The organism is Limimaricola litoreus (assembly GCF_024159025.1).
GTDB classification, from domain to species: domain Bacteria; phylum Pseudomonadota; class Alphaproteobacteria; order Rhodobacterales; family Rhodobacteraceae; genus Limimaricola; species Limimaricola litoreus.
The window spans coordinates 1-44912 of the sequence record NZ_JAMYXC010000301.1 but is presented as its reverse complement, the minus strand read 5'-3'; the positions used below and the strand labels follow the sequence as shown (position 1 = coordinate 44912).

The 44912-nt window shown below is 69.2% G+C and carries 38 protein-coding genes; 19 read left to right on the top strand and 19 right to left on the bottom strand.

Annotation, left to right across the window (positions count from 1 at the left end):
- Positions 1-1933, bottom strand: a 1933-nt coding sequence (locus NHG85_RS18465) for a primosomal protein N' (protein ID WP_253335178.1), incomplete at its 3' end; no start/stop codon positions are given.
- Between the two features lie 212 nt (positions 1934-2145).
- Here NHG85_RS18465 and fsa point away from each other — a divergent pair.
- From fsa to NHG85_RS18445, 4 genes are all read left to right on the top strand, one after another.
- A complete protein-coding gene (gene fsa, locus NHG85_RS18460) occupies positions 2146-2799 on the top strand; it encodes a fructose-6-phosphate aldolase (protein WP_253335177.1) in 654 nt (217 codons plus the stop codon).
- Positions 2800-2920: 121 nt separating this feature from the next.
- Positions 2921-3628: a DUF484 family protein gene (locus tag NHG85_RS18455; RefSeq protein WP_253335176.1), complete on the top strand. Its 708-nt coding sequence runs from the start codon at positions 2921-2923 to the stop codon at positions 3626-3628.
- A complete protein-coding gene (locus NHG85_RS18450; protein ID WP_253335179.1) occupies positions 3625-4539 on the top strand; it encodes a tyrosine recombinase XerC in 915 nt (304 codons plus the stop codon). Before NHG85_RS18455 ends, NHG85_RS18450 begins: the two co-directional genes overlap by 4 nt.
- A 45-nt stretch (positions 4540-4584) precedes the next feature.
- Positions 4585-5280 carry a CDP-alcohol phosphatidyltransferase family protein gene (locus NHG85_RS18445; protein WP_253335175.1) on the top strand — a complete coding sequence of 232 codons (696 nt, stop codon included), beginning with the start codon at positions 4585-4587 and terminating at the stop codon, positions 5278-5280.
- Here the strand turns inward: NHG85_RS18445 and NHG85_RS18440 are convergent.
- Together NHG85_RS18440 and ileS are read right to left on the bottom strand one after the other, a co-directional pair.
- A complete protein-coding gene (locus NHG85_RS18440) occupies positions 5277-6113 on the bottom strand; it encodes an EamA family transporter (protein WP_253335174.1) in 837 nt (278 codons plus the stop codon). The genes NHG85_RS18445 and NHG85_RS18440 overlap by 4 nt on opposite strands.
- A gap of 121 nt (positions 6114-6234) precedes the next feature.
- Complete coding sequence (gene ileS / locus NHG85_RS18435) at positions 6235-9156, bottom strand: isoleucine--tRNA ligase (RefSeq protein ID WP_253335173.1); 2922 nt, start codon at positions 9154-9156, stop codon at positions 6235-6237.
- A gap of 243 nt (positions 9157-9399) precedes the next feature.
- On the opposite strand from ileS, the gene NHG85_RS18430 reads away from it, so the two are divergent.
- The gene (locus NHG85_RS18430; RefSeq protein WP_253335172.1) at positions 9400-9801 is read left to right on the top strand and encodes a group III truncated hemoglobin; all 402 of its coding nucleotides are present in this window, start codon (positions 9400-9402) and stop codon (positions 9799-9801) included.
- A gap of 98 nt (positions 9802-9899) precedes the next feature.
- On the top strand, positions 9900-11045 hold the full coding sequence (locus tag NHG85_RS18425; protein WP_253335171.1) for an alpha/beta hydrolase: 1146 nt from the start codon (positions 9900-9902) through the stop codon (positions 11043-11045).
- A gap of 60 nt (positions 11046-11105) precedes the next feature.
- Here NHG85_RS18425 and NHG85_RS18420 read toward each other — a convergent pair whose 3' ends face one another.
- Entirely contained in the window at positions 11106-12113 is a 1008-nt protein-coding gene (locus tag NHG85_RS18420; RefSeq protein WP_253335169.1) for a YcjF family protein, read from the bottom strand.
- 10 nt (positions 12114-12123) lie between these two features.
- Entirely contained in the window at positions 12124-13542 is a 1419-nt protein-coding gene (locus tag NHG85_RS18415; RefSeq protein ID WP_253335168.1) for a YcjX family GTP-binding protein, read from the bottom strand.
- A gap of 158 nt (positions 13543-13700) precedes the next feature.
- On the opposite strand from NHG85_RS18415, the gene truA reads away from it, so the two are divergent.
- The 5 genes from truA to NHG85_RS18390 all read left to right on the top strand — a co-directional run bounded on the left by truA (position 13701) and on the right by NHG85_RS18390 (position 24667).
- On the top strand, positions 13701-14474 hold the full coding sequence (gene truA, locus NHG85_RS18410; RefSeq protein WP_253335166.1) for a tRNA pseudouridine(38-40) synthase TruA: 774 nt from the start codon (positions 13701-13703) through the stop codon (positions 14472-14474).
- Between the two features lie 114 nt (positions 14475-14588).
- Positions 14589-16418 carry an autotransporter assembly complex protein TamA gene (locus tag NHG85_RS18405; protein WP_253335164.1) on the top strand — a complete coding sequence of 610 codons (1830 nt, stop codon included), beginning with the start codon at positions 14589-14591 and terminating at the stop codon, positions 16416-16418.
- Positions 16415-21985 (top strand): translocation/assembly module TamB domain-containing protein, encoded by a 5571-nt coding sequence (locus NHG85_RS18400; RefSeq protein WP_253335162.1) that lies wholly within the window; start codon positions 16415-16417, stop codon positions 21983-21985. The genes NHG85_RS18405 and NHG85_RS18400 overlap by 4 nt, the downstream gene beginning before the upstream one ends.
- A gap of 86 nt (positions 21986-22071) precedes the next feature.
- Positions 22072-23448: a DUF1800 domain-containing protein gene (locus tag NHG85_RS18395; protein WP_253335160.1), complete on the top strand. Its 1377-nt coding sequence runs from the start codon at positions 22072-22074 to the stop codon at positions 23446-23448.
- Positions 23449-23452: 4 nt separating this feature from the next.
- Positions 23453-24667: a DUF1501 domain-containing protein gene (locus tag NHG85_RS18390; RefSeq protein ID WP_253335158.1), complete on the top strand. Its 1215-nt coding sequence runs from the start codon at positions 23453-23455 to the stop codon at positions 24665-24667.
- Here NHG85_RS18390 and NHG85_RS18385 read toward each other — a convergent pair.
- Positions 24664-25380, bottom strand: a complete 717-nt coding sequence (locus NHG85_RS18385; RefSeq protein ID WP_253335156.1) for a response regulator — start codon at positions 25378-25380, stop codon at positions 24664-24666. The genes NHG85_RS18390 and NHG85_RS18385 overlap by 4 nt on opposite strands.
- A 152-nt stretch (positions 25381-25532) precedes the next feature.
- Between NHG85_RS18385 and mce the strand changes: the two genes are divergently transcribed.
- Both mce and NHG85_RS18375 read left to right on the top strand, forming a co-directional pair.
- Positions 25533-25937, top strand: coding sequence for a methylmalonyl-CoA epimerase (mce, locus tag NHG85_RS18380; RefSeq protein WP_253335154.1), 405 nt, complete (start codon positions 25533-25535; stop codon positions 25935-25937).
- An 11-nt stretch (positions 25938-25948) separates the two neighbouring features.
- Positions 25949-26242, top strand: a complete 294-nt coding sequence (locus NHG85_RS18375) for a DUF1467 family protein (protein ID WP_253335152.1) — start codon at positions 25949-25951, stop codon at positions 26240-26242.
- Here the strand turns inward: NHG85_RS18375 and NHG85_RS18370 are convergent.
- From NHG85_RS18370 to NHG85_RS18350, 5 genes are all read right to left on the bottom strand, one after another.
- The gene (locus NHG85_RS18370; protein WP_253335150.1) at positions 26232-26936 is read right to left on the bottom strand and encodes an EI24 domain-containing protein; all 705 of its coding nucleotides are present in this window, start codon (positions 26934-26936) and stop codon (positions 26232-26234) included. The genes NHG85_RS18375 and NHG85_RS18370 overlap by 11 nt on opposite strands.
- Positions 26933-27511 carry a nitroreductase family protein gene (locus tag NHG85_RS18365; protein WP_253335148.1) on the bottom strand — a complete coding sequence of 193 codons (579 nt, stop codon included), beginning with the start codon at positions 27509-27511 and terminating at the stop codon, positions 26933-26935. The genes NHG85_RS18370 and NHG85_RS18365 overlap by 4 nt, the downstream gene beginning before the upstream one ends.
- A 94-nt stretch (positions 27512-27605) precedes the next feature.
- Entirely contained in the window at positions 27606-28061 is a 456-nt protein-coding gene (locus NHG85_RS18360) for an A24 family peptidase (protein WP_253335146.1), read from the bottom strand.
- Positions 28062-28169: 108 nt separating this feature from the next.
- Positions 28170-29204: an L-glyceraldehyde 3-phosphate reductase gene (mgrA, locus tag NHG85_RS18355; RefSeq protein WP_253335145.1), complete on the bottom strand. Its 1035-nt coding sequence runs from the start codon at positions 29202-29204 to the stop codon at positions 28170-28172.
- 89 nt (positions 29205-29293) lie between these two features.
- Positions 29294-30502 carry an AI-2E family transporter gene (locus NHG85_RS18350; protein ID WP_253335144.1) on the bottom strand — a complete coding sequence of 403 codons (1209 nt, stop codon included), beginning with the start codon at positions 30500-30502 and terminating at the stop codon, positions 29294-29296.
- Positions 30503-30629: 127 nt separating this feature from the next.
- On the opposite strand from NHG85_RS18350, the gene ettA reads away from it, so the two are divergent.
- The 3 genes from ettA (at position 30630) to NHG85_RS18335 (ending at position 33171) form a co-directional block, all read left to right on the top strand.
- Positions 30630-32285: an energy-dependent translational throttle protein EttA gene (gene ettA, locus NHG85_RS18345; protein WP_253335143.1), complete on the top strand. Its 1656-nt coding sequence runs from the start codon at positions 30630-30632 to the stop codon at positions 32283-32285.
- Between the two features lie 270 nt (positions 32286-32555).
- The gene (locus tag NHG85_RS18340; protein ID WP_253335142.1) at positions 32556-32762 is read left to right on the top strand and encodes a cold-shock protein; all 207 of its coding nucleotides are present in this window, start codon (positions 32556-32558) and stop codon (positions 32760-32762) included.
- A 208-nt stretch (positions 32763-32970) separates the two neighbouring features.
- The gene (locus tag NHG85_RS18335) at positions 32971-33171 is read left to right on the top strand and encodes a hypothetical protein (RefSeq protein ID WP_253335141.1); all 201 of its coding nucleotides are present in this window, start codon (positions 32971-32973) and stop codon (positions 33169-33171) included.
- Between the two features lie 66 nt (positions 33172-33237).
- On the opposite strand, the gene NHG85_RS18330 is transcribed toward NHG85_RS18335, so the two are convergent.
- The 7 genes from NHG85_RS18330 to NHG85_RS18300 all read right to left on the bottom strand — a co-directional run bounded on the left by NHG85_RS18330 (position 33238) and on the right by NHG85_RS18300 (position 39584).
- On the bottom strand, positions 33238-33588 hold the full coding sequence (locus NHG85_RS18330; RefSeq protein WP_253335139.1) for an H-type lectin domain-containing protein: 351 nt from the start codon (positions 33586-33588) through the stop codon (positions 33238-33240).
- Positions 33589-33660: 72 nt separating this feature from the next.
- The gene (locus NHG85_RS18325) at positions 33661-34098 is read right to left on the bottom strand and encodes a F0F1 ATP synthase subunit epsilon (RefSeq protein WP_253335137.1); all 438 of its coding nucleotides are present in this window, start codon (positions 34096-34098) and stop codon (positions 33661-33663) included.
- Between the two features lie 12 nt (positions 34099-34110).
- Positions 34111-35535, bottom strand: coding sequence for a F0F1 ATP synthase subunit beta (gene atpD / locus NHG85_RS18320; protein ID WP_253335135.1), 1425 nt, complete (start codon positions 35533-35535; stop codon positions 34111-34113).
- Positions 35536-35557: 22 nt separating this feature from the next.
- The gene (locus tag NHG85_RS18315) at positions 35558-36430 is read right to left on the bottom strand and encodes a F0F1 ATP synthase subunit gamma (protein WP_253335133.1); all 873 of its coding nucleotides are present in this window, start codon (positions 36428-36430) and stop codon (positions 35558-35560) included.
- A 30-nt stretch (positions 36431-36460) separates the two neighbouring features.
- Complete coding sequence (atpA, locus tag NHG85_RS18310; protein ID WP_253335131.1) at positions 36461-37999, bottom strand: F0F1 ATP synthase subunit alpha; 1539 nt, start codon at positions 37997-37999, stop codon at positions 36461-36463.
- Positions 37999-38565 carry a F0F1 ATP synthase subunit delta gene (locus NHG85_RS18305; protein ID WP_253335129.1) on the bottom strand — a complete coding sequence of 189 codons (567 nt, stop codon included), beginning with the start codon at positions 38563-38565 and terminating at the stop codon, positions 37999-38001. Before NHG85_RS18305 ends, atpA begins: the two co-directional genes overlap by 1 nt.
- Before the next feature lie 257 nt (positions 38566-38822).
- Positions 38823-39584, bottom strand: coding sequence for a hypothetical protein (locus NHG85_RS18300; protein WP_253335127.1), 762 nt, complete (start codon positions 39582-39584; stop codon positions 38823-38825).
- Positions 39585-39679: 95 nt separating this feature from the next.
- Between NHG85_RS18300 and gloB the strand changes: the two genes are divergently transcribed.
- From gloB to NHG85_RS18285, 3 genes are all read left to right on the top strand, one after another.
- Entirely contained in the window at positions 39680-40441 is a 762-nt protein-coding gene (gene gloB / locus NHG85_RS18295; RefSeq protein ID WP_253335125.1) for a hydroxyacylglutathione hydrolase, read from the top strand.
- Positions 40442-40643: 202 nt separating this feature from the next.
- Entirely contained in the window at positions 40644-42977 is a 2334-nt protein-coding gene (gene clpA, locus NHG85_RS18290) for an ATP-dependent Clp protease ATP-binding subunit ClpA (RefSeq protein WP_253335123.1), read from the top strand.
- A 172-nt stretch (positions 42978-43149) separates the two neighbouring features.
- Complete coding sequence (locus NHG85_RS18285) at positions 43150-44130, top strand: M23 family metallopeptidase (protein ID WP_253335121.1); 981 nt, start codon at positions 43150-43152, stop codon at positions 44128-44130.
- A 3-nt stretch (positions 44131-44133) separates the two neighbouring features.
- Here NHG85_RS18285 and NHG85_RS18280 read toward each other — a convergent pair.
- The coding region (locus NHG85_RS18280; protein WP_253335119.1) for a peptidoglycan -binding protein at positions 44134-44912 on the bottom strand (779 nt) is incomplete at its 5' end.

Below are 44912 nucleotides of genomic sequence, written 5' to 3'. Positions count from 1 at the left end.
AGGAGATCACGATCCCCGCCATGCGCCCGTAGGGCGGCACCCCGGCGGCGCGGCGCGCCGCGGCCGCGGCGGCCCAGAACCCCTCCTCGTCGCCCGACAGGATCGCGCGGATCACCGGATGCTCGGGCTGAAAGCTCTGCAGAAGCGCCGTGCCGCGCGCCTCGGCCCGGCCCGCGCGCCCCGCCACCTGCCGCATCAGCTGGAACGTGCGCTCGGCGGCGCGCAGGTCCGAACCCTGAAGCCCCAGATCGCTGTCGATCACCCCCACCAGCGTCAGCTTAGGAAAATTGTGCCCCTTGGCGACGAGCTGCGTGCCCACCACGATGTCGGCCGCCCCTTCGGCGATCTCCAAGATCCGCGCCTTGAGCGCGCGGGCCGAGCCGAAGAGATCCGAGGAGAGCACCGTCACGCGGGCCTCGGGAAACAGCGCCTGCGCCTCTTCGGTGATCCGCTCCACCCCCGGCCCCACGGCGGCGAGCTTGCCCGCCACTTCGCAGTTCGGACAGGTCTCGGGCATGGGCGCGGTCTCGCCGCATTGGTGGCACATCAGCCGCTTGAGAAAGCGGTGTTCGACCATTCGCGCGTCGCATTGCTTGCAGCCGATCTGGTGGCCGCAGGCGCGGCACAGCGTCAGCGGCGCATAGCCGCGCCGGTTGAGAAACAAGAGCGACTGCTCGCCACGCTCCAGCCGCTGCATCACCGCGCCCTTCAGGGCGGGCGAGATCCACGAGCCCGAGGGCACATCCTCGGTCCGCATGTCGATGGCGCGCATCTCGGGCATCACGGCGGGGCCATAGCGGCTTTCGAGATCGAGCCGGGCGTATTTGCCCGACTGTACATTGACCCAGCTTTCCAAGGAGGGCGTGGCCGAGGCCAGCACCACCTGAGCCTTTTCCAGCGAGGCGCGCAGCACCGACATGTCGCGCGCGTTGTAAAGCACACCGTCCTCCTGCTTGTAGGAGGTGTCGTGCTCCTCGTCGACGACGATGAGGCCAAGATGCGTGAAGGGCAGAAACAGCGCCGAGCGCGCGCCCACCACCAGCTGCGCGCCGTTTTCGGCCACCATCTTCCAGCAGCGCCGCCGCTCGGTCGTGGTCACGCCCGAATGCCATTCGGCGGGTTTGGCGCCGAAGCGCGCCTCGACGCGGGTCAGGAACTCTGCCGTCAGCGCGATCTCGGGCAGGAGCACCAGCGCCTGCCGCCCGCGGGCGAGACAGGCCGCGACGGCCTCCAGGTAGACCTCGGTCTTGCCCGAGCCGGTGACGCCCTTCAGCAGCGTCGTGCCGTAGCGCCCCGCTTCGATCCCCTCGCGCAGCCGGGCCGCCGCCTCGGCCTGATCGCCGGCGAGCGTCTTGCCCGGCATATGCGGATCGAGGACGGGATACGGCACATCGCGCGGCGCCTCCTCCTCGGCCACGGCGCCCGAGGCCACCAGCCCCTTGACCACCGAGGAGCCGACGCCCGCGAGATCGGCGAGCTCGCCCAGCATGAAGCCCATGCCGTCATGCTCTTCCAGCAGGTCGAGCACCCGGGCGCGGGCCGGCGTCATCCGCCCCGGCTGGCCATGGCCGCGGCGAAAGATCTTGCGCATCCCCGGCGGGTCGGTCAGCCCCGGCGCGCGGGTGGCGAGCCGCAGCATCGCGGGCATCGGCGTCAGCGTGTAATCCGCGACGCGGCCCAGGAATTCACGCATGGCCGGGCGCATCGCGGGGATGTCGAGCACGCGGATCGCGGATTTCACCTTGGCGGGATCGTAATCTCCCGCGCCCGCCCCCCAGACCACGCCGGTGACCTTTCGGGGGCCGAACGGCACCTCCACATGGTCGCCCGCGGCACAGCCGCCCGGCGGCGCGCGGTAATCGAGCACCCGGTCGAGCGGCTGGGTCGTCAGCACGCCGATCAGCGCGCCTTCCGGAAAGCGGGGCGATGTCATGGGCGGGCGGCAATCCTCTGGCGCGGCGGAGAGGCCAACATGCGCCGCGCGCTCGCCCGCTTCAAGAGAGCGGGGCGCCTGATCCTTCACGCGGGGGCCCCGGCACCCCATCTGAGGGAAAGACGCTGTTCCGCCGCCTCGGCTCTTGCTAGACCGGGCGCGACGCCGCGCGCCCCGCGCCGGGACGCGCCCCACCTGACAGGGAGAGACCCATGAAATTCTTCGTCGACACCGCCGAAATCGACCAGATCCGCGAACTGCACGACCTGGGCATGGTCGATGGCGTGACCACCAACCCGTCGCTGATCATGAAATCGGGCCGCGACATCAAGGAAGTGACCAAGGAGATCTGCTCCATCGTCGAGGGTCCCGTCTCGGCCGAGACCGTGGCGCTCGATTCCGAGGGCATGATCGCCGAAGGGCGCGAGCTCGCCAAGATCGCCGATAATATCGCGATCAAGGTGCCGCTGACCTGGGACGGCCTCAAGGCCTGCAAGGTGCTCTCGGACGAGGGCCGCATGGTCAACGTCACGCTGTGCTTCTCGGCCAACCAGGCGCTGCTTGCCGCCAAGGCCGGCGCGACCTTCATCTCGCCCTTCATCGGTCGTCTCGACGACCTGAACCTCGACGGGATGGAGCTGATCGCCGACATCCGCGAGATCTACGACAACTACGGCTTCGAGACGCAGATCCTCGCCGCCTCGATCCGCAGCGCCAACCACATGTCCGAGGCCGCCAAGATCGGCGCCGACGTCGCCACCGCCCCCGCGGCGGTGATCAAGGCGATGGCCAACCACGTGCTGACCGACAAGGGCCTCGACGCCTTCATGAAGGACTGGGCCTCGACCGGTCAGAAGATCGTCTGAGCCCCTCGGCGGGGCGCTGTGCCTTCCGGGCCGCGCCCCGCCGCATTCTTGCCACACCGGGGCGCATCGCGGCGGCACGGCTGCTAACATCCCCGGGAGACGACAGCCCGGATGCGCCCAGATGACAGACGACCCCAAGACCGATGACGGGCTGCGCGACCGCATCCTCGCGGACCCCGCCCGCCTGCTCGACGACCCCGAGATCATGCGCGCCCTCGTCGCCGCCGATACCGAGGCCAAGGGGGCGAACATCGTCGATCTGCGCGGCCTCGCCATGGAGCGGCTGCAGGGCCGGCTCGACCGGCTCGAGGACACGCATCGCTCGGTGATCGCCGCCGCCTACGAGAACCTCGCCGGGACCAACCAGATCCACCGCGCCGTGCTGCGGATGATGGATGCGACCCGCTTCGAGACCTTCCTGCAGGACCTTTCGGGCGAGGTGGCCGACATGCTGCGCGTCGACGTGGTGCGCCTCGTGCTGGAAACCGCCAGCCCCGAGGACGACCCGGCCATCGCCCGGCTGTCGGACGTGCTGTCGGTGGCCGAGCCCGGCTTCGTCGCCGATTACGTGACTCAGGGGCGCAACGTGCCGCTCAGGCAGGTCTCGTTGCGCGCGGTGGAGCCGCAGGAGGCCGGGCCCTACGGCGCGCGCGCGCCCGACATCCTGTCGGAGGCCTGCCTGAAGCTCGACTTCGGCCCGGGCCGCCTGCCCGGGATGCTGCTTCTTGGGGCTTCGGACGAAAACCGCTTCGCACCGGCGCAGGCGACCGATCTCATGGGGTTCTTCGCCGGGGTGTTCGAGCGGCAGATGCGGCGTTGGCTGTCATGATCTCGCCCGCGCTCACCGATGCGATGGGCCGCTGGCTCGACCATGAGCGGGCGCTGAACGCCGCCGCGCAGAACACGCTGACCGCCTATCAGGGCGACGTGCTGGGCTTTCTGGCCTTCATGCAGAATCACCACGCTGAGGCGCAGGGGCTGGGTGCCATCGCCCGGGTCACAGTGTCGGACATGCGCGCCTGGATGGCGCATGAGCGCGGCCGCGGCTTGTCGGCGCGCAGCCTCGCCCGGGCGCTTTCGGCGGTGAAGAGCTTCTATCGCTGGCTCTCGGTGCGCGAGGGGTTCGAGCCCACCGCCGTGCTCTCGACCCGCGCGCCGCGCATGAAGGCGCGGCTGCCGCGCCCGCTCGACGAGGAGGCGGCCAGCCGGATGCTGGAGACGGTGGAGCTGCAATCGCGCGAGCCTTGGGTGGCGGCGCGCGACGTGGCGGTGGTGACGCTGCTGTGGGGCTGCGGGCTGCGCATATCCGAGGCGCTGTCGCTCACCGGGGCGCAGCTCCCCCTGCCCGAGACGCTGCGCATCACCGGCAAGGGCGGCAAGGAGCGGCTGGTGCCGGTGCTGCCCGCCGCCCGCAAGGCGGTTTCGGACTATGTGAAGCTCTGCCCGCATCCGATGGATGCCGCCCTACCGCTGTTTCGCGGCGTGCGCGGCGGGGCGCTGAGCCCACGGCCGATCCAGAAGGCGATGGAGATGGCGCGGATGCAGCTCGGCCTGCCCGCCACCGCGACGCCGCATGCGCTGCGTCACAGCTTTGCCACGCATCTGCTGAGCGCGGGCGGCGACCTGCGGGCGATTCAGGAACTTCTCGGCCATGCGTCGCTTTCGACCACACAGACCTATACCGCGGTCGATGCAGCGCGGTTGATGGAAATCTACGACCGCGCCCACCCCCGCGCCTGACGCCCACGCGTTGCACATGGTGCCGGGATCGGCCAAGAGGGACGCATGACGGACGAACGCAAGGCCCTTGGGGTCCATCTCTTCACCGCCACCGGTGCGGTCTTTGCCATGCTCGCCATGCTGGAGGCGGCGCAGGACGACTGGAGCATGATGTTCCTGTGGCTCGTCGTGGCCTTTGCGGTCGACGGCGTCGACGGGCCCCTGGCGCGCAAATACGATGTGAAGCGCAACGCGCCGATCTTCGACGGCGTGCTCTTGGACCTGATCATCGACTATCTGACCTATGTCTTCGTCCCGGCCTATGCGCTGTTCGAATCGGGGCTGCTGCCCGGCTGGACCGGCTGGCTGGCGATCATCGTCATCACCTTCGCATCGGCGCTCTACTTTGCCGACAGCCGGATGAAGACCAAGGACAACAGTTTTCAGGGCTTTCCGGGCTGCTGGAACATGCTGGTGCTGGTGCTCTTCGCGCTTTCGCCCAATTTCTGGATCATCCTCGCGCTGGTGGTGGTGCTGGCGGTGACGATGTTCCTGCCGGTGAAGTTCATCCACCCGGTGCGCACGAAGCGTTGGCGCGCGGTGTCGCTGCCGATGGCGCTGGCCTGGACCTTCTTCGCGGGCTGGGCAGCCTGGGTCGATTTCGATCCGGCGAGTTGGGCGCATTGGGGGCTCGTCATCACCTCGGCCTATCTGCTCTGCGCGGGTGCGGCGCAGCAGCTCGTTCACGGCAGGGACGGCTAGAGCCGCGTCAGCGCCACGCCCGAGACGATAAGCAGGGCCGAGACTGCCTTGATGCGGTCCATCCGGTCGCCGAAGGCGGCCCAGCCGATCAGCACGGCAAAGAGGATCGAGGTTTCGCGCAGCGCGCTCACCAGCGCGATCGGCGCCAGCGTCATCGCCCAGACGGCGATGGCATAGGCGCCGTAGGAGGCCACCGCCGCCAACGCCCCCTGCCCCCAGACGCGCGGCGAGACGCGCAGAAGCCCGCGCCCGCGCATGGCGAAGGCGACGGGGGGAAACAGCAGCGCCTGCGCCACGAAGAGCCAGCCCACATAGGCCACCGGATCGCCCGAGACCCGCGCGCCCAGACCGTCGACCAGCGTGTAACCGGCCGTGCCCGCCGCAGCGCCCAACGCATAGGGGATGAGCCGGCGGCTTTCGCCCGAGCCCAGCGCGCCGCGCGCCATGCCCAGAATGCCCAAGCCCAGCACCAGCACGCCCGCCACCGCCATCGGCGCGATCGCGTCCGACAAAAACAGCGCGCTGGCCAGCAGCACCGCCATCGGCGCGGCGCCCCGCGCGATCGGGTAGACCCGGCTCAGATCGCCATGCTCGTAAGCGATGGCGAGAAAGGTGTTGTAGGTCGCGTGGCAGATGGCCGAGCCCGCGACCCAGGGCCAGACCTCCATCGCAGGGAACGGCCGCGTCAGCGCCACCGCCAGCCCCATGACGCCCTGCACCAGCGCCAGGATCACCATGCCCGCCACCTTGGAGGCGCCGAGCTTGATCATGGCGTTCCAGCTGGCGTGCAGGAGCGCCGCCAACATCACCGCGAGAAAGACGGGCAGCGTCATCGCGGGACGCGGCCGGGCTTGCGTATTTTCGGAAAGATGAACCAAGAGGCGCGCGCCCCCCGTTCATCTTTCTCCAAATACGCACATCCGCCGCCGCAGCCCGCGCGGCGGCGGATCATGCTCACGCCAGCGCCGCGTCGCAGCGGCCGCAGACGCCCGGATGCGCATGGGTGCCGACGTCGGGCAGGATCTTCCAGCAGCGCTGGCACTTCTCGCCCTCGGCCCGCTCGAACACCACGCCGACGCCGTCCACCTCCGGCAGGCGGAACGCCTCGGCCGGGGAGGGATCATTGGTCAGGTAGATCGCCGAGGTGATGCACAGATCCTCGAAGCTGACGCTCTTGAGCGCCCTGAGGGCCTCAACGTCGCGCACATGCACCACTGGCGCCGCCTCGAGCGAGGCGCCGATCACCTTGTCGCGCCGCGCCACTTCGAGCGCCGCCGTCACCACGCGCCGCACCCGGCGGATCGCGGTCCACTTGGCAGCCAGCTCCTCGTTGCGCCAGCCCTGAGGCGTTTCGGGGATGTCGGTCAGGTGCACCGAAGCGTCGTCGCCCGGGTTCCGCTCCAGCCAGACCTCCTCCATCGTGAAGACGAGGATCGGCGCGAGCCAGGTCGTCAGCCGGTGATAGAGCAGATCGAGCACGGTGCGCGCGGCGCGGCGGCGCGCCGTGTCGCCGTCGCAGTAGAGCGCGTCCTTGCGGATGTCGAAGTAGAAGGCCGACAGCTCCACGGTGGCGAAATCGAACACCGCGCGGAACACGCCCTGGAAATCGTAGGCGTCGTAGCCTTGGCGCACGGTCTCGTCGAGCTCGGCCAACCGGTGCAGCACCCAGCGCTCCAGCTCGGGCATCTCCGAGGGGTCCACCCGGTCGCTTTCCGAGAAATCGGCCAGCGAGCCCAGCATAAAGCGCATGGTGTTGCGCAGGCGGCGGTAGCCGTCGGCCACGCCCTTGAGGATCTCCGGCCCGATGCGCAGGTCGCCGGTGTAGTCCGACTGCGCCACCCAGAGCCGCAGGATGTCGGCGCCGTATTGCTTGGTGACATCCGCCGGGCTGACGGTGTTGCCCAAGCTTTTGGACATCTTCATGCCCTTCTCGTCGAGCGTGAAGCCATGCGTCAGCACGCCCCGGTACGGCGCGCGCCCCTTGGTGCCGCAAGATTGCAGCATCGAGGAATGAAACCAGCCGCGATGCTGGTCGGTGCCTTCGAGGTAGAGGTCGGCCAGACCGTCGTCCGAGCCGTCCTCACGGTCGCGCAGCACGAAGGCATGGGTGGAGCCGGAATCGAACCACACGTCGAGGATGTCGAAGACCTGGACGTAATCCTCAGGGTTCACCGCATCGCCGAGGAAGCGTTCCTTGGCGCCCTCCTTGTACCACGCATCCGCCCCTTCGGCCTCGAAGGCCTCCAAGATGCGGGCGTTGACAGCCTCGTCGCGGAGCAGGAAGTCGGGATCGGTGGGCTTGGCCCCCTTCTTGACGAAGCAGGTCAGCGGCACGCCCCAGGCGCGCTGGCGCGACAGCACCCAGTCGGGGCGGCTTTCGATCATCGAATGCAGCCGGTTGCGCGCGGCCTTCGGCGTCCAAGTCACCAGCTCGTCGATCGAGGTCAGCGCCCGCTCGCGGATGGTCTTGCCATAGTCGTCCTGCCCGTCGCCCACCGCGCGGTCGATCGCGGCGAACCATTGCGGCGTGTTGCGGAAGATCAGCGGCGCCTTGGAGCGCCAGCTGTGCGGGTAGGAGTGCTTGATCTTGCCGCGGGCAAAGAGCTTGCCGCTCTCGGCCAGCTTCTCGATGACAGCCGCGTTGGCATCGCCCTCCTTGCCGTTGGGCTTGAGGATGCGCTTGCCGCCGAAAAGCGGCAGGTCGGCGCGGAAGGAGCCGTCCTCCTCGACGTTGTAGGTGATGACCTCCGCCAGCATGCCTGCGTCGCGGTAAAGCTCGAACTCGTCCATGCCGTGGCTCGGCGCGCAATGCACGAAGCCGGTGCCGTCCTCATCGGTGACGAAGGGCGCGGGGCGGAAATCGCGCGGCTGGTCCCACTCGCCCTCGCCGCCTTCGATCCCCGCGAAGGGATGGGCGAGCGAGAGGCCTTCCAGCGACGGCGCGTCGCCGATCCGCTCCCAGCCGTCGACGCGGGCCTTGCCAAGGCAGCCCTCGGCCAGCTTGTCGGCCAAGAGCAGCTTGTCGCCCGTCCTGACCCAGTTGTCCTCGGGCGAGGCCGTGATCTGGTAGACGCCGTAGGAGATGTCGGGGTGGTAGACCACGCCCTTGTTCGAGGGGATGGTCCATGGCGTCGTGGTCCAGATCACGACGTCCGTGCCATCGAGCAGCGGGTCATCCGAGCCCTGCACCGGGAAGCGCACCCAGATGGTGAAGCTTTCCTTGTCGTGATACTCGACCTCGGCCTCGGCCAGCGCGGTTTTCTCGACGGGCGACCACATCACGGGCTTGGAGCCCTGATAGAGCACGCCGTTCATCAGGAATTTCTGGAATTCCTCGGCGATCACCCGCTCGGCATGGAAGTCCATCGTCAGATAGGGCTTTTCCCACTTGCCGGTGACGCCGAGTCGCTTGAACTCGTCGCGCTGCACGCCGACCCAGCCATCGGCGAACTTGCGGCATTCCTGCCGGAAGTCGATCACCGGGACCTCGTCCTTGTCGCGGCCCTTCTTGCGGTACTGCTCCTCGATCTTCCACTCGATCGGCAGGCCGTGGCAGTCCCAGCCGGGGATGTAGCGCGCGTCGCGGCCCATCATCTGCTGGGAGCGGACCACCATGTCCTTGAGGATCTTGTTGAGCGCGTGGCCGATGTGCAGGTTGCCGTTGGCGTAGGGAGGGCCGTCATGCAGCGTGAAGGGCTTACGCCCCTTGGCGCGCTCGCGCAGCCGGTCATAGACCCCGATCTCCTCCCAGCGCGAAAGCCAGCCCGGCTCGCGCTTGGGCAGGCCCGCGCGCATCGGAAACTCCGTGCGCGGCAGGTTCAGGGTGTCCTTGTAGTCGGGGGCTTGGGTCGGGGTGTCGGGCGTATCGGCGCACATCGCTGTTCGGTCCTGTCGAAGTCCGGTCGTGTCGGAATGTCAAATGAGGGGCGGCGCGGCCTTGGCTCATGCGCCTTGTCCCGGCGGCCCTGATCCTCAGAGCGCCGGGCCGGTAATTCGCGTGATATGGGCGCGAAGGGCCTGCATGGCGCCGCTTATAGGCGCAGGCCGGAGGCGGGTAAAGCGCGCCCGTTTCCAGCGCCGCGGATCGGCGCTATGACCTTCCCTGAGAAGGAGCCCGCCATGCCAGAGCCGCGCATCGAGGTCAGCCCGGAGGACATCGCCCGCGTCGTCGCGCGGTTCTACGAGCGCGTGCGCGCCCATCCCGGCCTCGGCCCGGTCTTCGGGCGCCACGTCACCGACTGGCCCACGCACGAGGCGCGGATCGTGGCCTTTTGGGAAAGCGCGATCCTCGGGCTGCCGGGCTATCGCGGCAGCCCGGTGGCGGTGCACCGCGACGCGCGCGACGTGCGACCGGGCATGTTCGCGCCGTGGCTGGCACTCTTCGACATGACCCTGCGCGAGGAACTGCCACCCGAAACCGCCCAGGCCTGGTCGGCGCTGGCGCACCGCATCGGCCGCACGCTGCGCGCGGGCGTGACCGAGCGTGAAACGCTGCCCGGCGGCATCCCCAAGCTGATTTAGGTTCCATGAGAACAATGTGACGGGCGCGATCCTTCTTCGCGCTCAGCGCCGGTCTATCTCCCGCCTTAACAAAGAATTACGGCAATGGGAGACACCTGATGATCAACCAGACGAGTATTCGCGGCCTCGCCTTCGGCATGGCCGGTGCCATCGCCCTGACCGGTGCCGCACAGGTCGCGCAGGCCGAAAGCCATTCCGAAAGCGCGATGGCGCAAGAGCCCGTCGTGCTCGTGCCGCCGGTGCGCGGCTTCATCGACAGCCTCGCAGGCTCGGAGCCGATCAACGAAAAGACCCCCGAAAACGCGCGCCAGACGCTGATCGACGCGCAGACCGGTGCGGATGTCGAGATGCCCGCCGCCGATGTCGATGAGGTCACTCTTTCGGTCGGCCCGACGGGCGAGGTCAACGTGGTGCTGGTGCGTCCCGAAGGCTCGCAGGGCCAAACCCTGCCCGGCGTGGTCTATTTCCACGGTGGCGGCTGGGTCTTGGGCAACTACACCACCCACGAGCGGCTGATGCGCGACATGGCCAACCAGACCGGCGCCGCCTTCGTCTTCGTGGAATACACCCCCGCCCCCGAGGCCAAGCACCCGGTCCAGATCGAGCAGGACTATGCCGTTCTGCAATACGTCTCGGAGAACGCGGAGGATTTCGGCATTGACCCCGAGCGCCTCGCCACGGCGGGCGACAGCGTCGGCGGTCAGATGGTCTCTTCCGTGGCGATGATGGCCGAGGCGCAGGGCGGACCCGAGATCGACGCGCAGGTGATGTTTTACCCCGTCACCACCGCCGAGCTCGACAGCGAAAGCTACGAGCTCTTCGCCGATGGCCCGTGGCTCACCAAGCCTGCGATGGAGTGGTTCTGGGAAAACTACCTGCCCGAGGGCGCCGACATTTCCGATCCGATGATCTCGCCGCTGATGGCGAGCGAGGAGCAGCTTGCCAATTTCGCGCCGACGCTGGTGATCACCGACGAGAACGACGTGCTGCGTGACGAGGGCGAGGCCTTTGCGACCAAGCTGGTCGAGGCAGGGGTCGAGACCGAGACCACCCGTTATCTGCACACGATCCACGACTTCGCGATGCTCAACGCCATCGCCGATACGGCGCCCACCCGCGCCGCGATCGAGCAGGCGGCGGGTTTCCTGCGCGAGCACCTCGATATCGAGACCGCCATGACGCAGGCCGGGGCGATGGACGACATGTCTGAAGTTGAAGCCGAAGCGGAGCAGTCCGCGAACTGATCCTGCCTGTCTTGAACGACCAAACGCCCCGCCCTTTCCGGTGGGGCGTTTGCGTCTCGATCAGCCGCGCGCGCCGAAAAGCCCGGTCAGCGCCCGGCCCACCAGCCCCGAGACCGATGGCCGCTCCACCGCGCGGAACGGCAGCGGGCGGCAGACCTCGATCGCCGCGACGCCGACCCGCGCGGTCAACGCGCCGTTGACCACGCCCTCGCCAAAGCGGCGCGAGACGCGGGACAGCACGCCGCCCCCCGCGACCGAACCGATGAGATCGTCGCCCACCGCCACCGCGCCCGTCGCCACAAGATGGACAAAGACCGAGCGCGTCAGCCGCCATGCGCCCAGCGTGCCCGACCGGCCGCCATAGATCTCGGCCACGCGGCGGATCATCCGCAGGTTCGAGGTCAGCGCCGCCGTCACATCGGCCAGCGCCAGCGGCACCACCGCCGTCACCGTCGCCACCTGTCGCGCCGCGCCTTCGACCTCGCGCAGCGCCAGCCGGTCCAGCGGCGCGAGCAATTCGCGCTCCGACAGCGCCAGCAGGCCGTCGGCGTCGAAGACCTCGCCCTCGCGCGCCTTCACCCGCGCCACGCCCGGGGCCAGCTCGTCGCGCCTGGCATAAAGCGCCAGCATCTGCGCCGAGACCGATTGCGCGAGCTTCAGATCCTGCGCGCCCAGCGCAGCGCCTGCGTCCCTCTGGATATGATCGAGCCGCGCCAGCCGCCGGAAGGCCCAGGCCTCCTTGACCGCGATCGCCAGCAGGAGGGCCAGCACCAGCGCCAGCAGCACGCCCGCGATCATCCCCAGCACCGGGTTCGCCGCCAGCAGCCCCGCGACCCAGCTCCACGCCGCGACCGAGAGCATGAAGGTCACCAGCGTGGCCAATGCGGCGAAGAACCAGCGCGCCAGCTTCGAGCGCGGCCGCGTGGCCATCGCCGCGACGCTGTGCATCGCGGCCCCCTGCGGCAGGCCCGGCTCGGGCACCGGCGGCGCGGTGGCGGGGGTGACCTCGGGCGCGATCTCTTCTTCGAGGTCGATCATCACCGGGCCGCGTCGTTTCTCGTCGCTCATGACCTCTCCCTCACAGCCGGTCGCCCAGAAGGAACTCCGCCGCCCGGTCGAGCCGGATATGCGGCGGCCCCTCGCCGGGCTTCAGGCTCAGCCGCGCGGGCGCGAAATTCATCACCGCATAATCCCCGTCGAGCCATGTCTCCGCGCCAGCCCGCGCAGGTGCCAAGAGCTGCGAGGGGTCCTCGGGCAACGCGCCCGCATTGAGCGCCGCCTGCCGCCCCGTATCGAGCAGCTTGCCGCGCACCACGTCGATCTCCTCGCCGCCATGGGCGATCCGGTCCTCGACCGTCGTGCGCAGCGCCGCGATCGACATGGCCTGCGTCCTGGCCCCGGCGAAATCGGCCCGATCGCGCGCGTCGCGCAACAGCGCCTCGGTGATCGCGGCGAGCTTGGCATGCTCGCTGTGGTGCAGATGGTCGGCCTTGGTCGCGGCAAAGAGGATGCGGTCGATGCGGCGGCCCTGGAAGATGCGGCTGAGAAAGGCGTTCCGACCGGGGCGGAAAGCGCGCAGGATGTCGGCCATCGCCGCGCGCAGATCTTCGACCGCCTGCGGCCCGGCATGGATCGCGCTCAGCACGTCCACCAGCACCACCTGCCGGTCGATCCGCGCGAAATGATCGCGAAAGAACGGCTTCACCACCTCGCGTTTGTAGGCCTCGTAGCGCCGCGCCATCTCGCGTCCCAGGCTGCCGCGCGCCCCCGCCTCGCCCGGCAGCGGCGCAAAGGTCAGCACCGGCGAGCCCTCGAGATCGCCCGGCAGCAGGAACCGTCCCGGCGTGCAATCCGAATAGCCCGCCTCGCGCGCGGCGTTGAGATAGGCGGTGAAACCCTGCGCCAGCGCCTTGGCGCGCGGCTCATCAAAGGGGGCCGCCGGATCGGTGGCCCCGACCATCTCGTGAAACGCCGCCGCCTCGGGTATCGCGCCCGCCCGCCGGGCCACGCGGGCCAGAGCCTCGCGCGCCCAGGTGGCGTGGTCCTTCTCGATCAGCCCGAGGTCGAGCAGCCATTCGCCGGGATAATCGACGATGTCGAGATGCATGGTCTTCGGCCCCTGCACCCCGGCCAGAAGCCCGCCCTGCTGCACCCGCAGGCTCAGCCGCAGCGCGCTTGCCCGCCGCGTGCCCTCCGGCCAGCTCGGCTCGGGCGACAGAAGCTGCGCGAGATGGCCCTCGTAATCGAAGCGCGCCACCGTGTCGTCGGGCTGCGGCTGCAGCACCGCGCCGAGGATGCGGGACCCGGCGGCGAACTGCGGCATCCTGCCCCGGTCCATCAGATTCGCCACCAGCGATGTGATGAACACCGTCTTGCCCGCCCGCGACAGCCCCGTCACGCCAAGCCGGAGCACCGGATCGCTGAAGGGCGCGGCCAGACGGTCGGCCACCCCTTCCACGCCGCGCGTGATGCCCTCCGTGATCGTCCCGATGACCAATGCGATGCTCCCTGCCCCGTTCTCGCGGCAAGATAGGCATGCGCGCCCGGATTGGACAGGGGCGCGCCCGGGCGCAGACGCCGGTTTTGCGTATTTGGAGAAAGATGAAAGGGGCCGCGCGCTTGCCAAGCCGCCGGACCGGGGCTACCCGCAGCGCCATGCCACGCTATGCCCTCAAGGTCGAATATCACGGCGCGCCCTTTTCGGGGTGGCAGCGCCAGTCCGAGCATCCGTCGGTGCAAGGCGCGATCGAGGCCGCGCTCGGGCGCCTGGAGCCGCGCGAGCACACCATCGCCGCCGCCGGTCGCACCGATGCGGGGGTGCACGGGTTGGGCCAGGTCGCGCATTGCGATCTGCACAAGGACTGGGACCCGTTCCGCCTGTCCGAGGCGCTGAACTACCATCTCAAGCCCGCCCCCGTCGCCATCACCGCCTGCGCGCTCGTAGGCGGTGATTTCCATGCGCGCTTCTCGGCGACATGGCGGCTGTATCTCTTTCGGCTGGTGATGCGCCGCGCGCCGCTGACCCATGACAAGGGACTTGCCTGGCAGGTGCCGCATCCGCTCGACGCGGACGCGATGCAGGCGGGCGCGGACCGGCTGATCGGGCGGCATGACTTCACCACCTTCCGCTCCTCGATCTGCCAGGCGAACTCGCCGCTGCGCACGCTCGACAGGCTCGAGGTGGAGCGCGTCGAAGGCGCGAGCGGCCCCGAGATCCGGTTTCACGTGAAAGCCCGCGCCTTCCTGCACAATCAGGTGCGCAGCTTCGTCGGCACGCTGGAGCGGGTGGGCGCGGGCGCATGGACGCCCGACGACGTGACGGCGGCGCTGGAGGCACGCGACCGCGCCGCCTGTGGCCCGGTCTGTCCGCCGCACGGGCTCTACCTCGCCGGCGTGGGCTACGACCCCGATCCCTTCGATCACATTTGAGCAGGAACCGGGAAGAGGCTGTTGTCACCCCGTCTCCATGCGATAGCAATGGGGCCAAGGCCCGGCCAAGACCGCGCCACGAATAACGAGCGGTTCGCCGGGAGGACATCGAAGTTGCGCCATATCGCCGTGTTGACCGGCCTGTCGGTCCTTGCCCTGACCACCACCGCGGCCATCGGCCAGGACGTCCGCTTCGAGATCGACGTCGCCGACGAGGATCTCGAATCCGTGCTGGAGAACGCCTCGCTTCTCGTGGCGCTCAAGGACGACGAGAACCCGACCCCGCAGGACTACGTCGCCGCCGCCCGCGCCGATTACCGCCGCCTGCTCACGGGGCTTTACGCCGAGGGCTATTTCGGCGGCACCGTCTCGATCCTCGTCAACGGTCAGGAGGCCGCGGGGCTGGCGCCGCTCGACGCGCCCGCGCGGATCGACGACATCGCGATCCGGGTGGACCAGGGCCCGCGCTTCACCTTCGGCCGCACCGAGATCGCCCCGCTTGCCCCCGGCACGGAGCTGCCCGAAGAGTTCGCGCCCGGCGAACGGGCCAGCGCCGATGCGATGCGCGCCGCCGCCCGCGCGGGCGTCGACGCCTGGGAGGCGGTCGGCTTCGCCAAGGCCGAGGTCGGGGATCAGGACATCGTCGCCGACCACGCGACCGAACGGCTCGACGCCGCCGTCACCCTCGCGCCGGGGCCGCGGCTGCGCTTCGGCGCGCTCACCGTCACCAGCAACGAGGACGTGCGCGAGGAGCGCATCCGCGCCATCGCCGACCTGCCCGTGGGCCGCGTCTACGACCCCGAGGCGCTCGACTTCGCCGCCACCCGCCTGCGCCGCACCGGCGCCTTCGACGCGGTGGCCTTCATCGAGAGCGAGGAGATCGGGCCGAACGACACCCTGCCCTTCGACCTGACGGTCAGCGAATCGCTGCCGCGCCGGATCGGCTTCGGCGCCGAGATCTCCACCGTCGAGGGCTTGGGGCTTTCGGCCTTCTGGCTGCACCGCAACCTTCTGGGCGGGGCCGAGCGGTTTCGGATCGAGGGCGAGATCTCGGGCATTGAGGGCGAGGTCCCCGGCGTCACCGGATCGGGCGGCGCCGATTACCGGATCGGCACCACCTTCAATCGCCCCGCCACCTTCCGCGCCGATGTCGATCTCGTGGCCGAGGCCGAGATCAAGCACGAGAACGAGATCGACTACACGCTCGACCAGTTCAGCGCCGAGGTCGGGCTGTCGCGCTATGTCAACGAGCAGCTGAGCTACTCGGCCGCCATCGGCATCCTCACCGCGCGCGAGGAGACCGAGGCGAGGGTGCGCGACTATACCCTGCTGACCCTGCCGCTCGACGCCACGCTCGACCGGCGCGACGCGCCGCTCGATGCAAAGAACGGCTATTACATCGATGCCGAGGTCACGCCCTTTCTGGGCGTCGCCGGGACCGACAGCGGCGCGCGGCTCTATGTCGACAGCCGCGCCTATCGCAGCTTCGGCGAAAGCGGCCGGCTGACGCTGGCCGCGCGCGGCCAGCTGGGCTCGGTGCTGGGCTCGGGCCTTGCCGAGACCCCGGCCGATTTCCTGTTCTACTCGGGCGGCGGCGGCACCGTGCGCGGCCATGAATACCAATCGCTCGGCGTCACCTATAGCCGCGACTTCGGCGATGGCCCCACCGAGGTCCGCTCGGGCGGCAAGAGCTTCGCGGGCGCGCAGCTGGAGGCCCGCTTCGGCGTTACCGAAAAGATCGGCGCCGTGGGCTTTTACGACATCGGCTATGTCGAGGCGGACGCCCTGCCCGACGGCGAGGGCGACTACCAGGCCGGCGCCGGGGCGGGGCTGCGCTACACCACCCCGATCGGGCCGGTGCGGCTCGATCTCGCCACCCCCGTCACCGGCGAGGACGCCTATGAGAGCGTCCAGGTCTACATCGGAATAGGACAGTCGTTTTGAAGCAGCTTTCCCGCGCCGCCGCGATCTCCATCGCCACCGTAGCACCCACCATGCTGCCCGCGCAGGACGAGGCCGACCGCGACCGCGGCTTTCTCACCGGGCTGATCGAGGACAATCTCTCGGGCGCCGGGCGCGAGGTGATCATCACCGGCTTTCAGGGCGCGCTCTCCTCCGCCGCCTCGATCGAGGTCATGACCATCGCCGACGACGAGGGCGTCTGGCTGCGGGCCGAGAACCTCGTGCTCGACTGGAACCGCTCGGCGCTTTTGCGCGGGCGGCTCGAGGTCGAGGAGCTCTCGGCCGAGCTGATCGAGCTGACCCGCCCGCCGATGGCCGACCCCGAGGCCCCCGCCGCCGAGGCGACCCCCTTCTCGCTGCCCGAGCTGCCGGTTTCGATCCGGCTCGACGAGCTGGCCGTCGACCGGCTGGTCCTGGGCGAGGCCTTCCTCGACGAGGAGGTGGCGCTCAGCCTGCAGGGCTCGGCCCAGCTCGCCGGTGGCGAGGGGGAGGCGCAACTCGTGGCCGAGCGGCTGGGCGACAAGGCGGGCCGCTTCGAGCTGTCGGGCAGCTATTCCAACGACAGCCGCCTGCTCGACGTGACCCTGGCGCTCGACGAGGCCGAGGACGGCATCGCCGCGCGGCTTCTGGACCTGCCCGGCAAACCTTCGGTCGAGCTTCGGGTCGAAGGCGCGGGGCCGATCGACGATTTCGACGCCGCGATCTCGCTCGCCACCGACGGGCAGCCGCGCATCAGCGGCGATTTTGCGCTCGACCGCGACGAGGCGCCCGAGGGCGGCACGGCGCCGCTCGCCTTCTCGCTCGACGTCGATGGCGACGTCACGCCGCTCATCGCCCCCGATTACGCCGAGTTCTTCGGCCCCGACGTCGGCCTCGCGGTGACCGGATCGCGCGGCGCCGACGGCGCGCTGGCGCTGTCGCGTCTGAGCATCGACGCGCAGGCGCTGAGCCTCGACGGCTCGGCCCGGATCGGTGCCGATGGCTGGCCCGAGAGCTTCGATCTCACCGGCGAGATCGCCCAAGAGGACGGCAGCCCCGTCACCCTTCCCGTGGCGGGCGGCGAGACGCGGCTCGGCCAGGCGAAACTGGCGCTGCAGTTCGACGCCAGCACCGGCGACCAATGGGTGATCGACCTGTCCGCGCAGGACTTCGTCCGCCCCGGGCTCAGCGTGCCGCAGCTTACTGTGCAGGGCGGCGGCGTGATCGTGCGCGAGAGCGATGTCGCGCCGAGCCTGTTCACCGCCGACGTGGATTACACCGCCCGCGGGCTGCAATTCGACGACGCCGACCTCGCCGAGGCGCTGGGCGAGCAGATCGGCGGCGAGATCGTGCTTGAGCGCGATGGCGACGGCCCGGTGATGATCGACCGGATCACCCTCGATGGCCCCGGCATCGCGCTCGATGCGACCGGCACCGTCGCGGGCTCCGAGAACGGCTTCGAGACGACATCGACGCTGAGCCTTGCCGCCGAGCGGCTTGAGCGCTTCTCGGGGCTGACCGGGCTCGACCTCGCGGGTGGCGCCGATCTCGACATCGACAGCACCATCCGCCCGCTCGACGGCATCTTCGACGTCACCCTCTCGGGCACCACGCAGGACCTCGCGCTCGGGATCGCGCCGCTGGACCCTTATATCGGTGGCGCGGGCGAGATCGCCCTGCGCGCCGCGCGCGACGAGACCGGCACCCGGGTCGAGGAGCTGCGCATCGCCACGCCCGAGATGACCGCGACGGCGCAGGCCGACATCACCTCGGGCGCAAGCTCCGCCGATTTCGACATCTCGGTCGAGAACGCGGGCCTCGCGCTCGACGGCGTCACCGGCCCGGCAAGCCTCACCGGCACCGCCTCGCGCGATGCGGCCGGCGTCACCACCGCCGATGTGATCGCCACCCTGCCCAATGGCCGCGCGGTGATCGACGCGACGCAGGTCTCCGAGGAGGACGGCGGGCAGGTCACGCTCGACATGACCGCCGACCTGCGCGACATCGCCCCCTTCTCGACCATCGCGGGGCGCGATCTTTCGGGCGCCGCCGATTTTTCGGCCCGGGGCACGCTCGCTCCCGATGCCTCGACCTTCGATCTGGTGATCGACGCCGAGACGGTCGACCTCGTCACCGGCGTGCCGCAGGCCGACCCGCTTCTGCGCGGGCAGGCCAGCCTGTCTGGCCGCGCCGTGCGCTCCGGCCCCGAAAGCTTCCGCGTCGAGAATCTCGACCTCGTGGCACAGAGCCTGACCGCCAAGGGCCGCGCCGAGCTCAACGGCACCACCGCCCTGTTCGACATCGACGCCTCCGCCGCCGATCTCGCCCCCGTGGGCGAGGCGGTGGAGATGCCGCTGTCGGGCGCGATCGAGATCTCGGCCACGGGCGAGATGCAGACCGATCTGAGCCGCGCCGACATCACGCTCGACGCCACCGCGACCGATCTCGTCACCGGCATCGCACAGGCCGATCCGCTGCTCGAAGGCCGGGTCGAGCTTTCGGGCCACGCGGTTCGCTCGGGCGAGATGGCGTTTTCGGTCGAGGATCTGATCCTCGCGGCGCCATGGGTCCGCGCCTCCGGCAAGGCCGCGCTCGACGGCACCACTGCCACATTCGACATCGAGGCCGACGCCGCCGATCTTTCGCCGCTTGGCGAAGCGCTCGACCGCCAGATCTCCGGCGCGGCGCAGCTCTATGCCGCTGGCACCGCCGAAACCGACGGCTCCGCCGCCGACGTCACGCTCGACGCCGTCACCACCGATCTCGTCACCGGCATCGCGCAGGCCGATCCGCTGCTTCGGGGCTGGGTCGAGCTGTCGGGCCACGCCACCCGCAGCGGGCCGCAGAGCTTCTCGGTCGAGGATCTGAGGCTCGACGGCCCCGCCATCGCGGCCACGGGCCGTGCCGAGGTGATCGAGGGGCAGGCCGAGTTCGACCTCGATCTCGACGCGCGCGATCTCTCCGCCGTGGGCGAAGCGGTGGACCGCCCCCTGGCAGGCGAGGCGCAGCTCTCGGCCAGTGGCACGGCGGCGCTCGACGCCTCGACCTTCGACGTGACCCTCGACGGCCGCGCCACCGACCTCGCCACCGGCGAGGACGCGGCCGATGCGCTGTTCGGCGGCGCGCTGACGCTGTCGGGCCATGCCGTGCGCACTGGGCCCGAGGATCTCATGGTCGAGAACCTGCGCGTGGCCTCCGAGGGGCTCAATGTCACCGGCTCGGCCATGATCGAGGACGGGTCGGGCGATTTCGACCTCGATCTCGACATCGACGACCTCGTGCCGATCGGCACGCTGGCGGGCCGTCCGCTATCGGGCGCGATCGACCTCGCCGCCTCCGGCACCGCCAGCGCCGACCTGTCGCGCTTCGACGTGACGCTCGATGGCACCGCCACGGACGTGACCACCGGCATCGATCAGCTCGACCCGCTGCTCGCGGGGCAGACGGTGCTCGACGCCGAAGTGATCCGCACCGGCCCGCAGGATTTCGCCCTGCCCCGCTTCAGCCTCTCGAACCCGCAGATCACCGCCAGCGGCGATGCCACGCTCACAGACGGCCTGCCCACGGGGGATTTCGACATCCGCCTGGCCGAGATCGCCCCCTTCGCACCGGGCCTGTCGGGTCCCGCCACCGTCTCGGCCAGCGCCTCGGGCGATGCGCAGGGCGGCATCGATTTCGAGGTGACCGGCAACGCACAGGGCACCGACATCGCCGCCACGGGGCGCGTCGCCCCCGAGGCGCAGGGCCGCCAGATCACCACCCGCGTCTCGGCCGACATCGCCTCGCTCGCGCCCTTCTCGCAGCTTGCGGGCCGCCCCCTCGGCGGCAGCGTCAATCTCGATGCTGCGGGCACGGTCATGCCCGATCTCTCGGCCTTCGATGTGAGCATCGACGGGCAGGCCGCCAATCTCGACATCGGCGTCGAGGCCGCCTCGCGCCTGCTCGACGGGACGGGTAACATAGACGCGCGGCTGAGCCGCGACGCGCCGGGCGAGATCGCGGTGCGCGATCTCGACATCAGCTTCCCGGCCTTCTCGGTGCAGGCCGACGCGACCGGCACCGGCAGCGACCAGAGCGCCCGCTTTTCGGCCCGGCTCAACGACATCGGCCTCTTCACCCCCGATTTCTCCGGCCCCGTCACCGCCACCGGCACGGCGGCGCGCAACGCCGCCGGTGACCTCGATCTCGATGTCAGCGCCACCGGACCGGGCGGCACCAGCGCCGACGTCTCGGGGCGCTATCTGTCGAACGGCACGCTCGATCTCGACGTGACGGGTCAGGCGCAGCTCGGCCTCGTCAACGATCTGATCTCGCCGCGCCGTCTCGACGGCACCGCCCGCTTCGATCTTTCGGTCGATGGCCCGCCCGCGCTCTCCTCGGTCAGCGGCACGATCTCGACCGCCGACGCGCAGCTGGCCGCGCCGACCGTCGGGCTGACGGTGCAGGACATCGACACCACCCTGCGCCTCTCGGGCGACCGGGCCGAGCTCTCGCTTTCGGCGGCGCTGGAAAAGGGCGGGCGGATCGGCATCTCCGGCCCCATCGCGCTCACCGGCGGCTACGACGCCGACCTCGTCATCACGCTCGACGATCTGGAGCTGCGCGACCCCGAGCTTTACGAGACCACCGCCGATGGCCGGCTGACGGTCACTGGCCCGCTGACGGGCGGCGCGCTGATCGCGGGCCTCGTCGAGCTTGGCCCGACCGAGATCCAGGTCCCCTCCTCGAGCATCGGCGCGCTGGGCGCGCTGCCTGAGGTGCGTCATCTCAACGCCCCCGTCGATGTGCAGCGCACGCTGGCGCGCGCCGGGCTGACCATCGCGGGCATCGACATCGGCGAGACGGCGGCCGAGGCACAGGGTCCTGCCGGGCCCGGCTACGGGCTCGACCTGACGATCAGCGCGCCCGCGCGCATCTTCATCCGGGGCCGCGGGCTCGACGCCGAGCTGGGCGGTGAGCTGGAGATCGGCGGCACCACCAACCAGGTGATCCCCGTGGGCGAGTTCGAGCTGATCCGCGGCCGGCTCGACATCCTGCAACAGCGGTTCCAGCTCGACGAGGGCGGCGCCTATCTGCAGGGTGATTTCCGTCCCTTCATCCGGCTCGTGGCCACCACTGAAACCGCGACCGGCACGGTGGTGCGCATCATCGTCGAGGGCCCCGCGAACGAGCCCGAGGTGCGCTTCGAATCGACCCCCGACCTGCCGCAGGACGAGGTGCTGTCCCAGCTCATCTTCGGGCGCGACCTCTCCTCGATCACGCCGCTTCAGGCGGTGCAGCTCGCCGCGGCGGTGGGCACCCTCGCAGGCACGGGGGGCGGCGGGCTGATCGACGATTTCCGCGCCGACACCGGGCTCGACGATCTCGACATCACCACCGACGAGACCGGCAGCCCCGCCGTCCGGGCCGGCAAATACCTTTCCGAGAACGTCTATACCGACGTCACGGTCGGGACCGACCAGAGCTCGATCAACCTCAACCTCGACCTGACCGACGACATCACCGCGCAGGGCCGCACCACCAGCGATGGCGAGACCAGCCTCGGGATCTTCTTCGAGCGCGACTACTGAGGCGGTTTCCCGCCATGCGCTGCGGCGGGGGCTCCCCGCCGCGCCCGCGCGTGCCTATATGATCGAAGCAGCTAGGAGGGCCCGCCTTGCCATTCGATCCCCACCGCGCGGCCATCCGCTTCGGCACCGGGCTGTCGCCGCTGCTGGCACCGCCCGAGAGCATATCGGCGATGCTGCGTCCGCTCGGCGCGCGCGACGAGATCGCCCGGCAGCTGCCGATCGCGCCCTACGGCGAGGTGCGCCCCTCTCTGGCCGAATGGCAGGCCGCCGCGACCCGGTGGCGCAAGGCGCGCGGCACCGCGCAGGAAAAGTCCGCGCGCGAAGCCTATGACGCGCTGCGCGCCGAGGCGCGGGTGCTGAAGCTGCGCAATTTCACCACCAGCCTCGCGCGCGGCGTCGCGGCCCCCGAAGGGGGGCTGCGCGAACGACTGGTCCGGTTCTGGGCCGATCACTTCACGGTCAGGGCCGACGGGCAGCGCTGGCTGCACCTGGTGACGCCCTTCGTGGAAGAGGCGATCCGGCCGCGCGTCGCGGCGCGGTTCGAGGAGATGCTGATCGCCGTGGTCACGCATCCGGTGATGCTCGCCTATCTCGACCAGGATCGCTCGCTCGGCCCCAACAGCCCCGCCGCCCGGCGCGGCGGCGGTCTCAACGAGAACCTCGCGCGCGAGCTGCTGGAGCTGCACACGGTCGGGGTCGACGGGCCCTACGGCCAGCAGGACGTGCGCGAGCTGGCCGAGCTGCTCACCGGGCTGGGCTGGAACATCGAGCGCGGCATGGAGTATCGCCCCCGGCGCGCCGAACCCGGCGCCGAAACCGTGCTCGGCACCACCTTTTCCGCCCGCTCCGACTTCGGCACCATTCGCGAGGCGCTGCGCATGCTCGCGCGCCACCCGGCGACCGCGCGGCACATGGCGCGGAAAATCGCGGTTCATTTCGTGGCCGACACGCCCGACCCCGCCCTCGTGGCAACGCTCGAGACCGCCTGGCGCGACAGCGACGGCGACCTCTTCGCCGTCACCGCCACGATGCTCGAACATCCCGCCTCGTGGGAGGCGGAGGCCCGCAAGGTCAAGCCGCCCTTCGATTTCGTGCAGTCGAGCCTGCGCGCGCTGGCGGTGCCGTCCCGCCGGATTCTCGAAACCGGCCGGCCCGGCCCCCGCCGGCTGTTCCAGCGGCCGCTCGCGGCGATGGGCCAGGAATGGGAGCGCCCGCTCGGCCCCGACGGCTGGCCCGAGCAGGCCGGGGCCTGGATCACCCCGCCCAACATGGCCGCGCGGATCGACTGGGCCATGACCGTGCCCGGCCGCCTGCTCGACGCCCTGCCCGATCCGCGTGCCTTCGCGGGTGCGGCGGTCGGGCCGGGCCTGCCCGACGCCGTGGCCTTTGCCGCCCGCGCCGCCGAAAGCCGCGGCGAGGCGATCGGCGTGGTGCTCGCCAGCCCCGCCTTCCAGAGGAGATGACCGCATGACCCGGATCGACAGGCGTGGCCTGCTGCGCGGCGGATTGGCGCTGGGCTGCTCGGCCGCCGCGAGCCCGCTGCTGACGCCCATGGCCTTCGCCAGCGCCCCTTGGGAAAACCGGCTGGTGGTGATCGTGCTGCGCGGCGCGATGGACGGGCTCGACGTGGTGCGCCCTTATGGTGACCCGGAGTGGCGCGCCCTGCGCCCGACGCTCGCGGGCGAGGCCGAGACCGGCGCCATCGACGCGGGCTTCTTCGGGCTGCACCCGGCGCTCGACCGGCTGGCGCCGATGTGGGCCGCGGGCGAATTCGGCGCGGTCCATGCCGTCTCCACGCCCTACCGCGACAAGCGCAGCCATTTCGACGGGCAGGACATGCTCGAGGCAGGCACGCCCGGCACGGCGGGCCGCGAAGGCTGGCTCAACCGCATGCTGCAAACGGTGCCGGGGCTGGCGGCCGAAACCGCCTATGCGATCGGCCGCGAGGAGATGCTGATCCTGTCGGGCCGCGCCGCGGCGGCGCGCTGGGCGCCCGAGGCGCAGCTGCGGCTAACGCCGCAGGGGCGGCGGCTGCTCGAACTGGTCAACCACGAGGATCCGCTGTTTCGCGACACCATGATGCAGGCCATGGACATCGTCGATTCGCTCGCCGCCGAAGCGCCGGAGACCGAGGATGCGATGATGGGCGAGACCGCCGGTGATCCGATAATGGGCGAGGCGCTCAAGGGCGATCACGTGCGCCTTGCCAGCTTCGCCGCCTCCCGGCTGCGCGGCGACAGCCGCATCGCGAGCTTTTCGATCAACGGCTGGGACACGCATGAGCGGCAGTCGGCCAGTCTCGGCCGCGCGCTGGAGCGGCTGGGCGACACGCTGCTGACGCTGCGCGACGGGCTCGGCCCCGCCTGGGAGAAGACGGCCGTGCTGTGCATGACCGAGTTCGGCCGCACCGCGCGCGAAAACGGCACCAAGGGGACCGATCACGGCACCGGCGGCGCGATGCTCTATGCCGGCGGGGCGCTGCGCGGCGGGCGGGTGCTGGGCGATTGGCCCGGCCTGTCCGAAGCGGCGCTCTACGACCGGCGCGATCTCATGCCCACCCGCGATCTGCGCGCCCATGCGGGCTGGGTGATGCGCGGCCTGTTCGGGCTCGACCGCTCGGTGATCGAGGCGGCGGTGTTCCCCGGGCTTGATCTGGGCGCCGATCCGGGGCTTCTGGGCTAGAGCGGCGCGGGCTCGGCCAGCCGCTCCTCCACCAGCGCCGACAGCCGCGCGAGCGCCGGGCCGAAGCCCTTTTCCCCGCGCGCCGCGGCCAGCGCCTCGGCCGCCTCGCACAAGGGCGCGTCGCCCGCGCTTCGGGCCACGCCGCCGAGAAACTGCCCGATATAGACGATCTCGCGCTCGGCGGGGCAGGCGCTGCGCATCAGCTGCGCGGCAAGCGACAGGTCGTCGCGAAAGGCCACGCGGTCGGGGGCCACCACCTCCTGCGGCAAAAGCCGCGGCCCGCCGGGCTGCCGGTCGGTCGGCACATGCGCCAGCAGCGCCGCCTGGAACTCGTCGAGCCGGGCGATGGGCTTGGCGATGAAGCCGTCCGCCCCCGCCGCGACCGCCGGATGCGCCCCGTCAGGGTCGCCCGAGGTGGCGAGCAGGATGTCGATGCGCGGTGTGGCCTGCGCCAGCTCGACGATCAGCTCGATCCCCGATCCGTCCGGCAGGCCCAGGTCGACGATCACCGTATCGGGCCGGTAGACCCGTAGGTGGCGTCGCGCGTTGTGCAGGCTGTCGGCCCGGCGGATCCGCGCGCCCGAGCGCAGGCACAACAGGCGCATCGCTTCGCAGGCGAAGCGGCTGTCCTCGACCAGCAGCACGGTCATCCCCATCAGGGGGCGGTCCACGGTGGGCGCACGGGCGCCGGGAAAGGCGACGTTGATGGGCATCGGGGCCTCCTGAGAGATCGGCGGGGCCCAACCGGCCCCGCGACACATCTTGGCCCGAGTTGGTAAATCCCGTCTTAAGCCGCGACGATCCGCGCGGTTGCGCCGCCCGCCCCGGGCCGCCATATCGCCCCTACGCCAAAGGGAGACCCGTCATGATCGGCCGCCTCAACCACGTCGCAATCGTCGTGCCCGACCTCGATGCCGCCGCCGCGCGCTATGCGGGGCCTCTGGGCGCGCATGTCAGCGCGCCGCAGGACCTGCCCGATCACGGGGTCCGCGTCGTCTTCGTGGAGCTGCCCAACAGCAAGATCGAGCTGATGGAGCCTTTGGGCGAGGCCTCGCCCGTCGCCGGGTTTCTCGCCAAGTCGCCCTCGGGGGGCATGCATCACCTGTGCTACGAGGTGGAGGACATCCACGCCGCGCGCGACCGGCTGGTGGCCGAGGGCGCGCGGGTGCTGGGCGACGGCAACCCCAGGACCGGCGCGCATGGCAAGCCGGTGCTGTTTTTGCACCCCAAGGATTTCGACGGCTGCCTGATCGAGATCGAACAGGTCTGAGGAGACCCGAAATGACCATCACCGCCGCCCTCGTGCTCTTTGCCGTGACATGGTTCATGGTGTTCTTCGTCGTGCTGCCGCTCAGGCTGGTGACCCAGGGCGACGCGGGCGAGACGGTGCCCGGCACCCATGCCTCCGCCCCTGCCGACTTCAAGCTCGGCCGCAAGGTGAAGGTCACCTCGCTCTGGGCCATCCCGATCTGGGCCGCGCTTTCGGCCTTCATCCTGTGGGGCGGTGTCACCGTGCGCGACATCGATGTGTTCGACCGCATGGCCCCCGCCAACGGCCCGCTGGTCAGCGAGTAGCCGCCCGCCGCCGCGCCAGCCGGTGGTAGAGATGGGTGAAGGTCGCCGCCCCCAGCACCGGCACCAGCAGGTTCACCACCGGCACCGTCAGCGGCAGCGCCATCAGGCAGCCCGCCCCCCAGATCCGCAGCGGATGACGCTTGCGCATCGTCCGCGCCCCGACCCGCCCCTCGCGCCGCATCGCCGCGACCTGGAAATATTCCCGGCCCAGAAGCCAGCCGTTGACCCCGTAGAACAGGAAGGGGGCGGCGGGCGGAAAGGCGAGGCTCGCGGCGAAGGCCGCGATGTTGCCCAGCACCAGCACCGCGAGAAAGGCGAAGGTGTCGCGGATCTGGTCGGCCAGTGGCACGGATCGCGCGGGCGGCAGGCCGGGGTAATGCTTCGCCTCGACCGCATCGGCCACCTCTTCGAGAAAGAAGCCGCTCATCATCGAGGCCACGGGCAGCATCAGGATCACCGACAGGCCGAGCATCAGCAGGAGCGACCCCCAGCCCAGCGCATCGTCGATCCATGCGACCTCGCCGATGAGCGGCAGCGTCACATGCTCGGGCGCAAACACCCCGACCAGCGCCAGAAGCCCCGCGTAGAGCGCGACCAGAAGTCCTGCCGACAGCCCGATGCCGAGCCACAGCACCCGGCGAAAGCGCGGATCGACCATCTGCGCCAGAGCGCGGGCGAAATCCGTCAGGATCATGCCTCGCGCCACTCGGTCAGGGCATCCACCTCCGGGCGGGGACGCTCGGGCGCGGGCTTGGTCTCGGTGCCGATATGGATGAAGCCCGCGACGCTTTCACCGTCCTTCAGTCCAAGCCCCTCGCGGCAGAACTCCGCGTCATGGCTGGCCCAGCCCGAGAGCCAGTTCGCACCCCAGCCCGACGCCAGCGCGGCGTTCAGGAGCGACAGGCAGACGCAGGCGGCGGAGTGGATCTGCTCGATCCGGGGCACCTTGTCCGAGGCCTTCGGCGACGAGATCACCGCGACCGCGAGATCGGCGTCGCGGAACTGCGCCACGGCCTTGTCGCGCTTGGCCGCATCAAGGCCCAGCGCCTCGGCCCGCGCGCCCGCCAGCCCGGCCAGCCGCGCCAGCGCGGGCTTTTCGAGCACGATGAGCCGCCAGGGCTCCAGCTTGCCGTGATCGGGCACGCGCAGCGCGGCGGTGAGCAGCGGGCGCAGTTCTTCGCGCGAAGGGGCCGGCGCGGTCAGGGTCTTGGCGGGGCGGGAGCGGCGCGTCAGCAGGAAGTCGAGCGCCTGGGGGTTGGGTGCGGGCATGTCGTCTCCGGCGGGAATGGCAATCGCGCCCTTCCTGCCGCAGATCGCGGGCCGGGGAAAGACGGGGCTCCGATCCCCCCGTTCAGTTTCCCGTTCAGAGCCCCAGCGGCAGGATCATCGCCGCCGCGGCGATCGACAGGCCGAGCGGGTAGCGCCCGCGCGCGCGCAGGCTTTCCCACTGCGACTCCGGCCCGCCCGCGATACGGCGCACCCCCATCAGCAGCAGCGCGCCCGCCAGCATCGTGGCCGAAAGCAGCATCGCGAAATCGGGCAGCGCCGCGGGCGGCACCAGCGGCACCAGAACGGCGAGCATCTTCACGTCGCCGCCACCCATCACCCCCATGGCAAAGAGCGCCAGACCGGCAAGGAACACCGCCCCGCCCGCGATCAGCCGGGGCGCCAGATCGGGCATCAGCCCGGCCAGAGCGCAGCCGAGACCCAAAAGCGCCACGGCACCGACGAGCGTGTTGGAGATGCGCATGTGGCGCAGGTCGGTCCAGATCATCGCCGCCATCAGCGGCGCGGCGAGGATCAGCGGCAGATCGTCCATGGCGGGGCTCCGAAGCTGGTGCGATTCCGCCCACCCTGCCCGGCCCAGACGCCACGAGTAGGTCGAGGGCGGGGCGCGATCATGGCATCGCGCCCCGCCCCTTCCGGCTCAGCCGTCGATTTCGGCCGAGCTGGCCCAGAGGTTGATCTGCTCCTCGTCGGCGTATTGGTCGATCTGCTTCAGCTCGTCATCGGTGAATTCGAGGTTGCCCACCGCGCCGACGCAATCGATGACCTGGGAGGGCTTCGAGGCGCCGATCAGCGCGGTGGTGATGCCGCCGCCCCGCAGCACCCAGGCGATGGCCATCTGCGCCAGCGTCTGGCCGCGGCCTTCGGCGATCTCGTTGAGCTTGCGGATGTTGCCGATCGCCTTCTCGCTCAGCATCGAGGGAAAGAGCGACTTGTCCTGCGCCGCGCGGCTGTCCTCGGGGATGCCGCCGAGATATTTCCTGGTCAGCATGCCCTGCGCCAGCGGGGTGAAGGCGATGGAGCCGATGCCGAGCTCGGTCAGCGTGTCCTTGAGCCCGTCGCGCTCGACCCAGCGGTTGAGCATGTTGTAGCTCGGCTGGTGGATCAGGCAGGGCGTGCCGAGATCCCTGAGGATCGCCGCTGCCTCGCGGGTGCGCTCGGAATTGTAGGAGGAGATGCCGACATAGAGCGCGCGGCCCGAGCGCACGATGTGATCTAGCGCGCCCATCGTCTCCTCGAGCGGGGTGTCGGGGTCGAAGCGGTGGCTGTAGAAGATGTCGACGTAGTCGAGCCCCATCCGCTCGAGCGACTGGTCGCACGACGCGATGAGATACTTGCGGCTGCCCCATTCGCCGTAGGGGCCGGGCCACATGTCGTAGCCCGCCTTGGAGGAGATGATCAGCTCGTCGCGGTAGCCCGCGAAATCGGTGCGCAGGATCTCTCCGAAAGCGGTCTCGGCCGCGCCCGGCTCGGGGCCGTAGTTGTTGGCGAGGTCGAAATGCGTGATGCCGTGGTCGAAGGCGGTGCGGCAGATGTCGCGCTTGGTCTGGTGCGGCGTGTCGTCGCCGAAATTGTGCCACAGCCCGAGGCTGACGGCGGGCAGCTTGAGGCCGGAGCGGCCACAGCGGCGATAGGCCATCCGCTCGTAGCGGTCGGCGGCAGGGGTATAGCTCATGCGAAGGATCTCCTCTTGGCCGAGACCGTTCCCGCCCCCGGCATCGGGCCGGAGCCTATGCCGGGGCTTCGCCCGGTGTCAAACCGGCCTCAGGCGGGCCTGGCCGCGGGTTTCTCCTTCTTGTCCTGCCGGTCGCTTTCGCTGTCGTCGGCCTTGGCCGCCGGGTCGCCCGACAGGAAGGAGCCGAAGGCCCTGAGCGAGGGGATATGGTCACAGACCGCCTTGACCACCACGAGGAAGGGCACCGCCAGCACCGCGCCGGGCACGCCCCACAGCCAGATCCAGAAGGCCACCGTGACGAAGACCGAAACGATGTTGAGCTCCAGCCTGCGCCCGACCAGCATCGGGGTGACGAAGTTGCCCTCGATCGCGGTGAGCGAGAAATAGGCCAGCGGCACCAGAAGCGCGTAAGGCACGCTGTCGAAGCTCACCAGCGCAAAGGCGCCCGCGGCGGCGGTGCCGATGATCGCGCCGATGAAGGGCATGAAGTTCAAGAGGAAGGCCAGCGTGCCCCAGACATGCGGCATCGGCAGGCCGATGATCCACAGCGCCGTGCCGATCGCGAGGCCGAGGCCCGCGTTGATCACGGTGATCGCGCCGAGATAGCGCGAGATCTGCTTTTCCACGTCGCGCACGATGGTCAGCGCGCGCTTCTTGTCGTGCAGCTTGGGCGAGGCTTCGACGATGCGGCGGTGGTAGAAATCGCCCGAGGCGAGCAGGAACAGCGTCAGGATCATCGCCGCGACGAGAGACGAGCCGATCGAGGCAACGCTGCCCACCGCCGAGGGGATCGGGCCGGACTGGTCGACCACCACCTCCATCTTCTCGTCCGTGGCGCCGGCGGCGTCGGCCATCTCGGTCACCTGTTCGCCGACCTCGCGGATCGAGGCGAGCCGGTCCATCAGCCCGGCGAGCTTGACCTGCACCTCCGTGCCGATCTGCGGGGCGCGCGCTGCCATCTCACCGATCGGCCCCGAGAGGAAATACCCCGCGATGGCAAAGGCCAGCCCGATCGCCAGCATCAGGAGCACCGCGCTGATCCCCGGCGGGATGCCGATGCGCTGCAACCCGCGCACCGCAGGGCGCAGGGTCAGCGTCAACAGGAGCGCCAGGACGATCGGCAAGAGCACGTCGCGGGCGAAATAGGTCGCGGTGAACATCGCCAGAAGAAAGGTGCACAGCATCAGGCGGCGGATCTTGCGCAGCTCCGACAGCCCCTGCTCGGTGTGGTCGAGATAGGGGTCTCGGGGCGCGTCGTCATCCGGCACGGCCACGCCGCGCGTATCGCTGTTCGCCACCGCAGATGCTCCTTCATGCGCAATGCCGTCCAACGTCAGCGCGCGAAGGGCGGTTCCGCATGGGCCCCGATTGCTACGCAGCGTCGCCACGCGTATGAGGGGGCCGATCGCAGACAGGAGTTCCCCGATGGCCAGCTACCAGTACGTCTATCACATGGATGGGGTGTCCAAGACCTATCCCGGCGGCAAGAAGACATTCGAGAACATCCGGCTGAACTTCCTGCCCGGCGTGAAGATCGGCGTGGTCGGCGTCAACGGCGCTGGTAAATCCACCCTGCTCAAGATCATGGCCGGCATCGACAAGGATTTCCAGGGCGAGGCCTGGGCCGCCGAGGGCGCGCGCGTGGGCTACCTGCCCCAGGAGCCCAAGCTCGACGAGACCAAGACCGTGCGCGAAAACGTCATGCTCGGCGTCGCCGAAAAGCAGGCGGTGCTGGAGCGCTACAACGAGCTGGCGATGAACTACTCGGACGAGACCGCCGAGGAGATGGCCAAGCTGCAGGACGACATCGACGCGCAGAACCTGTGGGATCTCGACGCGCAGATCGACGTCGCGATGGAGGCGCTGCGCTGCCCGCCCGACGATGCCGACGTCTCCACCCTTTCGGGCGGCGAGGCGCGCCGCGTGGCGCTGTGCAAGCTCCTGCTCGAAGCGCCCGACATGCTGCTCCTTGACGAGCCGACCAACCACCTCGACGCCGAGACCATTGCCTGGCTGCAAAACCACCTGATCGAGTACAAGGGCACGATCCTCGTCGTCACCCACGACCGCTACTTCCTCGATGATATCACCTCCTGGATCCTCGAGCTCGACCGCGGTCGGGGCATCCCCTACGAGGGCAATTATTCCAGCTGGCTGGAGCAGAAGGCCAAACGGCTGGAGCAGGAAAGCCGCGAGGACAAGTCCAAGCAGAACACGCTGCAGCGCGAGCTCGAGTGGATGCGGCAGGGCCAGAAGGCACGGCAGGCCAAATCCAAGGCCCGGATCGCGGCCTATGAGGAGCTGGCAAGCCAGTCCGAGCGCGAGCGCGTCGGCAAGGCCCAGATCGTCATCCCCAACGGCCCGCGTCTGGGCGGCAAGGTGATCGAGGTCGAAGGCCTCAAGAAGGCGATGGGCGACAAGCTCCTGATCGAGGATCTGGAGTTCTCGCTGCCGCCGGGCGGCATCGTCGGCGTGATCGGCCCCAACGGCGCGGGCAAGTCGACGCTGTTCAAGATGCTCACCGGGCAGGAGCAGCCCGACGAGGGCCGAATCGAGTTCGGCGACACGGTGAAGCTCTCCTACGTCGACCAGAGCCGCGACGACCTCGAGCCCGACGCCACCGTTTGGGAGGCGATCTCGGGCGGCGCGGAGGTGATCGAGCTGGGCGACGCCTCGATGAACTCCCGCGCCTATTGCGGCGCCTTCAACTTCAAGGGCGGCGACCAGCAGAAGAAGGTCAGCCTGCTGTCGGGCGGCGAGCGCAACCGCGTGCACATGGCGCGGCTGCTCAAGGACGGCGGCAACGTGCTGCTGCTCGACGAGCCGACCAACGACCTCGACGTCGAGACGCTGCGCGCGCTCGAAGACGCGCTCGTCGATTTCGCGGGCTGCGCGGTGGTGATCAGCCACGACCGCTTCTTCCTCGACCGGATCTGCACCCATATCCTCGCCTTCGAAGGCGAGGCGCATGTCGAGTGGTTCCAGGGCAACTTCGAGGATTACGAGGAGGACAAGAAGCGCCGCCTCGGGGCCGATGCGCTGGAGCCCAAGAGGGTCAAGTTCAAGAAGTTCACCCGCTGAGGAGACTGCGGGCGAGGTGATTCCCGCCCGTCCCATGCCGCGCCGTTCGGCACATCGCGGGGCAAGGCATGGGCATGGGCGGGGATCCGCCGCCCTGCCCTGCCGCACCGAATTGTCTTGCCTTTGTGCACGTCCGAGCGCATACGCCCCCTTGCGAACGTTATTCCCTCGACCACTGTTCTCCGTCACTGGCTGCAGTTCTCTCGATGCGACACTGACCAAGCCGGGCTGCCACAGTTTCGTGGGCAGCGCATGACAGGAGATCACACGATGGCCACTGGCACCGTGAAATGGTTCAACACCACCAAAGGCTTCGGCTTCATTGCTCCCGATGGCGGCAGCAAGGACGTCTTCGTCCACATCTCGGCCGTCGAGCGTTCGGGCCTCACCGGCCTGCGTGACGACCAGAAAGTCAGCTTCGACATCGAATCCGGCCGTGACGGCCGTGAGTCGGCTGTGAACCTGCAGCTCGCCTGATCGTCCTTCGATCTGCGACACCGACCAACGCCCCGGCCGCGACAGCGTCCGGGGCGTTTTGGTCACGCGGGTGGCTTGCCTCGCCGCATGCCGGTGAATTCACCACCAGGCAACCCTTGCCACGGTATCATCTTCTGCGAACCCCGATCAGGCCATATTGCTGCCGGATTCGGGCACGAGAGTCGAAAGACATCGCAGGAGAGAACACATGGGTACGATCTTCATCCTTCTCGGAAGTCTCGTCGGTTTCACCGCCGCGGTGATCTCGGTCGCCACCGGCGCCTTGCCGCTGCTCACCGGGCTGGCGCTCTGGATCGCGTCCGGGCCGGTCTCTGCGCTGATCTTCGTGCTGATCGTACCGATGCTGCGCACCCTGCGCCGCGCCGGCATGAACCATCGCCTCGCCTGAACGAGGCGTCCCCCGCCGGGCCTGACCCCGGCGCGCCGAACCATCGCCGCCTTGCGCGGGCCGCGGTCAGTCCACCTCCCACAGCTCGTCGTCCCGGCAGGCGCCAAAGGCGATCCAGGCCACGCGCAGCCGCGCGATCCGGCTGTCGCTCCAGGTGCGCACCCGCAGCGTGAACCCCGTCGCGCCGATCTCCTCCGATGCCAGGTCGAGTCGCATTGCCGCGGTCTCGGAAATGTCCCACATGGTCACCCCGAGATGCACCAGCGGCGGCATGGAAAAGGGCACCGAAAAGGCGATCGGGCTGCGCACCTCGCGGGTGCCCGTCCCGGCCCACATCGGCCCGTCATTCTCGAAATCCGAAAACGGCATCACCTCGCCCTGATCGATGCCGAAGCGGCCTTGCAGATATTGCACCATCGCCTTCCCCTCCCCCGGAACGCGAAAAGGCCCCGCTTGCGCGGGGCCTTTCGTTTGCCTAAGTCCAATCGGTCAAAAATTGGGCTGCTTCGGGTCGAGCCCGATATGCGTGCCCACCGCGACCATGTCGGCGAGAAGCTTCGCCGTATCGTCCACCGGTCCCGGCTCGTTCTCGAACTTCGCCTGCGCGTCACGATGCGCCGAAGCGAACTCCTCGATCATGTCCTCGTAGACCTCCTGCGTGACCTCGCCGCGCGGATGCGCGCGCTCGGCCAGCACGGAGACGCTGTCGGGGCCGATCTCGGCGAAGCCGCCGGAGATCACGTAGTCGTCGGTGCCGCCCTGATGCACGACCTGCAGCAGGCCGGGACGCAGGGTGGTGATGGTGGGCGTGTGGCCCGCCATCGCCGTCAGGTCACCATCGGTGCCCGGAACGCGCACCTCGGTCGCCGTCACGGAAGCGAGCTTCCGTTCCGGGCTGACCAGGTCGAATTGCAGCGTGTCGGCCATGAAGCCCTCCTATCAGGCCGCCGAAGCGGCCATTTTCTCGGCCTTGGCCTTCACGTCCTCGATGCCGCCGACCATGTAGAAGGCCGATTCCGGCAGGTGGTCGTATTCGCCGGCAACGACCGCCTTGAAGGACGAGATGGTCTCTTCGAGCGGCACCTGGATGCCGTCGGAACCGGTGAACACCTTGGCCACGTCGAAGGGCTGCGACAGGAAGCGCTGGATCTTGCGCGCGCGCGACACCGTCAGCTTGTCCTCTTCCGACAGCTCGTCCATGCCGAGGATGGCGATGATGTCCTGAAGCGACTTGTAGCGCTGCAGGATGCCCTGCACGTCGCGCGCCACCTGGTAGTGCTCCTCGCCGACGACGCCCGGATCCATCAGGCGCGAGGTCGAATCGAGCGGGTCCACCGCCGGGTAGATGCCGAGCTCGGAGATCGCGCGGTTGAGCACGGTGGTCGCATCGAGGTGCGCGAACGAGGTGGCCGGCGCGGGGTCGGTCAGGTCGTCAGCCGGCACGTAGATCGCCTGGACGCTCGTGATCGAGCCGTTCTTGGTCGAGGTGATCCGCTCCTGCAGCGCGCCCATGTCGGTCGCCAGCGTCGGCTGGTAGCCCACGGCCGAGGGGATGCGGCCCAGAAGCGCCGACACCTCGGAACCCGCCTGGGTGAAGCGGAAGATGTTGTCGACGAAGAACAGCACGTCGGTGCCGGACTGGTCGCGGAACTGCTCGGCCAGGGTCAGGCCGGTCAGGGCGACGCGGGCGCGCGCACCCGGCGGCTCGTTCATCTGGCCGTAGACCAGCGCCACCTGGCTCTCGCCGAGGGCGTCGGGCTTGATGACGTTGGATTCGATCATCTCGTGGTAGAGATCGTTGCCCTCACGGGTCCGCTCGCCCACGCCGGCGAAGACGGAGTAGCCCGAGTGCACCTTGGCGATGTTGTTGATCAGTTCCATGATGAGCACGGTCTTGCCCACCCCGGCGCCGCCGAACAGGCCGATCTTGCCGCCCTTGGCGTAGGGCGCCAGCAGGTCGATGACCTTGATGCCGGTGACGAGGATCTCGGACGAGGTCGACTGCTCGGCGAAGGTCGGCGCGTCGGCGTGGATCGGACGGGTCTCGCTCGCCTCGACCGGGCCCTTCTCGTCGATCGGCTCGCCGATGACGTTGAGGATGCGCCCCAGCGTCGCGTCGCCCACCGGCACCGAGATCGGCTTGCCGGTGTCGAGCACGGTCGCGCCGCGCACGAGACCCTCGGTCGCGTCCATCGCGATGGTGCGGACGGTGTTCTCGCCAAGATGCTGGGCCACTTCGAGAACCAGCTTCTTGCCGTTGTTTTCCGTGGTCAGGGCGTTGAGGATCTCCGGCAGGTGATCCCCGAACTGCACGTCCACGACGGCGCCGATGACCTGGGTCACTTTGCCTTGTGCTGCTGCCATGTGTTGTACTCCGGTTCTCTCTTTAGAGCGCTTCGGCGCCCGAAATGATTTCGATCAGCTCGTTGGTGATGACCGCCTGACGCGAGCGGTTGTACTCGATCGTCAGCTTGTCGATCATCTCGCCCGCGTTGCGGGTCGCGTTGTCCATCGCGCTCATCCGGGCACCCTGCTCGGACGCTGCGTTCTCGAGCAGCGCCGCGAAGATCTGCGTCGCGACACCGCGCGGCAGCAGATCCGCGAGAATTTCCTCCTCGCCGGGCTCGTAGTCGTAAAGCGCCGTGTCGGCCTCGTCCCCGCCCTCGAAATGGGCCGGGATGATCTGCTGCGCGGTCGGGATCTGGGTGATCACGTTCTGGAACCGCGCGTAGAAGATCGTCGCCACGTCGAACTCCTCCGCCTCGAAGCGGCCGAGCACGTCGCGCGCGATGTCCTGCGCGTTGGCATAGCCCACGCGCTTGACCTCGGTGAGATCGACGTGACCCACGAAGTGATCGCCATAGTCACGGCGCATCATCTCGCGGCCCTTCTTGCCGACGGTGAGGATCTTCACCGTCTTGCCCTGCGCCAGCAGCTCGCTGGCCCGGATGCGCGCCTTGCGCACGATCGAGCCGTTGAAGCCGCCGCAGAGCCCGCGCTCGGCGGTCATGACGACGAGCAGGTGCACGTCCTCGCGGCCGGTGCCGGCAAGGAGCCGGGGCGCCCCGTCGGAGCCGCCCACGGAGGAGGCGAGCCCGGCCATCACGGCGTCGAACCGCTCGGCATAGGGGCGCGCCGCTTCGGCGGCATCCTGGGCGCGGCGGAGCTTTGCCGCCGCGACCATCTGCATCGCCTTGGTGATCTTGCGGGTCGATTTGACCGACGCGATCCGGTTCTTGAGGTCCTTCAGACTAGGCATCGGCCAGCCTCCCTAGTTCCGTGGCTGGTTTCAGGCGAAGTCCTTGGCGTAGGCGTCGATCGCCTTGCTCAGGCGGGCCTGCGCATCGCCCTTGATCTTCGGATCCTCGTTGGTGATCCAGTCCAGCAGCTCGCGGTCGTTGGTGCGCAGATGCTTGAGCAGGCCCTGCTCGAACCGGCCGACGTCCTTGACGGCGATCTTGTCGAGGTAGCCCTGCGTGCCGGCGAAGATCACGCAGACGATCTCGGCGTTGGTCAGCGGCGAGTACTGCGGCTGCTTCATCAGCTCGGTCAGACGCGCGCCACGGTTCAGCAGCTGCTGGGTCGAGGCGTCGAGGTCGGAGCCGAACTGCGCGAAGGCGGCCATTTCGCGGTACTGGGCGAGCTCGAGCTTCACCGGGCCCGCGACCGATTTCATCGCGTTGGTCTGGGCCGAGGAGCCCACGCGGCTCACCGACAGACCGGTGTTCACCGCCGGGCGGATGCCCTGGTAGAACAGCTCGGTCTCGAGGAAGATCTGGCCGTCGGTGATCGAGATCACGTTGGTCGGGATGAAGGCCGACACGTCGCCGCCCTGCGTTTCGATGATCGGCAGCGCGGTCAGCGAGCCTGCGCCATGATCCTCGTTGAGCTTGGCCGAACGCTCCAGCAGGCGCGAGTGGAGGTAGAACACGTCGCCCGGGTAGGCTTCGCGGCCCGGCGGGCGGCGCAGCAGCAGCGACATCTGGCGGTACGACACGGCCTGCTTGGAGAGGTCATCGTAGATGATGAGCGCGTGCTTGCCGTTGTCGCGGAAGTACTCGGCCATGGCGGTCGCGGCGTAGGGCGCCAGGAACTGCATGGGGGCCGGGTCCGAGGCGGTGGCGGCCACGACGATCGAATATTCGATCGCGCCGGTCTCTTCGAGCTTCTTCACCAGCTGCGCCACGGTCGAGCGCTTCTGACCGATGGCGACGTAGATGCAGTAGAGCTTCTTGCTCTCATCGGCGCCGGCGGCGTCGTTGTAGTTCTTCTGGTTGAGCACGGTGTCGAGCGCCACGGCGGTCTTGCCGGTCTGGCGGTCGCCGATGATCAGCTCGCGCTGGCCGCGGCCGATCGGGATCATGGCGTCGATCGACTTGATGCCGGTCGGCATCGGCTCGTGCACCGATTTGCGCGGGATGATGCCCGGCGCCTTGACGTCGGCGACGCGGCGCTCGGAGCCGTCGATCGGGCCCTTGCCGTCGAGCGGGTTGCCCAGGCCGTCCACGACGCGGCCCAGCAGGCCCATGCCGGCGGGGACGTCCACGATCGAGTTGGTACGCTTGACGACGTCGCCTTCGCGGATGTCGCGGTCGGAGCCGAAGATCACGCAGCCGACGTTGTCGTTCTCGAGGTTGAGCGCCATGCCCTGGATGCCGCCCGGGAATTCGACCATCTCACCGGCCTGGACGTTGTCGAGGCCGTGGACACGCGCGATGCCGTCACCGACGGAGAGCACGCGACCAACCTCGGCGACCTCGGCCTCCTGGCCGAAATTCTTGATCTGGTCCTTCAGGATCGCGGAGATTTCCGCAGCTTGGATCGCCATTATCCGACCTCTTTCATGGTGTTCTGGAGTGCCTGGAGCTTCGAGCGGATCGAGGTGTCGATCATCTTCGAGCCCAGCTTGACGACGAGACCGCCGATGAGGCTTTCATCCACGGTCTGATTGATCTTCACCTCGCGGCCGGCGCTCTCCTTGAGCGCGGCGGCCAGCGCCGATTTCTGTTTGTCGGAGAGCGCCTTGGCGGTCGTGACGTCGGCGGTCACCTCGCCGCGCGCCTCGGCCAGCTTCTCGTCGAGCGCGCGCAGCATCTGCGGCAGCGCGAAGAGACGGCGCTTGGAGGCCATGAGGCCGAGCACGTTGGTGGTGGTCTGCGCCAGGCCCATCTTCTTGGCGATGGCCGAGATCGCACGGCCCTGGTCGTCGCGGCTGTAGACCGGCGAGGAGATCAGGTCGCGGAACTCCGCGCTTTCGGCCAGCGCCGCGCGCAGCGCGTCGACATCCGACGTCAGGGCGGCGAGATCGTCGCCCTCCCGCGCCAGGTCGAACACGGCCGTGGCATAGCGCTGTGCGATGCCGGTTGAGATCGATGCTGGTTCGGACACGTCCACCCTTCCGCAGTCTTGGGCCCGGACATTCCGCGCCGGAAAACTGGCGACGGTCGGGCAGCTTGCAAGGCCCTCGCGCGGGCGAAGGCCGTCAAAATCAGGGGCGATGTAGCAGAGCTACCCGGGTGTCGCAACCGCCTTGAAGCCTCTCTCACGCAGCGTGCGGCCCATGCCCGCCTGCCCCGGCGGGGTGTGACATTTCGCCCCTGCCCTCGCGGCCCGCGCCCGGCAGATGCTGCCCGCGCCTTGCGGAATCGGGCTCAGCCGCGGCGCGAGGGTTCGGGCACCGGCGCGCCGATCCCCTCGAGCACCCGCAAAGGGCGTTTCACGGCCGAGGTCAGCCCCGGGCGGGTCGGCGCCGTCACCTGCTTGGAGGCCTCGACCATCAGCACGCCGCCGGTGTTGAGCACCGGCATGTGCCGCCCCGCCTTTTCCAGAAGCGCCGCCGAGCGGCGCCAGCCGCGCCGCAGGCTTGGCGGACGGTAGAGCGCCGAGATCGCCCGTTCGGTGACGAAGCGGTGCCCGCGCAGCTGCGCCTCGAGCTGGCCCAGCGAATAGGGCCGCCCGTAGCCGAAGGGTGTGGCATCCGAACGCGACCACAGCCCCGCGCGGTTGGGCACCACGAAGACCGCCCGCCCCCCCGGCCCCAGCGCGCGCCAGCATTCGTCGAGCAGCGCGCCCGCATGTTCCGAGGTCTCCAGCCCGTGCATCAGCACAAGCCGGTCCACCTGCCCGGTGCGGATCGGCCAGAGCGTCTCCTCGCACAGCACCGAGACATTGGGTTGGCCCGCGGGCCAGGGCATCACCCCCTGTGGCCCCGGCATCAGCCCGATCACCCGGCGCGCCTGTGCGAGATAGGGGCGCAGCAGCGGCACCGCGAAGCCGTAGCCCGCCACCGTCTGCCCCTGCACATGCGGCACGGGCCACCATTCGACGAGCTGGTCGCGGATCACCTTCTGCGCCGCGCGTCCCAGCGCGCTGCGATAATAGAAATTGCGCAGGTCGAGCACGTCGAGATGCATTGCGGTCCTGCGGTCCTCTACCCAGAATTCACGAGCCGGTGACGGACGCCGGTCTAGCTGCGTGCTACCATAGCAACCAAAACACGGGTGCCGCCATGCCTCTCGAACTTCTCACCGTTCCGTGCCTCTCGGACAACTATGCCTTTCTGCTGCATGATGCCGCTTCGGGGCGCACCGCTCTGGTCGATGCCCCCGAGGCCGCGCCGATCCGCGCCGCGCTCGATGCGCATGGCTGGGTGCTGTCGGACATCCTGATCACCCACCACCACGACGACCACGTGGCGGGGCTTGGAGAACTGCGCGACGGCGCGCGCGTGATCGGGGCCGCCGCCGACGCGCACCGCCTGCCGCCGCTCGACCTCGCCGTCTCGCCCGGCGATCCGCTCGAGGTCCTCGACCAGACGGTCGAGGTGATCGACGTGCCGGGCCACACGATCGGGCATGTCGCCTTCCACTTCGCACAGGACCACATGGCCTTCACCGCCGACAGCCTGATGGCGCTCGGCTGCGGGCGGCTGTTCGAGGGAACGCCCGAACAGATGTGGGACAGCCTGCGCCGCCTGCGCGACCTGCCGGGCCAGACGCTGATCTGCTCGGGCCACGAATACACCGAGACCAATGCGCGCTTCGCGCTCACCATCGAGCCCGACAACGCCGATCTGCAGGCCCGCGCCGCGGCCATCGCCCAAGCCCGCGCCGAAGGCCGGCCCACCGTGCCCTCGCGCCTGTCCGAGGAGCGGGCGACCAACCCCTTCCTGCGCGCCGATGCGCCCGAATTGCAACGCGCCCTGGGATTCGAAGGCGAGGCGGCTGCCAAGGTCTTTGCGGAGATCCGGGGGAGAAAAGATCGCTTCTGATCCATTCCGCTGCGTCGTCGCAACGGATCGTGAGGTCTTGGCATGCAAAACACACAGCTGCGTGACGTCGCACCGTTACGGACATGGTTTTTGCGAGTTTTAACTTGAAGCGCGGCCGATAAACCCGATCTTTGAATATAGAGGCCACGGTCTTGGCGGGTCACCCAACCGCCCGGACCCCCGATCAGAGGAGCACATCATCGTGCCGTCTTTTTCGACCACTCTCGAGCAGTCCATCCACGCGGCGCTGGCTCTGGCCAATGCCCGCCGCCATGAGCTCGCGACCCTCGAACACCTCCTGCTGGCCCTGATCGAAGAGCCCGACGCCGCCCGCGTGATGCGCGCCTGCGCCGTCGATCTCGAAGAGCTGCGCAAGTCGCTCGAGGATTTCATCGAGGATGATCTCTCCACCCTCGTCACCGACGTGGACGGCTCCGAAGCCGTGCCCACCGCCGCCTTCCAGCGCGTGATTCAGCGCGCCGCGATCCATGTGCAGTCCTCGGGCCGCACCGAGGTCACCGGCGCCAACGTGCTCGTCGCGATCTTCGCCGAGCGCGAGAGCAACGCCGCCTATTTCCTGCAAGAGCAGGACATGACCCGCTACGACGCGGTCAACTTCATCGCCCATGGCCAGGCCAAGGACCCGGCCTTCGGCGAAAGCCGCCCCATCACCGGTGCGGCCGAAAAGGACGAGGAAGACACCGCCTCCGCCAGCTCCGGCGGGTCGAGCGAGGAAAAGGACTCCGCGCTCGCGAAATACTGCGTCGATCTCAACGCCAAGTCGCGCAAGGGCGATGTCGATCCGCTGATCGGCCGTGAGCACGAGGTCGAGCGTTGCATCCAGGTGCTCTGCCGCCGCCGCAAGAACAACCCGCTGCTCGTGGGCGATCCGGGCGTCGGCAAGACCGCCATCGCCGAGGGCCTCGCCTGGAAGATCGTCGAAGGCGCGGTGCCCGAGGTGCTCTCGGGCGCCACGATCTACAGCCTCGACATGGGCGCGCTGCTGGCCGGCACCCGCTACCGCGGCGATTTCGAGGAGCGTCTGAAGGCGGTGATGACCGAGATGGAGAACCACCCCGACGCGGTGCTCTTCATCGACGAGATCCACACCGTGATCGGCGCGGGCGCCACCTCTGGCGGCGCTATGGATGCCTCCAACCTGCTGAAGCCGGCGCTGCAGGGCGGCAAGCTGCGCTGCATGGGGTCGACCACCTACAAGGAGTTCCGCCAGCACTTCGAAAAGGACCGCGCGCTGAGCCGCCGGTTCCAGAAGATTGACGTGAACGAGCCTTCGGTCGATGACGCGGTGAAGATCCTCAAGGGGCTCAAGCCCTATTTCGAGGATCACCACCAGATCAAGTACACCGCCGACGCGATCAAGACCGCGGTGGAGCTTTCGGCGCGCTACATCAACGACCGCAAGCTGCCCGACAAGGCGATCGACGTGATCGACGAGGCGGGTGCCGCGCAGCATCTCGTGGCCGAGAGCAAGCGGCGCAAGACCATAGGCGCCAAGGAGATCGAGGCGGTGATCGCCAAGATCGCCCGCATCCCGCCCAAGAACGTCTCCAAGGACGACGCCGAGGTGCTCAAGGATCTGGAGCCGACCCTGAAGCGCGTGGTCTTCGGCCAGGATGCCGCGATCACGGCGCTGTCTTCGGCGATCAAGCTGGCCCGCGCCGGCCTGCGCGAGCCGGAAAAGCCGATCGGCAACTACCTCTTCGCCGGCCCCACCGGCGTCGGCAAGACCGAGGTGGCCAAGCAGCTCAGCCAGACGCTGGGTGTCGAGATGCTGCGCTTCGACATGTCGGAATACATGGAGAAGCACGCGGTCAGCCGCCTGATCGGCGCGCCTCCGGGCTATGTCGGCTTCGACCAGGGCGGGCTTCTGACCGATGGCGTCGACCAGCATCCGCATTGCGTGCTGCTGCTCGACGAGATCGAGAAGGCGCATCCGGACGTGTTCAACATCCTTCTGCAGGTGATGGACCACGGCAAGCTCACGGATCACAACGGCCGGGCGGTGGATTTCCGCAACGTGATCCTGATCATGACCTCGAACGCCGGGGCCGCCGAACAGGCCAAGGAAGCGATCGGCTTTGGCCGGGCGCGGCGCGAGGGCGAGGACACGGCCGCGATCGAGCGGACCTTCACGCCCGAATTCCGCAACCGTCTCGACGCGGTGATCTCGTTTGCGCCGCTGGCGCCCGAGACGATCATCTCGGTGGTCGAGAAGTTCGTGCTGCAGCTCGAGGCGCAGCTGATGGACCGTAATGTCCATATCGAGCTCACGCGCGAAGCCGGCGAATGGCTGGCCGAAAAGGGCTACGATGAGAAGATGGGCGCGCGCCCGCTGGGCCGGGTGATCCAGGAGCACATCAAGAAGCCGCTCGCCGAGGAGCTTCTGTTCGGCCAGCTGACCAAGGGCGGTCTCGTCCGGGTCGGCGTGAAGGACGACAAGATCGAGCTCAGCTTCGAACAGCCCGGTGCCAAGCGGCTCTCGGGCGACCGGCCGCCGCTGCTCACGGCGGAATGACGCCACTCCGCTGATCCCTTGTGACAGGCGCGGCCCCCGACCGGGGGCCGCGCTTTTCGTTTGGCACGTTTTCGCCTGCGCGCGATCCGCACCCGAGCGGCGACTGGCCTGGTGACTCCGGCTGCGCCACTGTGCGGCCACGACCCGCAGCCGGAGTTACACGATGCCCGCCATGCCTTCTCCGACCGCCCTGCCCCGCGCCGCCGCGCTTTTGCTGCTGCTGCCATCCGCCGCCGCCGCGCAGGAGACGCCCTTCCGCCTCGTCCTGCCGATCGATTGCGTGCTGGGCGAGGAGTGCGCCGTGCAGAACTACGTCGATGCCGACCCGGGGGTGGAGGCGCGCGATTACGCCTGCGGCCCGCTGAGCTATGACGGCCACAAGGGCACCGATTTCCGCCTGCCGACCATCGCGCAGCAGGCCGAGGGCGTCGAGGTGCGCGCGGCGGCGGCGGGGGTCGTGCTCGGCCTGCGCGACGAGATGCCCGACATCCTGCAAGGCTGGGAGGGCGCGCCGGAGTTGGACGGGCGCGATTGCGGCAATGGCGTCACCATCGGCCATGAGAACGGCTGGGAGACGCAGTATTGCCACATGGCGCAGGGGTCGATCGCGGTCGCGGTCGGCCAGCGCGTCGCCGCCGGCGACCGGCTGGGCGAGGTCGGCCTGTCGGGACAGAGCCAGTTTCCGCATCTGCACTTCGCTGTGCGTCGCAATGATGCGGTGGTCGATCCCTTCGACCCCGAGGACCGCGTCGCATGCGGTGCCGCCGAGCAGACGCTGTGGGAGACGCCGCCCGATTACCTGCCCGGCGGGCTGCTCGATGCGGGCTTCGCGTCCGGCGTGCCCGATTATCTCGACCTGCAGCGCGGCACCGCCGAACAGGAGGTCCGCAGCGACGCGCCGCTGGTGCTCTGGGGCTTCGTCTTTGGCGGCCGGGCGGGCGATGTCATGCACCTCGTGGTCGAGGGACCGCAGGGCCGGGTCGTCGATCAGGAGATGCCGCTGGAAAAGACCCAGGCGCAGCTGTTTCGCGCCAGCGGGCGACGCGCGCCCGAAGGGGGCTGGCCCATCGGCACCTATGAGGGGCAGGTGACGCTCCTGCGCGACGGCGCGCCCCTCTCTGAGCGGCGGGCCACGCTTTCGCTCGAAGAATGAGCCCTAGCGCTCGGTCAGCTTGAGCTCGATCCGCCGGTTGCGGGCCCGCGCCTCAGCCGTGCCCGACGGATCGAGCGGCTGGTATTCGCCAAAGCCGTTGGCCGCGAGCCGCTGGGGCGGAATGCCCTCCTCCTCGCTCATGTAGCGCACGACCGACAAGGCCCGCGCCTGGCTCAGCTCCCAGTTGTCGGCGTAGCGCCCGCCGCGGATCGGGATGTCGTCAGTATGGCCATCGACGCGGATTACCCAGTCGATGCCATCTGGTATCTCCGCCGCGATCCGGCGCAGCAGTGCCGCCACCTTGGCGATCTCGGCCTTGCCCGCCTCCGACAGCGTCGCCTCGCCCTGGCCGAACAGCACTTCGGAGGAGAAGACGAAGCGGTCCCCCGCGATGCGCACCCCCTCCTCGCCCTCCAGCATGCCGCGCAGCTCGCCGAAGAAATCCGAGCGGTAGCGCTCCAGATTCTCGGCCTCGGCGGCAAGCCTTGCGGCCTCCTCCTCCAGCCGGCGGCGCTCCTCTTCCTCGAGCTCGCGGCGGCGGCGCTCCTCGGCGGCGGCGCGGGCCAGCGCGGTGTTTAGACGGCGGCCCAGATCCTCGATCTCGGCCTCCGCCACGGCCTCGCTCGTTTCAGCCTGCCCCAGCAGGCCACGCAGCTCGGCCACGTCCTCGCGCAGAGCCGCGACCTGCGCATTGAGCGCCGCGACCCGGCGCTGCTGTGCCGCCGAGGCGCTTTCGCCCTCGGCCAGCGCGGCGCGCGCCGTCGCCAGAAGCGCGGCGCGGC

Excerpts from the sequence above, each read along its gene's own strand:
- NHG85_RS18430 (WP_253335172.1), top strand. The coding sequence starts at position 9,400 with ATGCCAGAGCCGCGCATCGAGGTCAGCCCGGAGGACATCGCCCGCGTC.
- gloB (WP_253335125.1), top strand. The coding sequence starts at position 39,680 with ATGCCTCTCGAACTTCTCACCGTTCCGTGCCTCTCGGACAACTATGCC.
- atpA (WP_253335131.1), bottom strand. The coding sequence starts at position 37,999 with ATGGCGATCCAAGCTGCGGAAATCTCCGCGATCCTGAAGGACCAGATC.
- NHG85_RS18315 (WP_253335133.1), bottom strand. The coding sequence starts at position 36,430 with ATGCCTAGTCTGAAGGACCTCAAGAACCGGATCGCGTCGGTCAAATCG.
- NHG85_RS18420 (WP_253335169.1), bottom strand. The coding sequence starts at position 12,113 with ATGAGCGACGAGAAACGACGCGGCCCGGTGATGATCGACCTCGAAGAA.
- NHG85_RS18330 (WP_253335139.1), bottom strand. The coding sequence starts at position 33,588 with ATGGTGCAATATCTGCAAGGCCGCTTCGGCATCGATCAGGGCGAGGTG.
- NHG85_RS18340 (WP_253335142.1), top strand. The coding sequence starts at position 32,556 with ATGGCCACTGGCACCGTGAAATGGTTCAACACCACCAAAGGCTTCGGC.
- NHG85_RS18365 (WP_253335148.1), bottom strand. The coding sequence starts at position 27,511 with ATGCCCGCACCCAACCCCCAGGCGCTCGACTTCCTGCTGACGCGCCGC.
- ileS (WP_253335173.1), bottom strand. The coding sequence starts at position 9,156 with ATGTGCGCCGATACGCCCGACACCCCGACCCAAGCCCCCGACTACAAG.
- NHG85_RS18335 (WP_253335141.1), top strand. The coding sequence starts at position 32,971 with ATGGGTACGATCTTCATCCTTCTCGGAAGTCTCGTCGGTTTCACCGCC.
- truA (WP_253335166.1), top strand. The coding sequence starts at position 13,701 with ATGCCACGCTATGCCCTCAAGGTCGAATATCACGGCGCGCCCTTTTCG.
- NHG85_RS18360 (WP_253335146.1), bottom strand. The coding sequence starts at position 28,061 with ATGGACGATCTGCCGCTGATCCTCGCCGCGCCGCTGATGGCGGCGATG.
- NHG85_RS18370 (WP_253335150.1), bottom strand. The coding sequence starts at position 26,936 with ATGATCCTGACGGATTTCGCCCGCGCTCTGGCGCAGATGGTCGATCCG.
- NHG85_RS18455 (WP_253335176.1), top strand. The coding sequence starts at position 2,921 with ATGACAGACGACCCCAAGACCGATGACGGGCTGCGCGACCGCATCCTC.
- NHG85_RS18385 (WP_253335156.1), bottom strand. The coding sequence starts at position 25,380 with ATGCCCATCAACGTCGCCTTTCCCGGCGCCCGTGCGCCCACCGTGGAC.
- atpD (WP_253335135.1), bottom strand. The coding sequence starts at position 35,535 with ATGGCAGCAGCACAAGGCAAAGTGACCCAGGTCATCGGCGCCGTCGTG.
- NHG85_RS18300 (WP_253335127.1), bottom strand. The coding sequence starts at position 39,584 with ATGCATCTCGACGTGCTCGACCTGCGCAATTTCTATTATCGCAGCGCG.
- fsa (WP_253335177.1), top strand. The coding sequence starts at position 2,146 with ATGAAATTCTTCGTCGACACCGCCGAAATCGACCAGATCCGCGAACTG.
- NHG85_RS18440 (WP_253335174.1), bottom strand. The coding sequence starts at position 6,113 with ATGACGCTGCCCGTCTTTCTCGCGGTGATGTTGGCGGCGCTCCTGCAC.
- mce (WP_253335154.1), top strand. The coding sequence starts at position 25,533 with ATGATCGGCCGCCTCAACCACGTCGCAATCGTCGTGCCCGACCTCGAT.
- NHG85_RS18325 (WP_253335137.1), bottom strand. The coding sequence starts at position 34,098 with ATGGCCGACACGCTGCAATTCGACCTGGTCAGCCCGGAACGGAAGCTC.
- NHG85_RS18450 (WP_253335179.1), top strand. The coding sequence starts at position 3,625 with ATGATCTCGCCCGCGCTCACCGATGCGATGGGCCGCTGGCTCGACCAT.
- ettA (WP_253335143.1), top strand. The coding sequence starts at position 30,630 with ATGGCCAGCTACCAGTACGTCTATCACATGGATGGGGTGTCCAAGACC.
- NHG85_RS18425 (WP_253335171.1), top strand. The coding sequence starts at position 9,900 with ATGATCAACCAGACGAGTATTCGCGGCCTCGCCTTCGGCATGGCCGGT.
- NHG85_RS18445 (WP_253335175.1), top strand. The coding sequence starts at position 4,585 with ATGACGGACGAACGCAAGGCCCTTGGGGTCCATCTCTTCACCGCCACC.
- NHG85_RS18375 (WP_253335152.1), top strand. The coding sequence starts at position 25,949 with ATGACCATCACCGCCGCCCTCGTGCTCTTTGCCGTGACATGGTTCATG.
- NHG85_RS18285 (WP_253335121.1), top strand. The coding sequence starts at position 43,150 with ATGCCTTCTCCGACCGCCCTGCCCCGCGCCGCCGCGCTTTTGCTGCTG.
- mgrA (WP_253335145.1), bottom strand. The coding sequence starts at position 29,204 with ATGAGCTATACCCCTGCCGCCGACCGCTACGAGCGGATGGCCTATCGC.
- NHG85_RS18390 (WP_253335158.1), top strand. The coding sequence starts at position 23,453 with ATGACCCGGATCGACAGGCGTGGCCTGCTGCGCGGCGGATTGGCGCTG.